This window comes from Streptomyces sp. NPDC045899, from assembly GCF_056431485.1.
This window is the reverse complement of the sequence record NZ_JBWKKP010000019.1, coordinates 1-57671: the sequence shown is the minus strand read 5'-3', so window position 1 is coordinate 57671 and position 57671 is coordinate 1. Positions and strand designations below refer to the sequence as shown.

The 57671-nt window shown below is 72.5% G+C and carries 45 protein-coding genes and 1 pseudogene (1 of these 46 running past the window's edge); 27 read left to right on the top strand and 19 right to left on the bottom strand.

Going from position 1 to position 57671, the window contains the following annotated elements:
* Together AC07FT_RS25675 and AC07FT_RS25670 are read right to left on the bottom strand one after the other, a co-directional pair.
* Nucleotides 1-449, bottom strand: the 5' portion of a protein-coding gene (locus tag AC07FT_RS25675; protein WP_479178249.1) for an SDR family oxidoreductase. Its footprint begins 334 nt before the window's first position; the window shows 449 of its 783 coding nt (coding positions 1-449); the start codon lies at nucleotides 447-449; the stop codon falls past the left edge of the window.
* A 192-nt stretch (nucleotides 450-641) separates the two neighbouring features.
* The gene (locus tag AC07FT_RS25670; RefSeq protein ID WP_479178248.1) at nucleotides 642-1691 is read right to left on the bottom strand and encodes a LysR family transcriptional regulator; all 1050 of its coding nucleotides are present in this window, start codon (nucleotides 1689-1691) and stop codon (nucleotides 642-644) included.
* Nucleotides 1692-2047: 356 nt separating this feature from the next.
* Between AC07FT_RS25670 and AC07FT_RS25665 the strand changes: the two genes are divergently transcribed.
* The 4 genes from AC07FT_RS25665 to AC07FT_RS25650 all read left to right on the top strand — a co-directional run bounded on the left by AC07FT_RS25665 (nucleotide 2048) and on the right by AC07FT_RS25650 (nucleotide 8660).
* The gene (locus AC07FT_RS25665; RefSeq protein WP_479178247.1) at nucleotides 2048-2602 is read left to right on the top strand and encodes a hypothetical protein; all 555 of its coding nucleotides are present in this window, start codon (nucleotides 2048-2050) and stop codon (nucleotides 2600-2602) included.
* On the top strand, nucleotides 2599-6999 hold the full coding sequence (locus tag AC07FT_RS25660) for a DUF6531 domain-containing protein (protein ID WP_479178246.1): 4401 nt from the start codon (nucleotides 2599-2601) through the stop codon (nucleotides 6997-6999). The genes AC07FT_RS25665 and AC07FT_RS25660 overlap by 4 nt, the downstream gene beginning before the upstream one ends.
* Nucleotide 7000: 1 nt before the next feature.
* On the top strand, nucleotides 7001-7255 hold the full coding sequence (locus AC07FT_RS25655; protein WP_479178245.1) for a hypothetical protein: 255 nt from the start codon (nucleotides 7001-7003) through the stop codon (nucleotides 7253-7255).
* Between the two features lie 109 nt (nucleotides 7256-7364).
* On the top strand, nucleotides 7365-8660 hold the full coding sequence (locus AC07FT_RS25650; protein WP_479178244.1) for a serine-threonine protein kinase: 1296 nt from the start codon (nucleotides 7365-7367) through the stop codon (nucleotides 8658-8660).
* A gap of 127 nt (nucleotides 8661-8787) precedes the next feature.
* Here the strand turns inward: AC07FT_RS25650 and AC07FT_RS25645 are convergent, their stop codons facing one another.
* Nucleotides 8788-11610 (bottom strand): penicillin acylase family protein, encoded by a 2823-nt coding sequence (locus AC07FT_RS25645; RefSeq protein WP_479178243.1) that lies wholly within the window; start codon nucleotides 11608-11610, stop codon nucleotides 8788-8790.
* A gap of 213 nt (nucleotides 11611-11823) precedes the next feature.
* Between AC07FT_RS25645 and AC07FT_RS25640 the strand changes: the two genes are divergently transcribed.
* On the top strand, nucleotides 11824-12438 hold the full coding sequence (locus tag AC07FT_RS25640; RefSeq protein ID WP_432036205.1) for a hypothetical protein: 615 nt from the start codon (nucleotides 11824-11826) through the stop codon (nucleotides 12436-12438).
* A gap of 210 nt (nucleotides 12439-12648) precedes the next feature.
* Nucleotides 12649-13110, top strand: a complete 462-nt coding sequence (locus tag AC07FT_RS25635) for a MaoC family dehydratase (RefSeq protein WP_479178242.1) — start codon at nucleotides 12649-12651, stop codon at nucleotides 13108-13110.
* A gap of 35 nt (nucleotides 13111-13145) precedes the next feature.
* Here the strand turns inward: AC07FT_RS25635 and AC07FT_RS25630 are convergent, their stop codons facing one another.
* Entirely contained in the window at nucleotides 13146-13775 is a 630-nt protein-coding gene (locus tag AC07FT_RS25630) for a TetR-type transcription factor C-terminal domain-containing protein (RefSeq protein ID WP_471202522.1), read from the bottom strand.
* Nucleotides 13776-13888: 113 nt separating this feature from the next.
* On the bottom strand, nucleotides 13889-15040 hold the full coding sequence (locus tag AC07FT_RS25625; RefSeq protein ID WP_479178241.1) for an acyl-CoA dehydrogenase family protein: 1152 nt from the start codon (nucleotides 15038-15040) through the stop codon (nucleotides 13889-13891).
* Between the two features lie 86 nt (nucleotides 15041-15126).
* Here AC07FT_RS25625 and AC07FT_RS25620 point away from each other — a divergent pair, with 86 nt between their 5' ends.
* Nucleotides 15127-15771, top strand: coding sequence for a TetR/AcrR family transcriptional regulator (locus tag AC07FT_RS25620; protein ID WP_471202526.1), 645 nt, complete (start codon nucleotides 15127-15129; stop codon nucleotides 15769-15771).
* Between the two features lie 31 nt (nucleotides 15772-15802).
* Entirely contained in the window at nucleotides 15803-16324 is a 522-nt protein-coding gene (locus tag AC07FT_RS25615) for a DUF402 domain-containing protein (RefSeq protein ID WP_254744068.1), read from the top strand.
* Nucleotides 16325-16376: 52 nt separating this feature from the next.
* Here the strand turns inward: AC07FT_RS25615 and AC07FT_RS25610 are convergent, their stop codons facing one another.
* The 6 genes from AC07FT_RS25610 to AC07FT_RS25585 form a co-directional block, all read right to left on the bottom strand.
* A complete protein-coding gene (locus AC07FT_RS25610; RefSeq protein ID WP_479178240.1) occupies nucleotides 16377-17459 on the bottom strand; it encodes a Zn-dependent alcohol dehydrogenase in 1083 nt (360 codons plus the stop codon).
* A 121-nt stretch (nucleotides 17460-17580) separates the two neighbouring features.
* Nucleotides 17581-18999, bottom strand: coding sequence for an aldehyde dehydrogenase family protein (locus AC07FT_RS25605; RefSeq protein WP_479178239.1), 1419 nt, complete (start codon nucleotides 18997-18999; stop codon nucleotides 17581-17583).
* Nucleotides 19000-19645: 646 nt separating this feature from the next.
* Nucleotides 19646-20839 (bottom strand): MFS transporter, encoded by a 1194-nt coding sequence (locus tag AC07FT_RS25600; RefSeq protein WP_479178297.1) that lies wholly within the window; start codon nucleotides 20837-20839, stop codon nucleotides 19646-19648.
* 87 nt (nucleotides 20840-20926) lie between these two features.
* On the bottom strand, nucleotides 20927-22348 hold the full coding sequence (locus tag AC07FT_RS25595) for a CitMHS family transporter (RefSeq protein ID WP_479178238.1): 1422 nt from the start codon (nucleotides 22346-22348) through the stop codon (nucleotides 20927-20929).
* Nucleotides 22349-22470: 122 nt separating this feature from the next.
* Nucleotides 22471-24720 carry a molybdopterin oxidoreductase family protein gene (locus tag AC07FT_RS25590; protein WP_479178237.1) on the bottom strand — a complete coding sequence of 750 codons (2250 nt, stop codon included), beginning with the start codon at nucleotides 24718-24720 and terminating at the stop codon, nucleotides 22471-22473.
* Nucleotides 24721-24853: 133 nt separating this feature from the next.
* Nucleotides 24854-25513, bottom strand: coding sequence for a TetR/AcrR family transcriptional regulator (locus AC07FT_RS25585; RefSeq protein WP_471202538.1), 660 nt, complete (start codon nucleotides 25511-25513; stop codon nucleotides 24854-24856).
* A 76-nt stretch (nucleotides 25514-25589) separates the two neighbouring features.
* Between AC07FT_RS25585 and hmgA the strand changes: the two genes are divergently transcribed.
* The 3 genes from hmgA (at nucleotide 25590) to AC07FT_RS25570 (ending at nucleotide 29441) form a co-directional block, all read left to right on the top strand.
* Nucleotides 25590-26927: a homogentisate 1,2-dioxygenase gene (gene hmgA / locus AC07FT_RS25580; protein ID WP_479178236.1), complete on the top strand. Its 1338-nt coding sequence runs from the start codon at nucleotides 25590-25592 to the stop codon at nucleotides 26925-26927.
* 99 nt (nucleotides 26928-27026) lie between these two features.
* Complete coding sequence (locus AC07FT_RS25575; protein ID WP_479178296.1) at nucleotides 27027-27776, top strand: GntR family transcriptional regulator; 750 nt, start codon at nucleotides 27027-27029, stop codon at nucleotides 27774-27776.
* 438 nt (nucleotides 27777-28214) lie between these two features.
* Nucleotides 28215-29441, top strand: coding sequence for a type ISP restriction/modification enzyme (locus AC07FT_RS25570; RefSeq protein WP_479178235.1), 1227 nt, complete (start codon nucleotides 28215-28217; stop codon nucleotides 29439-29441).
* 174 nt (nucleotides 29442-29615) lie between these two features.
* Here AC07FT_RS25570 and AC07FT_RS25565 read toward each other — a convergent pair whose 3' ends face one another.
* Nucleotides 29616-30338 (bottom strand): TetR/AcrR family transcriptional regulator, encoded by a 723-nt coding sequence (locus AC07FT_RS25565; protein WP_479178234.1) that lies wholly within the window; start codon nucleotides 30336-30338, stop codon nucleotides 29616-29618.
* A gap of 64 nt (nucleotides 30339-30402) precedes the next feature.
* On the opposite strand from AC07FT_RS25565, the gene AC07FT_RS25560 reads away from it, so the two are divergent.
* The gene (locus AC07FT_RS25560; RefSeq protein ID WP_479178233.1) at nucleotides 30403-31383 is read left to right on the top strand and encodes an ATP-binding cassette domain-containing protein; all 981 of its coding nucleotides are present in this window, start codon (nucleotides 30403-30405) and stop codon (nucleotides 31381-31383) included.
* Nucleotides 31380-32180, top strand: coding sequence for an ABC transporter permease (locus AC07FT_RS25555; RefSeq protein ID WP_479178232.1), 801 nt, complete (start codon nucleotides 31380-31382; stop codon nucleotides 32178-32180). The genes AC07FT_RS25560 and AC07FT_RS25555 overlap by 4 nt, the downstream gene beginning before the upstream one ends.
* Before the next feature lie 148 nt (nucleotides 32181-32328).
* On the opposite strand, the gene AC07FT_RS25550 is transcribed toward AC07FT_RS25555, so the two are convergent.
* On the bottom strand, nucleotides 32329-32592 hold the full coding sequence (locus AC07FT_RS25550; RefSeq protein ID WP_254744089.1) for a hypothetical protein: 264 nt from the start codon (nucleotides 32590-32592) through the stop codon (nucleotides 32329-32331).
* 223 nt (nucleotides 32593-32815) lie between these two features.
* Between AC07FT_RS25550 and AC07FT_RS25545 the strand changes: the two genes are divergently transcribed.
* The 4 genes from AC07FT_RS25545 to AC07FT_RS25530 all read left to right on the top strand — a co-directional run bounded on the left by AC07FT_RS25545 (nucleotide 32816) and on the right by AC07FT_RS25530 (nucleotide 39066).
* Entirely contained in the window at nucleotides 32816-34324 is a 1509-nt protein-coding gene (locus AC07FT_RS25545) for a DUF4331 domain-containing protein (protein ID WP_479178231.1), read from the top strand.
* A gap of 130 nt (nucleotides 34325-34454) precedes the next feature.
* Complete coding sequence (locus AC07FT_RS25540) at nucleotides 34455-35807, top strand: tetratricopeptide repeat protein (RefSeq protein WP_471202552.1); 1353 nt, start codon at nucleotides 34455-34457, stop codon at nucleotides 35805-35807.
* Nucleotides 35804-37372 (top strand): HoxN/HupN/NixA family nickel/cobalt transporter, encoded by a 1569-nt coding sequence (locus tag AC07FT_RS25535; RefSeq protein WP_479178230.1) that lies wholly within the window; start codon nucleotides 35804-35806, stop codon nucleotides 37370-37372. The genes AC07FT_RS25540 and AC07FT_RS25535 overlap by 4 nt, the downstream gene beginning before the upstream one ends.
* Before the next feature lie 44 nt (nucleotides 37373-37416).
* The gene (locus AC07FT_RS25530) at nucleotides 37417-39066 is read left to right on the top strand and encodes a serine/threonine-protein kinase (protein WP_479178229.1); all 1650 of its coding nucleotides are present in this window, start codon (nucleotides 37417-37419) and stop codon (nucleotides 39064-39066) included.
* Between the two features lie 6 nt (nucleotides 39067-39072).
* On the opposite strand, the gene AC07FT_RS25525 is transcribed toward AC07FT_RS25530, so the two are convergent.
* Nucleotides 39073-39879, bottom strand: coding sequence for an SGNH/GDSL hydrolase family protein (locus AC07FT_RS25525; RefSeq protein WP_479178228.1), 807 nt, complete (start codon nucleotides 39877-39879; stop codon nucleotides 39073-39075).
* A 366-nt stretch (nucleotides 39880-40245) separates the two neighbouring features.
* Between AC07FT_RS25525 and AC07FT_RS25520 the strand changes: the two genes are divergently transcribed.
* The 6 genes and pseudogenes from AC07FT_RS25520 to AC07FT_RS25495 all read left to right on the top strand — a co-directional run bounded on the left by AC07FT_RS25520 (nucleotide 40246) and on the right by AC07FT_RS25495 (nucleotide 48842).
* Nucleotides 40246-40656 (top strand): hypothetical protein, encoded by a 411-nt coding sequence (locus AC07FT_RS25520; protein ID WP_479178227.1) that lies wholly within the window; start codon nucleotides 40246-40248, stop codon nucleotides 40654-40656.
* A 3-nt stretch (nucleotides 40657-40659) separates the two neighbouring features.
* A complete protein-coding gene (locus tag AC07FT_RS25515) occupies nucleotides 40660-41754 on the top strand; it encodes a GNAT family N-acetyltransferase (protein ID WP_479178226.1) in 1095 nt (364 codons plus the stop codon).
* A gap of 375 nt (nucleotides 41755-42129) precedes the next feature.
* Nucleotides 42130-42942 carry a glycosyltransferase family 2 protein gene (locus AC07FT_RS25510; protein ID WP_471202564.1) on the top strand — a complete coding sequence of 271 codons (813 nt, stop codon included), beginning with the start codon at nucleotides 42130-42132 and terminating at the stop codon, nucleotides 42940-42942.
* A pseudogene (locus tag AC07FT_RS25505) lies at nucleotides 42939-43973 on the top strand (glycosyltransferase family 2 protein); the annotation flags it as partial. The gene AC07FT_RS25510 and the pseudogene AC07FT_RS25505, both read left to right, overlap by 4 nt.
* Before the next feature lie 317 nt (nucleotides 43974-44290).
* Entirely contained in the window at nucleotides 44291-45082 is a 792-nt protein-coding gene (locus AC07FT_RS25500; protein WP_479178225.1) for a polysaccharide deacetylase family protein, read from the top strand.
* Between the two features lie 4 nt (nucleotides 45083-45086).
* Nucleotides 45087-48842 (top strand): lipopolysaccharide biosynthesis protein, encoded by a 3756-nt coding sequence (locus AC07FT_RS25495; RefSeq protein ID WP_479178224.1) that lies wholly within the window; start codon nucleotides 45087-45089, stop codon nucleotides 48840-48842.
* A 38-nt stretch (nucleotides 48843-48880) separates the two neighbouring features.
* Here the strand turns inward: AC07FT_RS25495 and AC07FT_RS25490 are convergent, their stop codons facing one another.
* A complete protein-coding gene (locus AC07FT_RS25490; RefSeq protein ID WP_479178295.1) occupies nucleotides 48881-50194 on the bottom strand; it encodes a xylan 1,4-beta-xylosidase in 1314 nt (437 codons plus the stop codon).
* 183 nt (nucleotides 50195-50377) lie between these two features.
* On the opposite strand from AC07FT_RS25490, the gene AC07FT_RS25485 reads away from it, so the two are divergent.
* Together AC07FT_RS25485 and AC07FT_RS25480 are read left to right on the top strand one after the other, a co-directional pair.
* Nucleotides 50378-51529: a DUF5925 domain-containing protein gene (locus AC07FT_RS25485; protein ID WP_479178223.1), complete on the top strand. Its 1152-nt coding sequence runs from the start codon at nucleotides 50378-50380 to the stop codon at nucleotides 51527-51529.
* Between the two features lie 178 nt (nucleotides 51530-51707).
* On the top strand, nucleotides 51708-52613 hold the full coding sequence (locus AC07FT_RS25480; protein ID WP_479178222.1) for a peptidoglycan-binding domain-containing protein: 906 nt from the start codon (nucleotides 51708-51710) through the stop codon (nucleotides 52611-52613).
* Nucleotides 52614-52626: 13 nt separating this feature from the next.
* Here AC07FT_RS25480 and ddaH read toward each other — a convergent pair whose 3' ends face one another.
* Both ddaH and AC07FT_RS25470 read right to left on the bottom strand, forming a co-directional pair.
* Nucleotides 52627-53403 carry a dimethylargininase gene (gene ddaH, locus AC07FT_RS25475; RefSeq protein WP_479178221.1) on the bottom strand — a complete coding sequence of 259 codons (777 nt, stop codon included), beginning with the start codon at nucleotides 53401-53403 and terminating at the stop codon, nucleotides 52627-52629.
* 69 nt (nucleotides 53404-53472) lie between these two features.
* Complete coding sequence (locus AC07FT_RS25470) at nucleotides 53473-53850, bottom strand: GntR family transcriptional regulator (RefSeq protein ID WP_471202575.1); 378 nt, start codon at nucleotides 53848-53850, stop codon at nucleotides 53473-53475.
* Between the two features lie 148 nt (nucleotides 53851-53998).
* On the opposite strand from AC07FT_RS25470, the gene AC07FT_RS25465 reads away from it, so the two are divergent.
* Complete coding sequence (locus AC07FT_RS25465; RefSeq protein WP_479178220.1) at nucleotides 53999-54928, top strand: GNAT family N-acetyltransferase; 930 nt, start codon at nucleotides 53999-54001, stop codon at nucleotides 54926-54928.
* On the opposite strand, the gene AC07FT_RS25460 is transcribed toward AC07FT_RS25465, so the two are convergent.
* Both AC07FT_RS25460 and AC07FT_RS25455 read right to left on the bottom strand, forming a co-directional pair.
* A complete protein-coding gene (locus AC07FT_RS25460) occupies nucleotides 54904-56067 on the bottom strand; it encodes a methyltransferase domain-containing protein (RefSeq protein WP_479178219.1) in 1164 nt (387 codons plus the stop codon). The two genes, AC07FT_RS25465 and AC07FT_RS25460, sit on opposite strands and share 25 nt — an antisense overlap.
* A 37-nt stretch (nucleotides 56068-56104) precedes the next feature.
* On the bottom strand, nucleotides 56105-56854 hold the full coding sequence (locus AC07FT_RS25455; protein ID WP_479178218.1) for an SAM-dependent methyltransferase: 750 nt from the start codon (nucleotides 56852-56854) through the stop codon (nucleotides 56105-56107).
* A gap of 396 nt (nucleotides 56855-57250) precedes the next feature.
* Between AC07FT_RS25455 and AC07FT_RS25450 the strand changes: the two genes are divergently transcribed.
* The coding region (locus tag AC07FT_RS25450) for a leucine zipper domain-containing protein (RefSeq protein ID WP_479178217.1) at nucleotides 57251-57671 on the top strand (421 nt) is incomplete at its 3' end.

The window sequence follows — 57671 nt, the reverse complement described above, 5'->3', positions numbered from 1 at the left end:
GCGTGCTTGGTGACGCTGTACGGGGCCGAGCCGACCATGGTGAGCAGCCCGGCCGCGGACACCGTGGCCACGAACCGTCCGCTGCCCCGCTCCAGCCATTCGGGCAGCAGCGCACGCGCCGCCCGGACGTGGGACATCACATTGACGTCCCAGGACCGCTCCCACACCAGCTCATCGGCCTCCGGGCCGCCGCCGTGGGCCACCCCGGCGTTGGCGCAGAAGACGTCGATGGCCCCGCCGAGCGCCTCACGGGCCCCGGGCACGACGGCGGAGGCGTCGCCGGGGACGGCGACCCCGCCGATCTCCGCGGCCACGGACGCGGCCTTGGCGGCGTCGAGGTCGTTCACCACGACCCGGGCGCCCTCGGCGGCGAAACGGCGGGCCAGGGCGGCGCCGATGCCTCCGCCCGCCCCGGTGACAACAACACGCGCTCCACGCACGGTACCCACGATCGGTCGCTCCTTCGGATCGGCACGGCAGGCTCGACTGCATCGGCAGACTAACCAGTCGGTATGTTGAAACGGAAGGGGCCTCACCGCCGGGAAACCGATGTCATGGAACGGATTCCGCCAGGTCCGGCCGGGCCCTCCACCGGGTCCCGCCGCCCCCGGACGGCCGACAGGCCGCACGCGCCGGATCCGCTACGGGACGGGCCGCTCCGGCGCGTCCGGCCGCATCACCCGGCGCCACCGGGCGTTCTCCCCGGCGAGCGCACCCCACAGGACGTTCAGCGGATGGGTGCCGTCCTGGGCGGCGCGCTCCCCGGCCCGCACGAACACCCCCACCAGCACCTCCAGCTCCGGCCCGATATCGTCCTCGAGCTCCAGCGTCCGCAGCCCCGCACCGGTCTGGAGCCGTCCGTCGGCGACCGCGTCCCCGATGCCCTGGGTGACCAGCACACAGCCGCGCAGCACCCCCGAGGCCAGCAGGTCCAGTCCGTACTGCACGGTGTCGATCTCGGCCGCGATATGCAGCTCCTGGCGGTAACGGCCGCCGAACCAGCCGCGCAGGAAGCCCGGTATCAGCCCGTCGGCCGAGACCGCGAGCGGCAGTTCCGGCAGCCGCCGCGCCCGCACCGAGGGGCCGGGCAGCTCCTCCGGGCCGAGGTTGGTGACCAGCGCCAGACCGCTGCGCCGCCACTCCATCACCTCGAAGCCGTCGAGCCGCCCGTCGTGGCCCGCGCGGGTCAGCACACTGCCGCAGACCAGGTCCAGTTCCTTGGAGTCCACCCGCTCCAGCAGATCGCGGGTGCGGACGTGTTCGACCTTGAGCTCGACGCCCCGGCGGTCGAAGTCGCCGGTCACCGACTTCACCGCGTTCAGCAGAAACCCGAGGGTGTAGCGGGTCGAGCCGACCACGAGGTGGCTGCCGAGCCGGCGGCGGGCCTCGCGCACCTCCCTCCGCCAGTCCTCGAGCGTGCCGCGAGCGAGCTCGACCAGACTCTCCCCCGTCGCGGTGAAGAGCACGTTCTGACTCCGCCCCCGCTTGAGCACCAGCGGCTCCCCGCACAGCGTCCCGAAGTTCCGGTTCAGCGTGTCGATTTGTTTCTGCACACTGGACTGCTCCCTCCCCAGCAACCGCGCCGCACCCAGCGCGGTTCCCGCCTCGTGGACCGCGAGCAGTGTGCGGAGCTGGTCCACGGTGGTGTCCAGCAGTGCCGCGGGAAACCGCCACCGATCACTGAGGGGCATTCCGGCCTTCCGGTGAGTGCATTTCGTCGCGATGACCGTTCCGCAGCATAGTGCAGGCCGTTCGGACGAACTGATCGGGAGAACAGCGCCGCTATTCCGGAGATTTGTGGCCAGTAATGCGACCGGCCTCCCGCCGTGACCGGAATGTTCTGCGCATCTCCGCGACGCCACCTTGTGGACATGTAACGGGCATGCACCAAGCGCCGAGTGTGCGTTGTCGAGCCGTCATCACCCCGTGTGAAGATTGACTCCAGGGGCTGCACCCGAGGGCGTGCGCGTGGGAGCGGGCCCCGGTATCGGCTGAGTTACGGCCTGGACGGGGGACCTCCGGGCCGCTGGGAAAGCGGGGGCACGGCATGTCGGGGGATGACAAGGGTGGTTCGGCGGCGGAGGGGCCGAAGCCCGGTGATGGCTACCGGATCGAGATCGCTTCGGTGCGGAAGGTGCTGATGCCGCTGGAGGAGTCGGTCGTCGCCGCGCGGAAGATCAAGAAGGACTGGAAGACACTGGCCGAGAGCATCGGGACCTCGGCCGATTTCGACATCTACGACTCCTCGGAGAAGCTGCTCTCGGCCTGGGGGTTCGGCATGGGCCGGGTGGCCGACCACGCCGGGGTCGTGGTGGAGACACTGCGGCAGGTGATCGCCGCGTACATGCTGGCCGATCTGCTGCGCATCAAGGACTTCGCGCCGACCGAGGACAACATGGCCAAGCTCCCCTTCGGCGAACAGGGCCTGAAGGCGTGGAAGAACGGCTACCGGCCGAAGTTCGACCCGCCACCGGAGATCTACCGGGAACCGTGGCTCGACGACGACGGCACCACCGTCACCGGCGATGTCCCGACCAACCCGCGGCTTCGTTACGACGGCGGCTGGGAAGTCGACGGCGGTTCCAAGGGCGTGACCGCGTGACCCAGAAAGATGCGACCGAGGGCGGCACGACCGAGCGCATACCCGCCAACGCGAAACCTTCCGACGTCATACCCGGCAGCCCAACCAAGATCGAGGATCTGGCGGTCAAACTCCGCGCGTACGCCGGGGCGTTCCAGGACGGGGTGGACCAGCTCGACGTCCTGTCCCTGATGAACTGGACCGGTGCCGCGTCGGAGGGCTTCCAGGGCGCGACGGAGAAGCTGCCCAGGGAACTGGGCTCGGCCAAGAAGTACTTCACCTCCGCCGCAGGCGCACTGGACTCCTATGCCGCGAAACTGCGGTCGGTGCAGAAGCGCGTCCAGCCGATCATCGACGACGCCGATGACGCACGGGCGGCGTCGAAGCGCTACTGGCAGCAAGTGAAGGACTACGCCGACGCGGAGGACCGCAAGGACGAAACCCTGCCGGAGAAGCCCCCGGAGAACGATCCGGGAATGGCAGCGCTGAACGCCTGCTACAAGCGCCTGGACAAGCTGGAGGGGGAACTCGAGCTCGTCGTCGACAAGGCCAAGCGCACACTCGACACCGCCAAGGAGAAGGCCCCGGACAAGCCTCCGGCCCCCGAGGGCGTGGACGCTCTGAAGCAGAAGCTGGGGGACTTCTTCGGCGGGGCGAAAGACACCGCCCACGGGTGGTACAAGGAATTCGAGTATCTCGTCGAGGACGGGCCGCAGGGGGCCGGCCTGCGGCTCGCGGGCATGGCAGACGGTGCCGCCTACGCCGTCGACCACCCCAAGGAGTTCGCCAAGGCCGTCGTCAACTGGGACGAATGGCAGCGCAACCCCGCCCGCGCCGCCGGACAACTCACCCCCGATCTCCTCCTGGCACTGGCCACCGGCGGCACCGGCGCCATCCGCCGCGGCGGCAACGTGGCCAAGAACGCCGCACAACGCCTTCTCAACCGTCAACGGGCCCTCAGCCGCGACGGCAAGGCGCGCAACCACACCGACGAGAACCCGAACAAGAGCTGCACGCCGGGCAAGAAGAAGTGCACCGCCGGTGAGCCGATCGATGTGACCACCGGTGAGATGGTCATGTTCGCCACCGACATCACCCTGCCGGGTGCGCTGCCCCTGGTCCTGGAGCGGCACCATGTCTCCGGGCATCCATGTGGCGGCTGGTTCGGCCGCACCTGGGCCGGAACGCTGGACCAGCGCCTTGAGATCGACGACGCGGGCGTCGTCTACGTCGCCGATGACGGCATGCTGCTCACCTATCCGGTGCCGGAGCAGGATGTGCCGACACTTCCCACCTCCGGTCCCCGCTGGCCGTTGCGCTGGGACGGCAAGCCGGAGGGCACGTTCACCATCACCGTCCCGGAACACAACCGCACCCTTCACTTCGCCCCGCTCCCGGCGGCCGGCCGGGAACTGGCCCTGACGGCGATCACCGACCGCACCGGTGACGGCGACCGCATCACCATCGGCTACGACCCCCAGGGCACCCCGACGGAGATCAACCACTCCGGCGGCTACCGCATCGCCATCGACACCGACCCCCAGCGCTTGCGCATCACCGCCCTGCGCCTGCTCCACGGCGAGGACCATCAGCGGAGCACCACCCTGATCTCCTACGGCTACGACGAAGCCGGAGATCTCTCGGAGGTCACCAACTCCACGGGCACACCGCTGCGTTACCACTACGACGAAGCACACCGCATGACGTCGTGGACGGACCGCAACGGCACGGCCTACGCCTATGTCTACGACCACCGCGGCCGCGTGCTGCGGGGCATCGGCCCCGACGGCATCCTGTCCGGGCGGATGCACTACGACGCCGACGGCCGCACCACCCGGTACACCGACTCCCAGGGCAACACCACCACCTACGTCCGCAACGACGCCTACAAGGTGATCGCGGAAACCGATCCGCTGGGGAACACCACCCGCACGGAGTGGGACGAGCACAACCGCCACCGGATCGCCGTCACCGATGCCCTGGGTCACACCACCCGCTACCGCTACGACGACCAGGACCGCCTGATCGCCGTCGAACGCCCCGACGGCAGTGTGGTGGAGGCGGTGTACGACGACCGGGGTCTGCCGCTGGAGATCCGCGAACCGGGTGGTGCGGTCTGGCGTCACACCTATGACGAGCGCGGCACCCGCACCTCCACCACCGACCCCGCCGGCGCCACCACCCACTACACCTACAACGTCGCGGGCCATCTGACCGCGATCACCAACGCCCTGGGCCACACGACCGAGGTCACCCCCGACCCCGCGGGCCTTCCCATCGCGGTCACCAACCCTCTCGGGCACACCACCCGTGTCCGCCGAGGCCCCCACGGGCGCATCACCGCCATCACCGACCCTCTGGGCCGCACCACCCGGCACGGCTGGACGGTCGAGGGCGAGCCCGCCTGGCGGGAGGGGCCGGACGGGGCCCGTGAGGTGTGGCAGTGGGACACCGAAGGCAACCTCGCCCGTCACACCGACCGGGCCGGCCACACCACCACCTACACCTACACCCACTTCGACCAGCCCGCGACGCGCACCGACCCCGACGGTGCCCATTACGCCTTCGGCTACGACAGTGAACTCCGCCTGACCAGCGTCACCAACGCCCAGGGGCGCACGTGGCGTTACGAGTACGACGCCGCGGGCCGGCTGACCGCGGAGACCGACTTCAACGGCGCCACCCGCACCTACACCCGCGACGCCGCGGGCCGGCTCACCGCCAGGACGAATCCGCTGGGCGAAGCCCTGCGCTACACGCTCGACGCCGTCGGACGCATGGTCGCCCAGCACGACGAGACCACCGATCAGGCGACGACCTACGCCTACAACGCGAGCGGAGCCCTGGTCCAGGCGGCCAACGCGGCCACCGAACTCACCAGAGAACACGACCCGCTCGGCCGCGTCACCGCGGAAACAGTCAACGGCCGCACGACGACCTACGCCTATGACGCGATGGGCAACCGCACCCACCGCACCACACCCTCGGGTCTGACCTCCGCCTGGACCTACGACCCGATGGGTCTGCCGACCGGCCTCACCACCGCCGAGAACACCCTCACCTTCACTCACGACGCCGCGGGCCGGGAAACACGGCGGGCCACCGGAGCGGTCACCCTCGACCAGACCTGGGACACCTCAGGACGGCTGACGGCCCAGCGCCTGACCGCCTCACCCCAGGACGAGCTGCTTCAGCACCGCTCCTACACCTACCGTCCCGACGGCTACGTCACCGAGATCCGCGAACTCACCACCGGGACGCGCCACTTCACCCACGACACCATGGGCCGTGTCACCGGTGTCCAGGCGCACGGCTGGACCGAGGAGTACGCCTACGACCGAGCAGGGAACCAGACCCATGCCACCGCCCCCGGCCACCCGGCCGACGGCGAGCGCGCCCACACCGGCACCCTCCTGCACCGGGCCGGCCGCACCAGCTACGAACACGACGCCGCCGGCCGTCTCATCCGCAGGACCCGCACACTCCTCAACGGCCGCACCCGCAGCTGGACCTACACCTGGAACACCGAAGACCGTCTGACCAAGGCCACCACCCCCGACGGCGACGAGTGGACCTACACCTACGATCCCCTCGGCCGCCGCATCACCAAAACCGGCCCCGACGGAAACCCCTGCACCTTCACCTGGGACCACACCCGTCTCGCCGAACAGACCACCCACAACGGCTCCACCACCACCTGGGACTACTCCCCCGACACCCATCAACCCCTCACCCAGACCGATCGCGAACTCGGCACCATCCGCTTCCACGCCATCGTCACGGACCCCGCCGGGACGCCCACCGAGCTGGTCGCCCCCGACGGCACCCTCGCCTGGAGGGCGCGTACCACCCTCTGGGGCACACCGCTCACCGCACCACCCGAGACGATCGACTGCCCTCTCCGCTTCCCCGGCCAGTACGCGGACCCCGAAACCGGCCTCCACTACAACCACCACCGCTACTACGACCCCGAGACCGCCCGCTACCTCACCCCCGACCGCCTCGGCCTCGCCCCGGCCGACAACCCTCATCTCTACGTCCACAATCCGCACACATGGACCGACCCCCTCGGTCTCGAGGGCTGCCCGCGATTCGTCGACGGCGATATCTGGGACGATGCATTCGAGGTGTCCGGTCAGACGGTCGAGACCATGGCAACGGTGCGCACCGCGGGCGACACTCTGCACCTGGAAGGCTTTATGGTCTTCCCGAAAGGCACCGAAGGACTCAGCCGGGCGCCGGTCGGCCCCGATGCGCTCAGGGAGATGAAATACGCCCTGGCAAAGCAGGCACACGCCGATGGGTACAGTACAGTCGTGCTCGACTACGAGCGTCATATTCCGAAATCGGATGGGTCAGTATTCAAACGCCCCGGTTCCATGACCTTGGATGTCGAGAAAATCTTGGGAGGAGGGTGACATGGATCGATCGCGCCTGGACGCGCTCGCGGCCCGCATCACCGGCGAGGGAGTGACCGAACGGGAAGAGGTGTTCCGAGAATTGCGTGACCTCAGAATGTCGCCCATCGAAACCATTTACGTGGCTTCCCAGGTTCTCGGCCTGTCGCTGCCGGAAGCGAAAACAGCCCTCTACGAGAGCTCGTCCTGGCGGGACCAGCACGAGAACTGGCACGGAACTCAATCCTCCATGGGGGACGGGAGGCATTCCGGGTAAGGCGAACGACTGGCGGATTGATCGACGCGCATCGTAGGGGTGGCGTATGGTCACCGGACGGGGCGGTTGGGACGATGCACACGGATCGCACCAGCCGAGAGGAACAGCGATGACGGGGATGAGCGTACGGCCGTACTGGGAGCTGGGATTCGACGCGGACGGGGATGTCGATACCCGTCGGCGTGACCGGCTGGCCGAAGAGGTGGAGCAGCTCGGCATCACCGATCTGGTGGTGTTCGCGCACGGGTGGAACAACGACCGCGCGATGGCCACCGGACTCTGCGACCGCTTTTTCGCGCCCTTTCCCGGGTTGCTCGGGGAGGGGGACGGGATACGGCTCGGTTATGCCGGGGTGATGTGGCCGTCGATGCGGTTCACCGACGAGGCGGTGCCCGCGTTCCCACAGGCGTCGGCGGACGGCGAGCCGGGGGCCGGGCTCGGCGCGGGGACGCGCGCGGCCCTGGAGACGGTCTTCCCCGGGCGGGGCCAGATGGTTGCGCGGCTGGCGCGGTTGCTGGAGGAGCGGCCCGGACGGGCCTCGGCGCTGGACGAGTTCACCGTGCTGGCGCGCGGTCTGGCCCGGGTGCCCGAAGGATCCGGCGCGGCGGTATACACCCCCGACGTGGAGGGGGACGAGCCCCCCGCGATGCTGGGCGAGGACGGGGTGGCGTACTGCGAGCTGTTCGCCACCGCACTGGCCGGGGCCGGGGAGTGCGGCCCGGGGCTGTGGGACGGCGGGCCGAGCGGGCTGTGGGACGGCGCCCGGGAGTTGCTGCGGCAGGCCACGTACTACGCGATGAAGCGGCGGGCGGGCGTCGTCGGGCGGCACGGCCTCGGCCCGGCGCTGGGCGCCGTGGCGGCCGCGCGGCCCAGGACACGGATCCACCTGGTGGGCCACAGCTTCGGCGGCCGGCTGGTGGCGTACGCGCTGGGCGGGCTGCCGGACCGCACCACGGTCGCGTCGCTCACCCTGCTCCAAGGGGCCTTCTCGCACTACGCGTTCGCCGACCGGCTGCCGCACGCCGCCGCGCGGGGCGGTGTGCTGCGGGCCGACCGGGGGCGGGTGAGCGGACCGCTGGTGTCCTGTCACTCCCGCCATGACACCGCGCTGGGGGTGCTGTATCCGCTGGCGTCACGGGCGGCGCGGGACGACGCCTCGCTGTTGGGGCTCGATGACGCCCGCTGGGGGGCGATGGGCCACGGCGGGATCCGGGCCGTGGACGGCTGCGCCCGGCTGGAGCTGGCCGGGGCGCTGAAGGAGCCGTTCCCCGAAGGCGGCTGTGTGAGTGTGGACGTGTCGTCCGTCGTCCGGCACGGCGGGCCGCCCGCCGGTGCGCACAGCGACATCTGCCATGAGGAGCTGGCGCGGCTGGTGCTCACGGCCGGGCGGATCGCCGCGCCCTGAGCGCATCCGGCGCCGGGCGCGGGGCCCGCCCGGGTACGGGAGCGCCCCCGGGCCGTGGGCCCGGGGGCGTTTCAGCGGTTCGGTTCCGCTTCCGGTCTCGGTCTCGGTTTCGGGAGGAGCGGTGGGCTCAGCGGTGTGCGGGGAACTCCACGACCTGCTGGTAGGTGGGGCGGTTCTGCCAGCTGATGGTGTCGTGGGTGATACCGCCGACCGCCCGGTGGATGATCGCGTCGGCGCACCACTGGTCGCCCGCCTTGCAGCTGTCGTCACCGGGGTAGACATCGGTGGCGCTCTTGGCGGCGGCCTGCTTGAGGGTGGTCAGCAGGGCGTCGCGGCAGGTGCCGAGTTCACCGCCGCCGCAGTAGGACGTGGCCAGCGGACCCTTGACGTCCTCGCCGAGCACCTTCCGCAGATCCTTGTCGACATAGGACCACCAGCCGTTCTGGAAGGCGGACCCGGCGTGCGAACCGGTGGGCCCGTGCCCCGCCGACGGCGCCTCGTCGATGGGTACGTTGCCCTTCAGGGCCTCGTAGAGCTCGTCGCCCAGACCGGGTTTGAACTCCGACTCCACCAGGAGCGGCCACCAGGCGTCCATGATCCGCACGGCGTCCGGGTGACCGTAGGTGTGCGAACCGGGGCTGGTCTCCTTGCGCTGCGCGCCCGCGCCGTGCCAGGACTCCAGCTGCTGGACCGCCGTGGCCGCCTTCTGGTCGTCGATGGGCTGGGAGCGCAGCACCTTCAGCAGTTCCGGCAGTACGTCCTCACCGCGCAGATCGGTGACACCGGCCTCGGCCATGGCCCGGGTGAGCGCGGCGCGGGTGACCCCGCCCTTCTTGATCAGCGCACGGACCCGGTCGTCGAGGAGGTTGCCGCGGTGCACCGAGCCGTTGCCGAACCCGGACGCGGCGTAGTCCTCGGCCAGTTTGTTGTTCCAGCTGATGTAGTAGTCCTGGTCGACGGACTGGGGGTGTTCGGACGGCGGGGTGTAGGCGGCGGTGTTGTCGGACGGGTCGAAGTCCCGCCACTCATAGGCCGGTTCGGCCTTCACCGGCAGCGAGGAGTCGATGTCCGCGGCGCGGGCGGGATTGAGTCCGCTGTTGTAGTACCCGGTCTGCCGGGAGTCGGCGTAGAACCAGTTGAAGGTGTAGTTGATGTTCTGGGTCGCGGTCTGGAAGGACTTCGCGTCCTTCACATGGCCGGGGTCGTTGAGCATCTGGAAGCCGATGATGGAGTCGGCTTCGTGGCGGTAGGTGGCGCGCAGCGAGGTGAAGGCCACGGGTTTGCCGCCGACCGTCGCGCGATGGCTCACCAGGCCGTACTTGGTGCGGTAGACCTGGAGCCGGTAGGAACCCGCCGCGGTGGAGTCGGCCACGGTGGGCTTCCAGGAGTTGCGCCGCTCCAGCTTCTCCATCGGCACGCAGTCACCGTGGTAGCGGTAGTGGGTGGCGTCCTTGGTGGGGGTGGAGCCGTCCGGGGAGCACAGTTCGACCGCGTAGGTGTCGGTGATGTCCTGGCCGGAGGTGGTGGCGCTCCAGGCGTAGTCCTGGCCGCGGCCGAGCTGGACGTACATCCCCACGCCCGCGAAGGAGGCGCCGCGCGCGCTGATCCCGGGGCCCTGGATCTCCTGGAGCATCAGCAGCTGCGGGGCGAAGTAGCCGGTCTGCGGGCCGAAGACGGCCACGGGGTGGCCGCTGGCGGTGTACTTGCCGGAGACCACGAGCGCGTTGGACATGCCCTTCTTGCGGCTGAACAGATCGCGGGGCAGGACGCCGTCGTCGTAGATGCCGCGCAGCTTCTCCAGGGAGCGCGTGGGGGCCTTCACCTCGGTGCGGTCCTTGGTCGCGGCTCCGCCCTGGCGGTCGTAGACGAGCTGTTCGGCGGTGACCGAACCGCGGTCGGGCATGGCCGTGCCCTTGGCGTTCTCCGGTTTCCCGCCGTACGGGAAGCTCTTGCCGTCGTGGACGGTCTGCACCGCCTCGGGGTCGTTGCGCTGCCGGAAGGACTCCCACACCTCGGTGCCCTCGGCGAGGCCGTACTTCTGCTGGGCGGCGAGCAGCGAGAGCGCGCCCTGCACCTCACCGCCGCCGCCGTTGCCGAAGAGGGCGCCGACGACCGAGGCCAGGGCGATCAGGTCGGTGAGTTTGAACGGCTGGATCTCACCGGCGTTGGTGATCGCGTCGATATGGCCGGTGAGGACGTACTCGCCGGGGAAGTAGCGGCCGTCCTTGGCCTTCTTCGCATAGGCGTTGATGCCGTCGATGTACGACTGGGCATCGGCCAGGGCCTGTCTGCCGCGTTCGCCGCCGTGGGCCAGGATCGAGTCGATCTGGGCCTGGTAGTCCTCCTCCCTGTAGGGCGCCTGGCGGAAGAAGTCCTGTTCCAGCCCCTGGTTGGCGGCGGCGCCACCGGCGAACGAGGTGAGTTCGCCGCGTCCGACGTGCCGGAAGAGGTCCATGAGCCACAACCGGTCCTGGGCGGCGGCGTACCCGGCGCCGAACTCGGTGCCCTCACGGGTGGTGCCCTGGATGTGGGGGACCCCGGTCTTCTTGTCCCGGGTGATGGTGACATCGCCCCGGGGTCTGGTCACCGACGCCACCTGGTCGGCGGGGACACCGAACGAGGAGTCGTTGAAGAAGCTGCTCAGCTTGTCGTCGGTGAGCGTGGGATAGCCCCCGGCCAGGTCGTTGTACGGACCGAGCTGGTCGGTGCTGTGCGCGGGGTGGGTGCCGAACACCTTGTTGCCGAGGATCTCCACGAGGGTGGCGTTGCCGTTGGCCCCGGGCGGAAGGATGTCGGCGCACTGACCCTTGCAGTAGTCGGTGGCCGCCGCGGGGGCGGCGGGGGCCGCCTGGGCCGGCTGGGGCAGCGGCGCCGCGAGCGCGGCGCCGAGGCCGAGGACGGCGGCCGCGGCTATGAGGGTTCTGGTGAACGTGCCGGACCTTGGTCGCATACTCGCTCCTCCAGGTTGCCGATGCGACGGAGGTTACCGGCGGTACAAGTCGGCTGGAAGATGAGCGGCCGTCAACTTCACCGTGCATTCACGGTCATTGACGGCACGGATCGGCCTATTCGGCAACTTCCGGGGAATCCGATGGATCCGGATCGCGCTCCGTTACGTCCATTCCACAACGAGTCGGGTCCGCGATTGCGGAGGTGGTACGAAGTGGCAGGTTTCAGAGCACTCGCACGAGAGGTGCGCAATCCACACAGACACGTCACCGCCCGGCGCACTTCGCTGCGCAAATGCCTGGAGCGGTTCGCGCCGTACGGGCACCGGGCGACCTGGCACCATCTGTGCACCAGGACGGGGATCATCCCGGAGGACCGGGAACCCGAACCACTGCGTCTGATCACGGCCCTCGAGGAACTCGAGGAGGCCCGCACCCTCTGGCTCGCGTACGAGGCGGACTTCGCCGCCCGTCGCCGCCAGGAGAAACACATCGGCATCCGTCAGCCCAACGCCATCGACGACTGGCATCTGCACACCTGGGGCGGATGCGACATCATGCCCTGCGAGAGCCCCTCGAGCCATCCCGAGGGTCCGCTGCCCGACGTCCTGGGCCGGTTGATATCGGCGATGGAGTCGGGGCCGGGTTCGGCCTGCCCGGTCTGCGGACAGCAGCGGCTGGCCTGGCGCGAGGACCTGGACCGCTACCCCTCGGCCGGACCGGTCTGCGGGGAATGCGGCATCGTGGTGCCGGTTCCGCTGCTGACCACCGAGGCGCTGTCGGCCGCGCGGCGCGCCCGGTGCGAGAGCCGCCGTTACGCGACCGTGTGATCACCGGCCGCCCCGGTACGCCCTGACCGGCAGGCCCTGAGAGGCACGCCCGCCGAGGAGACCCGTGAGCCCGGGAACCCGGCGGGCGCGCCATGCCGCCCCATCGACGGGGGACACCGGAGGAGAGAAGGACGCGGGGCGCGTTGACACGGCGAAGGTCGCCCGAGCATGCTGAGCAAGCGCTTAGTGAGCTGCTCGGGAGGCATCAGCATGGCAGAGCCCAGGATCTTCACCTCGACCGATGAGCTGCGGTCGGCCATCGGCGAGGAACTCGGCCCCAGCGACTGGCTGGAGATCGACCAGAAGCGGATCGACCTGTTCGCCGACGCGACCGACGACCACCAGTGGATCCATGTGGACCCCGCGAGGGCAGCCGAGGGTCCGTTCGGCCGGACGATCGCGCACGGCTATCTCACCCTGTCGCTGCTGCCCGCGTTCACTCCGCAGCTGATGCGGGTCGACGGGGTGCGGATGGGCATCAACTACGGCGTGAACAAGGTCCGCTTCCCCTCCCCCGTCCCGGTCGGTTCCCGGCTGCGGGCCACCGCGCGGATCGCGGAGCTCACCGAGGTGACCGACGGCGTCCAGATGACGCTGGCGGTGACGGTCGAACGCGAGGGCGGGACCAAGCCGGTGTGCGTGGCGGAGAGCGTCGTGCGCTACTACCCCTGACGGCTCCCACGGCGCCCTGCGGCCGGCGCGGCACCTCAGCGGGCCGCCGCTCCCACCATCCGCAGGACGAGTCCGGCGTACAGCTCGCCGACCTCGTCCGGGGTGCTGCGGCCGCGGGTGTTGAACCAGCGCGCGACGTCGATGCACAGGGACAGCACCGCCACCGTGGCCCCGCGGACGTCCGGGACGTCGAACTCCCCCGTCCGCGCGCCGTCCTCGAGGATCGCGCGCACCGCGCCGTCCGTCGCCTTGCGGATGGCGATGACCTCGGCGTGGTGCTCCTCGCCCAGCGCCCCCAGCTCGTACTGGACCACCCGGGCGGTCGTGTGGTGCTCGGCGTGCCAGCGGACGAAGGAGCGTACGGCGTCGGCGAGCCGCTCGGCGGAGGTGCCACCGGCATCCCGGGCCCGCTCCACGATCTCCAGGGCGCGCTGATGGCCGACCTTGCTGATCTGGTAGAGCAGCTCTTCCTTGGTCTTGTAGTGGATGTAGAGCGCGGCCGGGCTCATACCGGCACGGCCGGCGATGTCCCGGGTGGTGGTGGCGTGGTAGCCGCGCTCCGCGAAGGCGTGCACGGCGGCGGTCACCAGCCGCCGGGCCGCGTCCGGGGTGATGTCGCCCCACACCTCGGCCCCGGCCCCGTCCTTGTCAGCCTCCGCGTCCATGGCGCACACCCTACACGGAGAGTGAGCAAGCGCTTAGGGGTGGCGGAGCCGAGTGCGGCGTGGTCCGGCCCAGGGTACGGCGCGGTCCGGCCCGGGCCGTGGCGAGGCCCGGCTCAGAAGGCCGAGACCCCGGTGAGGGCGCGGCCGATCAGCAGCTTCTGGATCTGGCTGGTGCCCTCGTAGAGGGTCATCACCCGGGCGTCCCGCAGCAGTTTGCCCACCGGGTACTCATCGGTGTACCCGTAGCCGCCGAACACCTGGAGGGCGTTGTTGGCGCAGCGCACCGCCGCCTCGCTCGCGTAGAGCTTGGCCACGGAGGACTCGGCGGTGAACGGCAGCCCCCGGTCGATGTGGTCCGCCACCCGCCAGGTCAGCAGCCGCGCGGCGTCCACGTCCACCGCGATGTCCGATATCAGCTCCTGCACCAGCTGGTGGTGGGCGATGGCGCGGCCGAACTGTTCGCGCTCCCCCGCGTACCGCACCGCCGCGTCCAGCGCCGCCTGGGCGATGCCGACACATCCGGCGGCGACCGACATCCGCCCCTTGGCGAGGGCGGACATGGCGACCGAGAACCCCTTGCCCTCGGGGGCGATCAGCGCCGCGGCGGGCACCCGGACGTCCTCCAGGACCAGTTCGGCGGTGGCCTGGCCGCGCAGCCCCAGCTTGCCGTGGATCTCCCGGCGGACCAGCCCGGGGGTGTCGGTGGGCACCAGGAAGGCGCTGATCCCCCGGTGGCCGGGGTCGTCGCCGGTGCGGGCGAAGAGCAGCACCACATCCGCCCAGGTGCCGTTGGTGATGAAGGTCTTGGTGCCACTGATCACATAGTCACCGCCGTCCCGGACCGCGCGGGTGGTCAGTCGCGCCGCGTCCGAACCGGTCCCGGGTTCGGTGAGCCCGAAACAGCCCACCGCCTCGCCGGAGCACAGCCGCGGCAGCCAGGCGCGCTTCTGCTCCTCGTCGCCCCACACGGCCACCGACTTGGCGACCAGACCGAGCGAGACGGAGACGATGCCGCGCACCGAGGAGTCACCGCGCCCCAGCTCCTCGGTGACCAGCGCATAGCTGAGGTGGTCACCGCCGCTGCCGCCGTACTCCTCGGGGACGGTGAGCCCCAGGAAGCCGAGCGCGCCCAGTGAGCCCACGATGCCGCGGTCCACCCGCTCGGCGCGGTCCCACTCGGCGGCGTACGGGGTGACCTCGCGTGCCACGAAGTCCCGGGCCAGTTGCCGCACCGCGGTCTGCTCCTCGGTGAGCGCGAGATCCATGGGTCACCTTTCCCGGGGACGGAGGGACGGACAAGGAATCCACCCCATAAATTAGCACTGCTAGTTTTACCGGCGGAGCCTCTACTATGTGCCGCATGGCCCGCCCCCGCAAGCCCCTCCTCAGCCGCGAGCGCATCGTCGCGGTCGCCCTCGCGCTGGTGGACTCCGAAGGGCTGGCGGCGGTGTCCACCCGGCGCCTCGCCGCCGAACTCGGGGTGAGCGGACCGTCCCTGTACAACCACTTCACGACCAAGGACGAGATCCTGGACGCGGTGGCCGACACGGTCGTGGCCCAGGTCGACATCTCGATGTTCGACAACGGCACGGACTGGCGTACGGCGCTGCTGGACTGGGGCCGCTCCTACCGCGCGGCGCTCACCGCGCACCCCCACATCGTGCCGTTCCTCGCCCAGGGGCCCGGCCGCCGTCCGGCCGGGCTGCGGATGGCGGACGCGGTCTTCGGCGGCATGGTGAAGGCGGGCTGGCCGCCCGCGCACGCCACCCGGATCGGCGCGCTGATGCGCTACTTCGTCGCCGGGTCGGCGCTGGGCTCCTTCGCGCGCGGTTTCGTCGACGACGCGGGCGCCTACGACCCGGCCGACTATCCGCATCTGGGCCAGGCGCATCTGCTGGCCGGACACCAGGAGCGGGTGGACGAGGGCGCGTTCGAGACCGGGCTGCGGGCGCTGGTGGCCGGGCTGGACCAACTGTACGGGGAAAATGCCAGGTGAGCCGGGGCCGGGACTCACTAGGATCGGCCACATGTCGCAGTCACTGGTCCAGGTCAACTACACCAAGTACGACGGCACCCTCCACTGGAACCTGCGGATGCGCAGACTGGGCGAGGACGAGCACGGGGTCTGGCTGGGGCTGCCCGGCGGCTCGGTGATGCGCAAGGGCCACGGCCCCGAGGTGCCCATCGAGGTCGCGCATGTCCTCCTCTTCCCGCGCGGCGCGTGGTGGACCGCGGCCTTCAACGCCGCCCCGCGCGACACCGAGGTGTACTGCGACATCACCACTCCCCCGCGGTGGGTCTCCGCGGACGAGGTCACCATGGTGGACCTGGACCTCGATGTGGTGCGCAAGCGCGCGGACGGTGCCACCCGGCTGGTGGACCAGGACGAGTTCGCCGAGCACCAGGTGCGGTTCGGCTATCCGGCCGATGTGATCGCGGAGGCCGAGGCGGCCGGACAGTGGCTGCTGGACGCGGTCGCGCACGGCGCCCGGCCGTTCGGCGCCGAACGCGACCAGTGGCTCGGCATGGTCGACGGCACCCCGGCCTGACCCTGCCCCCGCCCGGTCCCGCCGTGTCCCGCCCGGCGCCGCGCCGTGCCCGTCAGAACATCACGAGCGCCCGGCCGCCGCGGCCGCCGACCATCGCGTCGAACGCCTCCGGGATCCCGTCCAGGCCGATCCGGCCGGTGACCATCGCCGACAGGTCGAGACGGCCCGCGCGGACGTGCTCGGCGAGCACCGGAAGATCGCGGGCCGGATCGCTGTTGCCGTAGACACAGCCCGAGAGGGTGCGGCCGAAATAGAACAACTCCAGGGCGGAGAAGGACACCTGCTGGTCCTTGCCCCCGATCCCGACGACGGTGGTCCGGCCGCCGCGCCGGGTGGCGGACCACGCGGTGCGGATGGTCTCGGCGCGGCCGACGCACTCGATGGCCGCGTCCGCGCCGTGGCCGCCGGTCAGGGAGCGGATCCGCTTGGCGGTGTCCTCACCGGACAGCAGGAACTCGGTGGCGCCCGAGGCGCGCGCCAGCTCCTCCTTCTCCGGGGAGACGTCCACCGCGACGACCGTGGCCGCGCCCGCGATCCGCGCCGCCTGGAGCACCGCGAGCCCCACCCCGCCGACGCCGAAGACGGCGACCGACTCCCCCGGGCGCACCGCGGCGCTGTGGTGCACCGCGCCGTAGCCGGTGAGCACCGCGCAGCCGAGCAGCGCCGCGTCGGCCAGCGGCACCCCGTCGGGCAGCGGGAGCACCGCGCGCGCGGACACCACGGTCTCCTCGGCGAACGCGGCGGTGCCCAGGCCCGGGTACAGCTCCTCGCCGCCGTCCGTCAGCTTGGCGTACGGCACGGTGGCGGCGGCGCCCGCGTCCGCGCACAGCCAGGGCTCGCCGAGCCCGCAGTAGTGGCACGCGCCGCAGGACGGCGCCCAGTTGAGGACGACGCGGTCGCCGGGGGCGACGGTGGTGACGCCCTCGCCCACGGCGCTGACGGTGCCCGAGCCCTCGTGGCCGAGTACGGCCGGGACGGGCTGGCGCAGGGTTCCGTTGGACAGCGACAGGTCGGAGTGGCACACCCCGGCCGCCGCCAGCCGCACCCGCACCTGCCCGGGACCGGGGTCCGGGAGGTCGATCTCGGCAAGCCGAAGCGGGGCACCGACGGCGGGGAGGACGGCGGCTCGGGTCATGGACGGGCTCCTCGGGTGGTCATCGGCTCATACGCGCCGTGCACCTCGTAGGTATCACGGACGGTGGCACGGGCGCTGTGGCGGCGGTCGCTGTCCCGCGGGGTCGCGGGGGGGTCCCGCCTCAGAACTGGAGCGATTTGGTCTGGAGGTACTCCGCCAGCCCGTGGGTGCCCAGTTCGCGGCCCACGCCCGACTGCTTGTAGCCACCGAAGGGGGCGAGCGGGTTGAACCGGCCGCCGTTGATGTCCACCTGGCCGGTGTCCATCCGGCGGGCGAAGGCCACCGCCGTGGCGTCGTCGGCCGCCCAGACCGCGCCCGCCAGCCCGTAGACCGTGCCGTTGGCGATCCGCAGCGCCTCCTCCTCGTCCCGGTAGCGGATGAGGGAGATGACCGGGCCGAAGATCTCCTCCTGGGCGATGGTCATATCGGGGGTGACGTCCGCGAAGACCGTCGGGGCGATCCAGTACCCGCCCTCGCGGCCCTCGGGGGCCCGCGGACCGCCGGTGACCAGCCGAGCGCCCTCTTCGACACCGCGCTCGATGTAGCCGCGCACCCGGTCGCGCTGGGCGGCGCTGACGACGGGGCCGAGCCGGGTGGTCTCGTCGGCCGGATCGCCGGGGGCGTACTTGGCGGCGGCCACCGCGGCCAGCTCCACGGCCTCGTCGTAACGGTCGGCGTCGACCAGCATCCGGGTCCAGGCGCTGCACGTCTGGCCGGAGTTGGCGAGCACGTTGGCCACCCCGGCCTTGACGGCCTTGGCGAGATCGGCGCCGGGCAGGATCACATTGGCGGACTTGCCGCCCAGTTCGAGGGCGACGCGCTTGACGGCCGCGCCCGCGGTGGCGCCGATCCGCCGGCCGACGGCGGTGGAGCCGGTGAACGAGACCAGGTCCACGTCCTCGTGCGCGGCCAGCGCCTCTCCCGCGACCGGGCCGACCCCGGTGACCAGGTTGAACACCCCGGCCGGGAACCCGGCCGCGTCGACCGCCCCGGCGAAGAGCTGAGCGACCAGCGGGGTGTTCTCGGCGGGCTTGAGGACCACGGTGCATCCGGCGGCGAGGGCCGGTGCGGCCTTGGCGACGATCTGGTGCAGCGGGTAGTTCCACGGAGTGATGGCGCCGACGACGCCCACCGGCTCCTGGAACACGGTCGAGTTGCCGACCGTCTCCTCGAAGGCGTACGACTCGGCGAGCCGGGCGTACGAACCGGCCACGGTGATGGGCAGACCGGCGTGGACCGCCCGGGAGAACGCCAGCGGCGCGCCGAGTTCGGCGGTGACGGTCTCCGCGATCTCCTCGCGCCGTTCGGCGAGCGCGTCGCGCAGGGCGGTGAGCCGGGCGGCGCGCTCGGCGGGCGGGGTGGCGGCCCAGCCGGGGAGGGCGGCACGGGCCGCCCGTACGGCGGCGTCCACGTCCTCGGCCGTCCCGGCGGGCACGGCGGCGATGACCCGCTCGTCGGCCGGGTTCACGACCTCGATCGTGTCGGCACCGGCGGCCGGCCGCCATGTCCCGTCGATGTACATCCCGTCATGAGCCTTCATCGCACCCTCCCTCGTCGGCACTTGCTGACAGGACAACAAACTAGCGACGGTAGTTTTCCGACGACAGAGGGGCCCGGACGTGCCGTACGTCACCCCCGTCCCGATGACTCCGCACCGTGCCGGTCACGGCAGCGCCCTCCCGGCGATGCCGGGGCCGGTCGTCCGCACCGCGGGGCGCGCCCCGGCCAGGCCCGGTGGCCTCGTCACCGGCGGACGGCCTCCGCGGCAGCGGTCCCCCGCACGGGCCGGTAGCTCCGCCCCGGGCGGCGGGCGTTCCCACCGGCACGGCGGCCGGGGTGGGTGTCTGCGTTCCGGCGGTGCCAGGGCCCGGGCCGGGACGGGCGCTTCTCCGGCCGGCCCGGCACCGGTGCGGAGGCCACCACTGCCGGGAGTGCGCCCGCACGGCCGGGCCGGTGTCGAAGTCCCGCCGGGCGATAAGGCAGCGTGGGGAGTCGCCCCTCCGCCGGGCCGGCGGGGAGTCACCGGCCGGCGGCGGAGGCCATCGGCACTGCCTGCGGCTACCCCGGGCCACGGCAGGCGGCGGCACCGCCCCGCGGCGCCGCCGGGAGGGCGCCCTCGCCCCCATGGGCCAGCTGCCGTCGGCGCGGAGGCGCTCCGTGGCCGGCCACCCGGCCGCATGCACTGCTCAGCGGCCGGAGGGGCCACCCGTCCGGCCCGGGGATCTTCCGCTCCGGGGAGTGGGTTCCGCCGTCGGAGCGGGGGCACCGGCGGGCGGGCGCAGAGGACGGATGGCGATCGCGGCGGAGAGCAGCAGGAGGCCGCCCAGCATCACGAACGGGGCGGCCGTGCCCGCGAGTCCGGCGAGGACACCGGCGGAGGCGGGGGCCGCGACCTGGCCCAGACGGTTGCCGGTCAGCCGCAGGGCCAGCGCGGTGCTCCCGGCACCGTCGGGGGCGGCCTGGACGACGGTGGTCATCGACAGCGGCTGGCCGACGCCGAGGCAGAAGCCGAGTCCGGCCAGCAGCACACCGAGCGCCCAGACGGGCAGCGGCAGGGCGATGCCCGCGCACAGCAGGGCCGCGCCCAGGCAGCTCGCGGCCATCAGGACGGTGCGCCCCAGCAGCCGGATCATCGGGGTGATGGCCAGGCGGCAGCCGATGGTGGCGGCGGCGCGCAGGCTCAGCAGCAGTCCGACGACCGAGGGCGCGATGCCGCGCTGTTCGCCGACGACCGGCAGGTACGCGGTGAGGATGTCGGTGGCGGAGAGCACGGCCAGGCTGATGAAGATGCCGGAGCCGACCCCGCGGGTGGTGAGGATGGCGCGTACGGACACCCGTCGCGCCTCCCCCGTGGCCACCGCCTCCCGCCCGGCGCCCCGGTCCCGCTGCTCGATGCGCCACAGCGCGGTGACCGAACAGGCCGCCACGGCGGCGGCGACGGCCAGCGCGACAGCGCTGGTGCGGGCCATCGCGCCGTCGTGGCCGGAGACCACGAGACCGGCCGCGACCGGCCCGATGAGCTGGCCCAGCGAGGCGCCGATGGTGAAGTGGCCGAAGTTGCGGTCCTGTTCGGCCGGGGCGCTCTGCCGGGCGACGATGGACTGCGCGCCGATCACGAACGCCAGATGGCCGAGGCCCATCACCCCGCTCCACGCGGCCATCCCCGCCAGCGATCCGGCCGTCGCGCTGAGGGCACAGCCGGTGGCGATCAGGGCGACGCCGGCGGGGAGCAGCGGGGCGCACCGCCCGTGGTCGGTGCGCCGCCCCAGCGGTACGGCCGCGAACAGCGGCAGCAGGGCGTAGATCCCGGCGATCACACCGACCGCGCGGGCGTCGGCGCCCAGCGCCAGGGCCCGGTAGGAGACGGCGGGCCGAGCCATGCTCACCGCCGCCTGTGCGAAGGAGAAGGCGATGACCAGGCGCAGCAGCCAGCCCCTGCCGGGCCGTCGAGGCGTTCCGCGCACGGATCAGATGATGCCGAAGACGAGCCCGGCGGCGAGCACCACCAGGGAGGTGAGCGCCGCCCACTTCACCGTGAAGCGGGTGTGGTCGCCGAACTCGACCTTGGCCATGCCGACGAGCACGTAGACGGCGGGGACCAGCGGGCTGGACATGTGCAGGGCCTGTCCGACGAGCGAGGCGCGGGCGATCTCCAGGGTGGAGACCCCGTGGGCGGCCCCCGCCTCGGCGAGGATCGGCACGATGCCGAAGTAGAAGCCGTCGTTGGACATGAAGTAGGTCAGCGGGAGGGACAGCACACCGGTGACGATGGCCATGTGCGGGCCCATACCGTCGGGCACTCCGTCGACGAGCCAGCGGGCCATGTGCTCGACCATGCCGGTGCCGGTGAGGACACCGGTGAAGACGGCGGCGGCGAAGACCATGCCGGAGACGTTGACGACGTTCTCGGCGTGCGCGGCGACCCGGGCCTTCTGGTCGTCCATATGCGGGAAGTTGACGGTGAGGGCGATGGCGGCGCCGAGCAGGAAGAGCACCGGGATCGGCATCGTCTCCATGATCATCATGGTCAGCAGGCCGAGGGTCAGCGCGGCGTTGAACCAATAGAGCTTGGGGCGCAGGGTGGGGCGGTTCGGGTCGAGGCCCTGGACATCGTCGTCGCCCTCGCCGTCGTCGGTCCGCACGGCGGCCTCGGTGCTGGAACCGCTGGAACCAGTCTTATCAGCCGCGCCCTCGGAGCCGCCCTGCTTCCCGGCGCCCGCGCCGACCAGCACCTGCTCGGACTCCTCGACCGTCGTCGCCCCGTCGAGCGTCAGCAGCCCCAGACGCCTGCGCTCGCGCAGTCCGAAGGCGTAGGCGAGCGCGAAGACGAAGACCAGTCCGACGGCGAGCGCCGGGATCATCGGCACGAAGATGTCGCTGGCGTCGACCTTGAGCGCGGCGGCGGCCCGGGCGGTCGGACCGCCCCAGGGCAGGGTGTTCATCACGCCGTTGGCCATGGCCGCGACACCGGTCATCACCACCAGGCTCATCTTCAGCCGCCGGTACAGCGGCACCATCGCGGAGACGGTGATCATGAACGTGGTGGAGCCGTCGCCGTCGAGCGAGACGACCGCCGCGAGCAGCGCGGTACCGATGACCACCCGCAGCGGATCCGCTTTGCAGAACCGCAGGATGAGCCGGACGATCGGATCGAAGAGCCCGACGTCGATCATCACCCCGAAGTAGATGATCGCGAACATCAGCATCGCGGCGGTGGGCGCCAGATCACCGACACCGTCCAGGACGTAGTCGCCGAGGTGCGCCCCCTTCCCGACGAGGACGCAGAACAGCGCCGGGATGAGCACCAGAGCACCCATCGGGGACATCTTCTTCATCATGATCAGGACGAGGAACGTCGCGATCATGACGAATCCGAGGACTGTCAGCATGGTGGCTACCTCACGTTCGCCGGTGAACTCTCCCCCAGATGTGGCGGTCGAGGCGACGTTAGGTGGCGCAACTTTGCGTTAACAAGGTCTTGACGCGTGAGCAATAAGCGCAAAACCCCTGGTCAGTCGGGTAGGGGCAGTGCGGGCTCGGCGATGGGGTCCACCTGCACCGGGAAGCCGTTCAGCACCGCGGTGCCCGACAGCGGATCCAGCCGCGTGCCGTCGACGAGCTGGTTGGCGTTGGCCCCGGGGTGGGCGCCGGCCACCGACATCCGGGTGCCGGGACGGCCGTGGCCCCAGCCGTGCGGCAGGCTCACCACGCCGGTGCGCATCGCGTCCGTCACCTCCACCGGCACCTGGATCTCGCCGCCGTCGCCCTTGACCCGGGCGAGCCCGCCGTCGGCCAGGCCCAGCCGGGCGGCGTCCTCGGGGTGCACCTGAAGGGTGCAGCGGTTGCTGCCGCCCACCAGCGACGGGACGTTGTGCATCCAGCTGTTGTTGGAACGCAGGTGGCGGCGGCCGATGAGGACGAGACCGGTGGGCCGGTCGGCCAGCGCGCGCCGCAGCCGGTCCACATCGCGCACGATCGGCTCCGGGCACAGCTCGACGGTGCCGCTGCGGGTCCGCAGCAGGGCGGGCAGCCGGGGGCGCAGCGGGCCGAGGTCGATCCCGTGCGGCCGGTCGAGCAGGCTCCGCAGGGTCAGCCCGTCGGGATCGGCGCCGAAGCCGTCGCCGTACGGGCCGAGCCGCAGCATCATGTCCAGCCGCCGCTCGGGGCCGGTGCCGCCGGTGAGCAGTGCGGCCAGTTCGGCGGTCGTACGGCCATGCACCGGCGACCCGGGGTCGGCCACGGCCTTGCCGAGCGCGGCCTCGATCGCCATGGCGTCCACCACGGCCGGGTCGGCGCCGCCGCGTCCGCTCGCGCACAGCACCAGCCGGGCCAGGATGTCGGTCTCGCTCATCCGGTCCGGGTCGAGCGGGACCGCGGGGCGGGAGTAGCGGACCTGGTTGCGCACGGCCAGGTGGTTGAAGGTGAAGTCGAAGTGCGGGCTCTGGCTGGGCGGGGGCGGCGGCAGGACGACATGGGCGTGGCGCGCGGTCTCGTTGAGGTACGGATCCACGCTGACCATGAAGTCCAGCCCGGCCAGCGCCCGTTCCAGCCGGTCGCCGTCGGGCGCGGACAGCACGGGGTTGGCGGCGACGGTCAGCAGCGCCCGGATCCGCCCGTCCCCCGGGGTCTCGATCTCCTCGGCGAGGGCGACCGAGGGCAGTTCACCCTTGGCCTCCGGATGGCCGCTGACCCGGCTGTGCCAGCGGCCCAGCGCGAACCCCTTGCCGGCGCGCGGGGCGCGCTCCCGGCGCCCGGTGGCGGCGAGCGGGAACATCATCCCGCCGGGGCGGTCCAGGTTCCCGGTGAGCGCGTTGACCACGTCCACCAGCCAGCTGGTGAGGGTGCCGAACTCCACGGTGGTGGAGCCCATCCGCCCGTACACCACGCCCTTCGGCGCCGCGGCCAGCTCCCGGGCGAGGGTGCGGATCTCCTCGGCGGACACGTCGCAGGCGCCGGCCACCGCCTCCGGCGGGAAGTCCGCGGCCAGCCGCCGGACCTCGGCCACTCCGGTGAGATGGGCGTCCAGGTCCCCGGTCGCCACCAGGTCCTCGTCGAAGAGCACCCGCACCATGGCGAAGAGCAGCAGCGCGTCGGTACCGGGACGTATCGCCACGTGCCGGTCGGCCATCCTGGCGGTACGGGTGCGCCGGGGATCGACCACGATCAGTTTGCCGCCGCGCCGCCGCAGCGCCCGCAGCCGGCCGGGGAAGTCGGGAGCGGTGCACAGGCTGCCGTTGGAGTCCATCGGGTTGGCGCCGATCACCAGCAGATGGTCGGTGCGGTCCACATCGGGCACCGGCAGCGCGTTGGCGTCCCCGTAGAGCAGTCCGCTGGAGACGTGCTTGGGCATCTGGTCGAGGGTGCTGGCGGTGAAGACGTTGGGGGTGCCGAGCGCACCGAGCAGCAGTGCGGGGTAGAGCCCTCCGGCCACCGTGTGGACATTGGGGTTGCCGAGCACCGCCCCGGCCGACTGCCCGCCGTGCTCGCGCAGCACCGGCCACAGCCCGGCCTCGACGGCGGCGAACGCCTCGTCCCAGTCGGCCTCCTGAAGCCGCCCGGCGCGCCGGACCAGCGGCCGCCGCAGCCGGTCGGGGTCGCCGTCCAGCTCACCGAAGGACGTGCCCTTGGGGCAGATGAAGCCCCGGCTGAACACGTCCTCGGCATCGCCGCGCGCCCGGGTGACCCGGCCGTCCTCGATGGTCAGGGTCAGCCCGCAGGTGGCCTCGCAGAGCGGGCAGATACGGAGGGCCGTGCGGCTCATGAGTGCTCCCTACGTCGCGGACCGGCGCGGCCCGGCTCGGCCGAGGCACTCACCATACCGACTGGTACGCATGCCGGGGAGGCGCCGGAGTGAACTCTTCGCGCCGACGGCCGGGACGGCGGCTCCAGTCGCTTCAGTCCAGGACCCGGGCCAGATAGGCGCGCAGCAGCTCCTTGGTCTCCGCGACGATCGCCGGATCCCCCTCGGGGTCGATCCGGAACGCCAGCCGCAGCAGGGCGTCGGCGGTCTCGACCGCCAGCAGGAAGGCGATCCGCAGCCGCTCCCCGGCGTCACCCTCGCCGTCGGCCCCTTCGGCCCCCTCGCTGCGCAGCCGGTCGGCGAGCAGCGTCCGCAGCCGGTCCGCCACCAGATGGTTGGGCTGCTCCACCCGCCCGGTGGCCGGGACCGGTATCCCGAACTCGATGAGCGCGAAGCCGGGCGCCCCGCGCTTCATCGCCAGGTACTCGTCCACGACGATGTCCATCGCCTGGCGCCAGCCGCCGTCCTGGCCCGGCTCCGCCAGCCGGCGGGTGACCCGCTCGGCGTACTCGTCGAGATTGCGGTGGGCCAGGGCCTCGGCCATGGCGCGCTTGTCGGAGAAGAAGCGGTAGACCGAGCCGATGGGGACGCCGGCGCGCTCGGCCACCGCACGGGTGCTCAAGCGCTCGTAGCTGACCTCGTCGAGCAGTTCGGCACAGGCGTCGAGGATCCGGCCGAGGCGTTCGGCGCTGCGGCGCTGAACCGGATGGCGGCGGAGGGGCGGTAGGGGCACGCCACCATCCTGCCCGATCATTGACGGAGCCGGTCTTCGATTCCTATCGTATGACATAGGAATCATTGGGCGGCGAGGCGAGCTTCGGGAGCGCACGATGGACAACGGCACCGGGATCGAGCAGGCACGGAAGACGGCCGAAGGGCTGGCCTACTCCTCCGGATTCGGTAATGAACACAGCAGCGAGGCCGTGCCCGGGGCGCTGCCCATCGGGCGCAACTCGCCTCAGCGCGCACCGCTGGGGCTGTACGCGGAGCAGCTCAGCGGCACCGCGTTCACCGAGCCGCGGGCCCACAACCGCCGTTCCTGGCTGTACCGGATCCGCCCCTCGGCGGCCCATCCGCCGTTCACCCGCATCGACAACGGCGGGCTGCGCGGAGCGCCGTTCACCGAGACCGTCCCGGACCCCAACCGGCTGCGCTGGGACCCGCTGCCGGAGCCGCCCGCGGGCACCGACTTCCTGTCCGGGCTGTGGACCCTCGGCGGCAACGGGGACGCCACCCAGCGCGTCGGGATGGCCATCCACCTCTACGCGGCCAACGCGTCCATGACCGACCGGGTGTTCAGCGACGCCGACGGCGAACTGCTGATCGTGCCCGAGCGCGGCGGGCTGCTGCTGCGCACCGAGTTCGGGCTGCTGCGCGCCGAGCCGGGGCATATGGCGCTGATCCCGCGCGGGGTGCGGTTCCGGGTGGAGCTGCTGGACGCCACCGCGCGCGGCTACGTCTGCGAGAACTACGGCAGTCCGTTCGTCCTCCCCGACCTCGGCCCGATCGGCGCCAACGGACTGGCCGCCCCGCGGGACTTCATGGCTCCGGTGGCGGCCTACGAGGACGTCGAGGGGCCGGTGCGGGTGGTCAACAAGTTCTGCGGCAACCTCTGGGCCGCGACCTACGACCACTCCCCGCTGGACGTCGTCGCCTGGCACGGCAACCACGTGCCGTACGTCTACGACATGCGCCGGTTCAACGTGCTCGGCACCATCAGCTACGACCACCCGGACCCGTCCATCTTCACCGTGCTCACCTCGCCGTCGGACACCCCGGGGCTCGCGGGCGTGGACTTCGTGGTCTTCGCGCCGCGCTGGCTGGTGGGCGAGGACACCTTCCGGCCGCCGTACTTCCACCGCAATGTGATGAGCGAGTACATGGGGCTGATCGAGGGCGCGTACGACGCCAAGACCGCGGGCCCCGGAGGGTTCGTACCCGGCGGCGGCTCCCTGCACAACATGATGTCGGCGCACGGTCCGGACCACGAGACCTTCGAGCGGGCCAGCGAGGCCGAGCTGGCGCCGCGCAAGGTGGACGACGGGCTGGCCTTCATGTTCGAGACGCGCTGGCCGGTCACCGCCACCCCGCAGGCGATGGCCGCGGACCACCTCCAGACGGGCTACGACGAGGTGTGGCAGGGTCTGGAGCGTCACTTCCGCCCGTGACACCGTCGCGTCACGCCACCGTGGCGTCATGACGCCCCTCCGCCCGCTCCCTCCCACCGCAGGAACGTGACCGTGACCGCCACCGGAGACCGCGCCCCCGTGACCACCTTCGCCCCCGACTCCGTGGCCCTGAACCGCAAACTGCCGCTGTGGTACCAGGTCTCGCAGTCGCTGCGCGCCTCGATACTCGGCCGGGGGCCGCACGATCCGCTGCGGCTGCCCACCGAGGACCGGCTCGCCGAGCACTACGGCGTCAGCGTGCTCACCATGCGGCAGGCGCTCAAGGAGCTGGAGGCGGAGGGGCTCATCAGCCGCCACCGGCGGCGCGGCACCTTCATCGAGCCGAGTGCGCGGCGCGGTTCCCCGGTGCGGCTGCTGGGTTCGGTCGACGCGATCGTGGCCCAGCAGTCCGGTGAGCTGACGACGGTGCTCGGCCACGGTCCGGCGGCGGTCCCGGCGGAGCTGGCGGAGCACTTCCCCGGTCTGGACGAGGCGGCCGGATACCGGCGGCTGCGCCGCGACGGAGGGAGCGGCGAACCGACCAACTGGGCGGAGAACCTGGTCCGTCCCGATCTCGCCGACCGCATCGACCTCGCCGACCTGGAACGCTGGCCGATGACGAAGGTGCTGCGGGACGTGGTCGGCGTGCGCATCAGCCGGATCACCGACACGGTCGAGGCGCGGCTGGCCGACCCGGAGACCTCCCGCCTCCTCCAGGTGCCCCTGCTCAGCCCGATCCTGCACTACACGGGGGTGACGTACGACGAGGACGGCCGGGTGGTGGACGTGGCACGGATCCACTACCGGGGGGACCGGTTCTCGTTCACGGTGACCCTCGAGGCGGAGTGACTGCCGTCGGCCGAGTGGTTCGTCAGCGGACGCGCACACACGACGCCGCGCCGACGGCGGGTGCGGCGCCCCCAGGACTCCACCGGGGCGCACGCCCCGGCACCACGAGCACCCCCATCGGGTTGCGTCCTGGTTCCACGAGCCCCCGCCCACGGCCGCGGCCGGTACGGCCCCGCACCGGCGACAGCCATCGGCGCGCGGGGCGTTACGCCGAGCCCGGCGCATGCCGCGTTCAACACCGCGCACGCTCACGGGCGACCGCTCCCCCGCTCAGCGGCGACAACCGCAGGACGACACCGGTGTGGGGCAACCCGGCGCCAACGCCGGTGCAGGGGGCTTCACCGGGGCGCCCCCGGCCGAGGCCGTCCCGGAGAGGGGCGGGGGCGGGCGGGCCCGGGGCAGTCGCCGTGGTCGGCTTCGGGGAGGTGGGTGGATAGCATGCCGGGCGTGGGAGAACGGGACGCACCGCTGCTGGCGGACCTCATGCCGTGGTCCGTGGGGCCGCTGCGGCTGGGGCGGGCGTGGGTGGTCGCACCCGACGCCGCCTCGCTCACCGCGCGGTGGGAGCGCCTGCTGGCCACCGGGGACGAGGCGGGGCGCGCCGCGCTGTTCCGGCCCTCGCGCGCCCGGACGCTGCACACCTCCGTGGCCCAGCTGCCCGGCCAACGGACCTCCACCGCCCGGCTGGTACGGGCCGACGGCCCGTGTCCCGAGCCCGTGCGGATGGGGTACGGACCATTCGACCAGCAGTGGCTGATACCGGACCACCGGCTCATCGACGCCGCGCGGCCCGAGCTGTGGCGGGTCGCCGACGACCGGCAGATCCACGTCGTGGAAGCGGGGGCGGGGCCGGGGGCCGGGGCCGGTGACGAGCCCGTGCTCACCTTCTCCGCACCGCTGCCGGACGGCTGGTCCGCCGCGGGCCGTCCCGGCCGGATCCGTCCGCTGTACCGGCGCCCCGGCGGTCTGGAGCCCAATGTCGCGCCCGGGCTGCTGGACCACCTCGGCGGCCGCCTCGGCCGGGCCGTCCCCGCGGAGGACCTGCTCGCCTGGACCGCCGCCGTGGCGCACGCCACCCCCTGCGCGGTACCGCTGACGGCCGATCCGGAGGTGTGGGCGGAGGGCGTGGAGCTGGGGCGCCGGGTGCTGTGGCTCCATACGCGCGGGGCGCACAGTGGTGAGCGCCCGCGGATGCCGGGCGGTCAGCGCCCGTACGTCCGCGCCGCGCTGCCCGCGCGCGGTCTGCCCGACTCGCTGGACTACGACCCGGAGGCGGGGGCGTTGCACCTGGGCGAGGGCCGGATCTCCCCGGTGCCGCGGGGCGCGTGGGAGTTCCGCACGCAGGGGGTGCGGGTGCTGGAGAGCTGGTTCGAGCGGCGTACGGCCCGGGGTGAACCGGGGACGCTGGAGGCCGTGGTCCCGGCGGTCTGGCCATCGGCCTGGACCTCCGAACTGCTGGAGCTGATCACCGTGCTGGCACTGCTCGCCGAACTCCGTCCGCGCCACCGCGAGCTGGCCGCCCGGCTGAGGGACGGCGCACCGCCGATCACCGCGGCGGAGCTGCGGGCGGCGGGCGTCCTGCCGGTGCCCGCCGCGTGCCGCCGTCCGGCCTCGGTGCTCGACCACCACGAGGAGGGCCCGGAGGGTCAGTTCGCCCTGCTCTGAGCCCCGCGACCGGGGCGGGCCCGGCTCCGGGCAGACGGCCCGGGACGTGCTGTCGTCGCGGAGCGCGGAGCAGCGGGGCCGCTGCGGGATGGCCGGCGGCAGGGCCGGGAACCACGGCCCTGCCGGTGCCGCCGGCCCGCACACCCGCCCCTGGCGCACGGGTCGGCGACTCACTCAGCAGGCGGCCGCGTACCCGGCCAGGACCCGCCGCAGGAGGCGGTCGAAGGTCTCGTCCGGGTCCCCCGCCGCCGGGGCGGCGGCGAAGGTGCGCGAGAGGTGGGGGTAGTCGCCGCCCGCGATGATCCGCGCGAGGTAGGCGGTCTGGGCCGCCTGGCGCTGTTCGGCGGTGGAATCCGAGGCGCTCCGGGCCCGCGCGGCGGCCAGCTCGGAGGAGACGTACGAGATCACCGTGCCGTTGACCATCGCGATCAGCTCGACCTTGAGGCCCGGGTCGAGCCCCGAACCGTCCAGCGCGGCCAGACAGAACTCCATGTACCGCAGCTGGTTGGGGCCCAGGGCACCGGTCGGCAGGACGGCGGCGGGCAGCCAGGGGTGACGGTGCATCAGAGCGCGGCCCTGGCGCGCGAGGCCGAGGACATCGGCCCGCCAGTCCCCCGACGGCCGCTCGGGCAGCGCGTACTCACCGCAGACCCGGTCCACCATCAGGTCGACCAGGTCCTCCTTGCGCGGCACATAGTTGTAGAGCGACATCGTGCCGCAGCCGACGGCCGTCGCCACCCGGCGCATGGAGACCGCGTCCATACCCGCCTCGTCCGCGATCCGCACCGCCGCGTCGGCGATGTCGTCACGGGTGTACGCGGGGCGCGGACCGCGACCGGCACGCTCGGGGAGCGCCCAGATCACCTCCGGCCCGGCCGTCCGGCCGCTGGCTGCCATGGATCATCACCTCGCCCACCATCCTAGTTACGTACAGCGTACGTAGTGAGCTACAGTGAGCGGCATGGAAACTACGTACGCTGTACTTAGTGAGGGCCTGTGCAAACGCTACGGCGAGGTGCACGCCCTGCGCGGACTCGATCTCGCCGTCCCGGCCGGCACCGTCTGCGGTCTGCTCGGCCCCAACGGCGCGGGCAAGACCACCGCGGTGCGGATCCTGACCACCCTCGGCGCCCCGGACTCCGGCACCGCGCGCGTCGCGGGTCACGATGTCTTCCGGGACCCACGGGCGGTGCGCGGACGGATCGCGGTCACCGGTCAGGACGCCTCGGTGGACGCGGATCTGACGGGCCGGGAGAACCTGCGGCTGTTCGCGCGGCTGCGGCGGCTGCGCGGAGCCGGCGGCGGGAAGCGCGCGGACGCCCTGCTGGAGCGGTTCGGGCTGACGGAGGCGGCCGACCGCCCCGCCCGGACCTACTCCGGCGGTATGCGCCGCCGGCTGGACCTCGCGGCCTGTCTGCTGACCGCACCGGAGGTGCTCTTCCTCGACGAACCGACGACCGGCCTGGACCCGCGCAGCCGGGGCGGGATCTGGGAGAGCGTCCGCGAACTGGCCCGGGCGGGCACCACGGTGCTGCTGACCACCCAGTACCTGGAGGAGGCCGACCGGCTGGCCGACGACATCGTGGTGATCGACCGGGGCCGGACCGTGGCCGCCGGTACGCCCGAGGAGCTGAAGACCACCATCGGCCGGCATATCGAGGTCGTGGTCGCGGACGCGGAGGCCCTCACCGGCGCGGCCGTGGTCCTGGGCAACCTGACCGGGTCGGCGCCGGAGCTGGACGCCGAACGCCGCACCGTGGGCGCGGGGTCGGGCGATCCCGCCCTCACCCTGCCCCGGGTGGTCCGGGAGCTGGACGCGGCCGGAGTGCCCCTGGTGGACGCCTCGGTGCGGCGGCCCACCCTGGACGAGGTCTTCCTCCGGCTCACCCACGGCGCCACCACCGCCGCCGAGACCACCGCCCCCGAGGAGGCCACCGTATGAGCGACACCACGCTGCGCTGGGCCGCGCGCGACACCGCGGCCATGCTGGGCCGTCAGCTGACCCGGCTGCGCAACGCCCCGGCGCTGTTCACCATCACCCTGGTGGCGCCGCTGATGATGCTGGTCCTCTTCGGCTACGTCTTCGGCAGCGCGATCCAGGTGCCCGGCTCGGGCGACTACCGCGAGTACCTGGTACCGGGACTGTTCGTCTCGATCGCGGCGGGCGGGATCCTGACCGGAATGATCGGCACCGCGCAGGACATGCAGCGCGGGGTCATGGACCGCTTCCGCACCCTGCCGATGAGCCGGGCCGCCGTACCGCTGGGGCAGGCCGCCTCGGAGGTGCTGATCGCCGCGGTGGGGCTGGTACCGCTGGCGCTGCTCGGGCTCGCCGTGGGGTGGCGGGTACGGGATGGAGTGGGCGCCGCGCTGGGGGCGTTCGGACTGCTGCTGCTGTTCCGTCTGGCGACCGCCTGGATCGGCCAGTACCTGGGGATGGTGGTGGGCAAGGAGGAGGCCGCGGGCCAGCTCTCCAGCCTCACCTTCTCACTGCCGATGGTGTCCAACACCTATGTGCCGACCGACGGGATGCCCGGCTGGCTGCGCTGGGTGGCCGACTGGAACCCGATCAGCGCGGTGGTGGCGGCCTGTCGTGATCTCTTCGGGAACACGGCGGCGGACCCGGACGCGGCCTGGCCGCTCGCTCACCCGGTGGCGGCGTCGATCGGCTGGTCGCTGCTGTTGGTGGCGGTGTTCATGCCGCTCACCGTCCGCCGCTACACACGCGGCGGACGGTGAACCGGAGCGTCATCTCTGGTCGGCATCCCGGAACGGCCCGGGTGTGCGGTGCCTCTTGGCACCGCCACACCGGCTGGAGCGGGCCGGGGTGTCCCCGTGCCTGCCCGGGACGCCGTCGACGAACCTCGGAACCGGCGAACCGGGCGGGTCAGCCGTGGTTGCCGAAGAGCGAGCGGCGCAGCCGGCGCAGCGGCGCGAACAGCGAGACGCGCGCGCCCCGGCTGTTCTTCGCGCGCACGTGGTCGCGCGCGGTCAGCTCCTGCATCAGCACCGTCGCCCCCTCGGCCTCCCGCCGCGGGACGGCAGGGCCGCCCATCACCGCGAGATGGCGTTCGAGGCGCGCACTGGACGCACCGCTCCCGCAATTGATCGCAGGCACTCGTGGCCTGCTCCGTACCGTTATCTGCTCCATGACACTCCCCACCCGTACGAGGGCACCCGCCCCGGGCAGAGTAACCCTACCTCCCCGAGCCGTCACCCACGTATCCCAGGTTCCGGATTCACCACCGCGTCAAGGGTGTTGACGGTAACTGTCACACGCGGACAAATTGTCGGACGGACCAAGCCATCGGCCCGTCAGTCCCGAACTGCTGCTTGAAGGTATGCCCCGACAAGCGTGCGAAGGAACTGACAGGATGACCGCATTCACCAGGAGCTTGGGCGCGCTGGTCAGCTGCGCACTGGCCGCGGGCGGCCTCACGGCCGCCGGTGTGGCCGCGCTCCGGCCGGAGACGGCACAGGCGTCCAGCCACCGCGAGGCACCGCTGATCTCCGGTCAGCCGCAGTACGACACCACGGACGTGTACGCGTTCGTCAGCCCCGACAAGCCGGACACGACCACCATGGTGGTCAACATGCTGCCGTTCGAGGACCCGGCGGGCGGCCCGAACTTCTACAAGTTCGCCCATGACGCCCGCTACGACCTGCACGTGGACAACGACGGGGACGGCCAGGGCGATCTGCTGTTCCGGTGGACCTTCAAGGACCACCTGCGCAACGGGGACACCTTCCTCTACAACACGGGGCCGGTGACCTCCCTGGAGGACCAGGACCTGAACTTCTTCCAGACCTATGACATCGAGCTGATCCACCTCAAGGACCAGCACGCCGTCTCCCGCGAGAAGATCGCGAAGAACCAGCTGGTCGCCCCGTCCAATGTCGGCAAGGCGTCCATGCCCAAGTACCAGACCCTGCGCGACCAGGCGGTCTACCAGCTGCCCGGCGGCGGTTCGACGTTCGCGGGCCAGGCCGACGACCCGTTCTTCCTCGATCTGCGCGTCTTCGACCTGCTGTACGGCGGCGACATGTCCGAGGTGGGGCAGGACAGCCTGAAGGGCTACAACGTCCAGAGCCTCGCGCTCCAGCTGCCCACGAAGACCCTGACCGAGTCCGAGGGCCAGCCGGTGATCGGGCTGTGGTCCACCACCCACCGCAAGACGGCGAACGGCGACTGGGCGCAGGTCTCCCGGCTGGGCAGTCCGCTGGTGAACGAAGTGGTCATCCCGCGCAAGGACAAGGACAAGTTCAACGCCTCGGCGCCCTGGGACGACGGACAGTTCCTGAAGTTCGTCCAGGACCCGGAGCTGGCCCGGCTGGTGGAGCAGATCTACAAGATCAAGGCACCGCCGACGCCCCGTGACGACCTGGTGCAGGTCTTCCTCACCGGTGTGCCCAAGCTGAACCAGCCGCCGGGCGTACGCCCCGCCGAGATGCTCCGCCTCAACACCTCGATCAAGCCCACCGCCAGCCCCAAGCGCCTCGGTGTGCTCGACGGTGACAACGCCGGGTTCCCCAACGGACGGCGGCTGACCGACGACGTGCTGGACATCTCGCTCCAGGCCGTGGAGGGCGAACTCCTCGGCAAGAAGAACGACCTGGGCGACGCGGTGGACGAGAACGACCAGGAGTTCGGCGGCTCCTTCCCGTACCTGGCGATCCCCAACTCCGGTTCGGACGCCACCGCGGCCAAGAAGAGCGCCGGGGACTCGCTGCTCAACGGCGGCGACGGCGTCAGCCCGTCCTCGGACGACAACATGCTGCTGGCCGGGTCCGCGGCGGCCGGTGGCGGCACCGTACTGCTGCTGACCCTGGGATTCGTCTGGTGGCGTTCGCACCGCCGCCCGGCCCGCGTCCGCAGGCACTGACCGGTCGGCGTCCTCCACCGGCCCCCTCCCCACGGGCGCGGCCCCGCACCTCCCGCGCGGCGGCCGCGCCCGCCCCCTCCCCCTCTACGTCCCGCCCCGGCGTCCGTTCCGGCGAAAGGCAACAGTCACCATGGCTCTTCGGCCACTCCTCCCCCACACACCCCGCACCGCCGTGGTCGTGTGCGCGCTCGCGGTGGGTCTGACCGCCGCCTCGGTCGTGATCGACGGGCCGGGCGGATCCGGCGACGGGCCCTCCGCGACCCGTGACGCCCGGCCCGCCGCGGCCCGGCTCGAGCAGATCACCGCGGACGGCCTCCCCGGCCGGATCACCGCGCTCCAGGGCCATCTGCGCACCGAGCCGAAGGACGCGGTCGGCTGGGCCCAGCTCGGCTCCGCCTACGTCGAACAGGCCCGTGGCACCGGCGACCCCACCCGCTATCCGCAGGCGCAGAAGGCGTTCGCCCGCTCCCTGGCCGTCCAGCCGCGCGACAACGACGTCGCGCTCGCCGGACGCGCCTCGCTCGCCGCCGCGCGCCATGACTTCCACGACGCCCTGCGCGACGCCGACAAGGCGCTGGAGGTGAACTCCTACAGCCAGGGCGCGATGGCGGTGCGCGTCGACGCCCTGGTCGAACTGGGCCGCTACCGGGACGCCCAGCGGGCCGCGGAGCACGCCGACGCCACCCGCCCCGGCATCCCCGTCTTCACCCGGCTCGCCTACGTCCTGGAGCTGCGCGGCGAACCGGACACGGCGCGGAAGGTGCTGCTGCGCGCCGAGGACTCCGCGACCTCGCCCAGCGATATCGCCTACGTCTCCACCGCGCTCGGCCAGCTCGCCTGGAGCCAGGGCCGGTACGGGACCGCCCGGGACGCCTATGACACCGCGCTGAAGGCCGTCCCCGGCTATCTGCCCGCGCTGGAGGGGCGGGGCCGCACCGCGGCCGCGGACGGACGGCTGGACGCCGGGATCCGCGATCTGGAGAAGGTCGTCCGGCGCTTCCCGCTCCCCGCGGAGCTGGCGGCGCTCGGCGAGGCGTACGAGGCGCGCGGTGACCGCGCCCAGGGCCGCCGCCAGTACGCGGTGGTGGACACCTGGATCACCCTGGCGAAGGCCAACGGCGTGGCGACCGACCTCGACAGCGCGCTGGTCGCCGCCGACCACGGGAACGCCGGGGAGGCTCTGAAGGCGGCCCGTGCCGAATGGGACCGGCGGCGCACGGTGCACACCGCCGACGCCCTCGCATGGGCCCTGCACCGCACCGGTGACCACAAGAAGGCCCTGGGGTACGCCGAGCGCGCGGCCGAACCCGGCTACCGCAACGCGGCGTTCCTCTACCACCGGGGCATGATCGAGAAGTCGCTCGGCGAGAAGGCCGCGGCCCGCCGCCACCTCCGCGCGGCGCTCGACCTCAACCCGGGCTTCTCGCCCACCGCCTCCCGCACCGCGAAGGCGGCGCTGAAGACGCTGGACGGTGACCGATGAGGCTCCGCTTCCGCGTCCGCCGCCTGGTGGCCGCCGCGGGTGTGCTGACGGGCGCCGCGGCGCTGGTCGTACTGCCCGCGGGGAGCGCGTCGGCGCATCCGCTCGGCAACTTCACCGTCAACCGCTACGACGGGCTGGTGGTCGCCCCCGGTCAGCTGCGGATCGACCATGTCGAGGACCTGGCCGAGATCCCCTCCTCCCAGGCGGAACCGGAGATCGACCGCGACGGCGACGGCGCCCTCTCGGCGCGTGAGGTGAACGCCTGGGCCGCGCGCCGTTGCGCAAGCGCCGCGCGCGGGGCGCGACTGACCGTGGACGAGCGCGCGGTGCCGGTACGCGCCGCGCGCACCGCCGGTCACATCCGAAAGGGTCAGGCGGGACTGCCGACCCTGCGGGTCGAATGCCGTCTGACCGCCGCCCTGGCGCGCGGGGAGAAGGCGGCCGTCTCCTACCGGCCGAAGGACATCGGCACCGGCCCCGGCTGGCGGGAGATGACGGCCCGGGGCGACCGGATGACGCTCTCCGGCTCCGATGTGCCGCGGAAGTCCGCCTCGCGGCGGCTGACCGGCTATCCCGGGGACCAGCTCTCCTCACCCCCCGACCAGCGTTCGGCGAGCCTGCGGGCGCGGCCCGGCGGCCCCGCGCTCGCCGCCGCGCCCGACGCCGAGGAGCGGAACGGAGTGGCATCGGGGGTGCTGCCACGCGGTGTGGACCGCTGGACCGAGGCGCTGACCTCGATGGTGGCGCGGCATGACATCACCTTCGGCTTCGCGCTGACCGCGTTCGCCACCGCCGTACTACTGGGCGCGATGCACGCGTTGGCCCCCGGGCACGGCAAGACGATGATGGCCGCGGCCGCCGCGGCCGGCGGGCGCAGCGCGCTGCGCGACGTGGTGACGCTGGGCGCGTCGGTGACGGTCACCCACACCATGGGGGTGTTCGCGCTGGGGCTGCTGGTCACCGCCGGTTCGGCGGCGGCGCCCTCGGTGATCTCCTGGCTGGGCATCGCGAGCGGGGTGCTGGTCTCGGCGGCCGGGGCACGGCTGCTGCACAAGGCGCTGCGCCGACGGCGCCGGTCGAGCCACCAGCACCAGCACCACACGCATGACCACGACCACGATCACGACCACGGGCACAGCCACACCCACACGCACACGCACACGCACACGCATGACCACGGTGACGGGCACAGCCACACCCATGAACTGCGGCCCACCCTCCGCGGCACCCTGCTGCTCGGATTCGCCGGGGGGCTCGTCCCCAGCCCCTCCGCCGTCATCGTGCTGGTGGGCGCGGCGGCCCTGGGGCAGGCGTGGTTCGGCTTCCTGCTGGTGCTGGCGTACGGGCTCGGTCTGGCGCTGACCCTGACGCTCGCCGGGTTCACGGTGGTGAGGCTCGGCCACCGGGCCGCGGAGCGGCTGAGGGCCCGCCGCGCGGCGGCCACGGGCCGTGGTCACCGGCTGCTGGCGGCGCTCCACCGCGCCTCGCCGGTGGGCACGGCCACCGTGGTGCTCGTCCTCGGATGCGGATTGGTGCTCAGGGGGGCGGCAACTACGCTCGGTTGAGGTACATTCACCCCGAATTGCTCGGTTGGGGGGAGGACTCGGCCATGGGCGACGAGGGCGCGGGGCGGCGGGGCGAGCGGGTGGCCGGGGGGCGATACCGCCTTCTGGACGTGCTGGGCCACGGCGGAATGGGTGTGGTGTGGCGGGCGCGCGACGAGGCGCTCGGTCGCGAGGTCGCCATCAAGGAGGTCCGTGCCCCGGCCGGGCTCGGCGACCGTGACATCGGGCGGCTGTACGCCCGGCTGGAGCGCGAGGGCCGGGCGGCCGCGCGGGTCTCGCACCGCAATGTGGTCACCGTCCACGACGTGGCGCTGGAGGACGGCCGCCCCTGGATCGTGATGGAGTTGGTGCGCGGTCTGTCGCTGGCGGAGGTCCTCGACGCGGAGGGCCATCTGCCGCCCGCGCGGGCCGCGGTCATCGGTGCCGAGGTGCTGACCGCGCTGCGGGCGGCCCATGCGGTCGGGGTGCTGCACCGGGACGTCAAACCCGGCAACGTACTGATCGCCGACGACGGCCGGGTGGTGCTCACCGACTTCGGCATCGCGGCGGTCGAGGGGGACGCGGCGACGCTGACGCTGACCGGGGAACTGGTGGGCTCGCCGGAGTTCCTGGCGCCCGAGCGGGCCCTCGGCGAGCCGCCGGGCCCCGGCGCCGATCTGTGGTCGCTGGGCGTGCTGCTGTACGCGGCGGTCGAGGGGGTCTCGCCGTTCCGCCAGGACACCCCGCTGAGCACCCTGCGGGCGGTGGTGGACGCGTCGTTGCCGGAGCCACGCCGGGCGGGTCCGCTCACCCCCGTTCTGGAGGGGCTGCTGCACAAGGATCCGGGGCGGCGGCTCGCGGCGGCGGAGGCGGAACGGCTGCTGCGGCTGGTGGCGGCGGGCGGTACGCCCCGGCCCTCGTCCGGCCCGGTGTCGGTGCCCGTTTCCGCGCCCGTACCGGCGTCGGCGGGCTCCGACCCGGACGGCCCGGACACCGCGCCGTTCCGCCTCGCCTCCGCCAGGCCCTCCGCGCCCGTCCCGCCGCCGCGGTCCGATGACGCGCCGCGGCCGGGCCACCGGTCGCGGCGCGCGGCGGCCGCGCTGGTGGCGGGGGCGCTCCTGGCCGGGGTGGCGCTGGGCGGGGTGACCTGGGCGCTGCTGGACGACGGCGGCGACGGGGGCACCACACCCGGCGGCGGCGGGAGTTCTCCCACCACGGCCCCGGCCGCCCAGGACGCGGACCGTCCCGCGTCCGATGCCGACGCGGGGAAGGAAGCGACGGCCTCGCGTCCGGCGGACGGCACCTCGTCCCCGGAGCGGCCGTCACTGACCATCACGATCATCGTGAAGGCGGCGCGCGGCAGTTACCAGGGGGCGTGTCCGCCGCCGGAGGGCGAGGCCCCCTCCTTCACCGCGACCGTCACGGTGAACCACGCGCCCACGACCGTGGAGTACCGCTGGATCACCGGAAGCGGTGAGGTGGCCGATCCGGGCTGGAAGAAGCTGGAGTTCACCGGTGGCGCGACGGGGTCGTCCCGCACGGTGCGCCATACGGAGGCGGCGCCCGGGGCCCGGAAGGACTGGATCGCGGTGGAGACCAGGGGCCAGGACGCGGTCACGTCCCGGAAGGTGTCGTTCACCGTGGTGTGCGAGGAGGCCCCGACGGACGGGGCCTCCTCTTCGGCCTCCTCGTCACCCTCGTCCGAGGGTGGCTGAGAGGAATCAGGCGGCCGCGGCGAAGGCGGGGAGGTACCCGCCGGAGTGACCGGCGGAGTTGGGGTGGTACGAGTCGTCGATGGGCCAGGTGAGGCTGTTCAGCCAGGCGCTGCCGGAGCAGATCTCATGGCCGGAGAAGCGACTGGTGACATCGGCGAAGCTGTAGCCGTGGTCGGCGGCGCGCTTGGCGGTGATGGAGTTGAGGAGGTCGGCCGCCCCGTTGATGGCGGAGCGCTCGGCCTCGGTCAGCCCCAGAATGCAGGAGCCGTTGAGCTTGTAGAAGCGCGGGTAGCCCAGGACGACCACGTGGGCGGAGGGGGATTTGGCGCTGATCGCGTTGTACACCTGGTCCAGCCTGCCCGGCAGGGTGTTCTGGGCGAAGGTGCGAGCGGTGGCGATCTTGCTGAGGCATGCGCTCTCACCGGGCAGCACACAGGTGGTCATGACGTCGGCGAACCCGGCGTCATTGCCACCGATGCTGATGCTGACCAGGCCGGTGCCGGAGTTGAGCGGTCCGAGCTGATTGTTGAGGACGTCGGCGGTCTTGGCGCCGGAGCAGGCGGTGAAGCTGAAGCTGGAGGGGGAGTGAGAGGCGGCCCAGAGCGCGGGGTAGGCCTTGCTGCTGCGCTTGCAGCCGCCGCTGGAGCTGTCATAGCTGCCCGTGCCGACGCCGGATGAGTAGGAGTCACCCAGCGCCACGTAGGCGGGGCCCGCGCTGCTCTCGCCGGCGTGGGCGGCGCCGGCCCCGGTGAGGGCGAGGACGGCGCTTACGGCGAACGCTCCAACGGCCGCCGTGAGTCTGGACAGTTTCATTCGATCTCCCTAGCAGGGTCTCTGCTGTGCCGATGTGAGGCGCGATCACCCCGGGCGGGGGCAAACGCGTTCGAAACCGTCAGTCACGCCGCCCGCACGTGTTTCGACGACATGACATGGCTATGTCATGCCGTCGAACGGGCCGATCCATGCGCGTAGTTGGCAAGATTCTTGCGGTCGGAAAGGGGAGTTGACCCCGGGCACCCCCAGGCGCACACCGGGCGCACACGGCGCACAGCACCTTGGTGAGTGCTCAACCATTCGCGCTCCCGTGGCGCGTTCGTACCTACTCTCCGTCTTGACGCGCCTCCGTTGAGTACGCGACATTGAAGCCCGGCATCCGGCGCTTCGGGGGGCAAGTCGCCAATGCAGACCATCACTGGCAAGAGACCGGTGGGTGCGGAATACCTGCCGGTGATCGCAGGGGTCGTCGTGGGCATCGGAGGGGTGGGGGCCGCACTGGCGCTCGCCGATGTCGACTCGCCGCTGCGCGCGCCGTTCACGCTCTTCTTTCTCGTGGTGGCACCCGCGGTGGCGGTGGGCGGCGCATTGCGCGGCCTTGACACCGTCGCCCGCTGCGTACTGGCGGTCACGGGCGCGCTGGCGCTCGATCTGCTGGTCGCCCAGGCCATGCTCGCGCTGCACCTCTGGTCGGTGCGGGGCGGGGTGCTGGCGGTCGGGTGTCTGAGCCTGCTGATCCTCACCGGGACGCGGGTCGCCCGCCGGCCCCGGGGTGCGACGGGCCGGGCAGGCCGTACGACGAGAAGTCAGGAATGACACGTGGAGATCGGTGTATACCGCCCGGGTGAGCTGACGGCAGCCGACCGGGAGGCCTGGACCGCCCTGCAGTCGAAGGCCCATCTGCTCGGCTCGCCGGAGCTGGCGAATCCTTTCCTGGCACCGGAGTTCACCCTCGCCGTCGGTCGCTGCCGCCGCGGTGTGCGGATCGCGGTGGTGCGCGAGGAGGGCGAGCCGGTGGCCTTCTTCCCCTTCCAGCGGACCCGGTTCGGGGTGGGGCGGGCGATCGGCCTGGGCCTGTCGGACGCCCAGGGCGTGGTGCACCGGCCCGGCTTCCGGTGGGACCCACGGGAGCTGATGCGGGCGTGCGGGCTGTCGCTGTGGGAGTTCGACCACCTGGTCGAGGGGCAGCGCCCGTTCACGGCGGGGGTCCGGGGCGAATTCCCCTCCCCCGTGATCGACGTGGACCGGGGGTACCAGGCGTATCTCGCCGAACTGCGCTCCCGGTCACCGAAGTTCACCCGCTCCACCCTGGCCAAGGCCCGCAGACTGGGCCGGGACCACGGCGAGGTGGTCTACGTCCACGACGAGCGCGACCCGGCCGTGCTGCGCACGCTGATCGGCTGGAAGTCCGCGCAGTACCGCAGGACCGGGCGGAGCGACCGGTTCGCCCACCCCTGGATCGTCCGGCTGGTGCAGCAGTTGTTCCACACCCGCCGGCCCTCCTTCGAAGGGCTGCTCTCGGTGCTCTACGCGGACGGGAAACCGGTGGCCGCGCATTTCGGACTGCGTTCCGAGCGGGTACTCGCCTGCTGGTTCCCGGCGTACGACCCGGCATATGCCAGATTCTCGCCCGGACTTGTGCTGCATCTGCGCATGGCGGAAGGTGCCGCTGGGCAGGGTGTCGCATATCTCGATCTGGGGCGCGGCGAGAAGGAGTACAAGGACTCCCTGAAAACACGCGACCTCCGTGTGTCGGAAGGGTGGGTGGCGCGCCGTCACCCGGTGGCGTTCGGGCATCGGGCACACCGTGCCCCGGTGCGGGCGCTGCGCAATACGGTGCTCTCCAGGCCGGAGCTGTTCGGACCGGCCGACCGGTTGCTGAAGCAGGTGGGGGGCATCCGGTCGAAGAAATGATGCACGAAATGATGAACAACATTCCCGAAGGAGGTTTCGGCACAACGGATATGCCCTAGAGTTTCGGCGTCAATACCGTCGTGGAAACACCCGCAGCGGAAACGGATCACCCTATGAGGCGGCCCCTGGGGAGGGTCTGGCCGCCGCGGTGGTCCCCGGTGCGGGACGCGGTAGGGGGGTGCCGCGCTCGTCCGTCCCGGTGTGCGCCGGGGCGTGCCGAGTCGCGTGCCGCGAGGCCAGCAACACCAGCCAGCTTACCCGGCCCGTAGAACAGTCCATGCTGTCATGGGCGGGTGAGAACCCCCCTTTCGAACCGGATACACCAAAGGACCGCCCGGGCGGACGGTCCACCGGACGAGAGGGAAATACAGACTCATGAGCTCCTTTGTGCGCCCGGCTGAATCGGATGTCGTTCCGTTGTCCGGACCGCATCGATACCGACCGGTTTCATCGCATCTCGCGATTGCGCCACCGGTGAGCGTCGTGATTCCCGCGATGAACGAGGCGGAGAATCTTCCACACGTGTTCAAAACACTGCCCGGCTGGATCCATGAAGTCGTCCTGGTGGACGGGAATTCCACCGACGACACGGTCCGGGTGGCCCGCGAACTGTGGCCGGACGTCAAAGTCGTGTCGCAGTCCGGAAAGGGCAAGGGAGATGCCCTCATCACCGGATTCGCGGCCTGCACCGGAGAGATCGTGGTGATGGTCGACGCCGACGGTTCGGCCGACGGTGCCGAGATCGTCAGCTATGTCTCGGCGCTGGTCTCGGGCGCGGACTTCGCCAAGGGGTCCCGGTTCGCCAACGGTGGCGGCACCGACGACATGACGCCGATCCGCAAGCTGGGCAACCGTGCGCTCACCGCCTTCGTCAACCGGAAGTTCGGCGCCCGCTACACCGATCTCTGCTACGGCTACAACGCCTTCTGGCGCAGTTGCCTCGATGAGATCGCGCTCGACTGCGCCGGGTTCGAGGTCGAGACACTGATGAACATCCGCGTGGTGAAGGCGGGGCTGCGGGTCCAGGAGATCCCCAGCCATGAGTACGAGCGGATCCACGGCGTCAGCAATCTGCGGGCCGTCCGCGACGGGCTCCGGGTGCTCAAGGTGATCCTCGCCGAGCGCGGGGTCCGGCGGCCGCGCCGCCCGGCGATGGCCACCGCGGCGGTCCGGGGGGAGGTGTCTTGACGGTTCGCACACCACCGGTGCGGATCTCCGTGGTGATCTGCGTCTACACCGAGGACCGCTGGGGCGACATCCTCGCCGCGGTGGCCTCGGTGCGGGACCAGTCCCTGCCCGCCCTGGAAACGCTCCTGGTGATCGACCACAACCCGCGGCTGCTGCGGCGGCTCACGGACCACTACGGACACGGCGGGGCGGACGGTGGCGGGCGGTCCGGCGGCGCGGAAGCGGGGCAGGAGGTGCGGGTGCTCGCCAACGCGGGCCCCCGCGGCCTGTCCTCGGGCCGCAACACCGGGATCGCCGCATCCGGCGGCGGGGTGATCGCCTTCCTCGACGACGACGCCGTCGCCGAGCGGGACTGGCTGCGCCACTTCGCCGCCGGGTACGACGATCCGCGGGTGATGGCGGTCGGCGGGCGTACGGTCCCCCGGTGGGCCTCCCGCCGCCGCCCGGTCTGGTTCCCGGAGGAGTTCGACTGGGTCGTCGGCTGTACCTACCGGGGGCTGCCGCCGGGCCGGGTCCGGGTGCGCAATGTCCTGGGCGGCAACGCCTCGTTCCGCAGGGAGGCGTTCGCCCTGGCCGGGGGGTTCGCCACCGGTATCGGCCGGGACGGCGACAAGCGTCCGCTGGGCTGCGAGGAGACCGAGCTGTGCATCCGGCTCACCCGCGCCCGCCCGGACGCGGTGCTGCTGATCGACGACCGCGCGGTGATCCACCACAAGGTGCCCGCCGCGCGGGAGCGGTTCGCCTACTTCCGCAGCCGTGCCTACGCCGAGGGGCTCTCCAAGGCGCTGGTGGCCCGCAGTGTGGGGGCACAGGACGGGCTGTCGGCCGAGCGCCGTTACACCACGCGGGTGCTGCCCGCGGGGGTCGCCCGCGGGGTGCGGGACGCGCTGCTCGGCCGGGCGGGCGGGGCCGGCCGGGCGGCCGCCATCGTGGCGGGGGTGGCGGCGGCCACCGGCGGCTATGTGATCGGCAGCGCCCGTGCCCGCCGGGGCGGTGGCCCGCGCTTCACGATCTCCGCGGTGCCGGAGGGGATGTCCGCCGCACCGGTGGGGTCGTCCTCGGTACCGGAGAGCGGCCCCGCGGCGGGCGCCACGCCCCCCGCCGCGCGGGAGGCCCACACCACCCTCGCGGGACGACCCACCACGCCGGAGGACACCGCCTCCCTACCGGGCGACACGGCTGCCGCATCCGGGAGTCGGCCGGTCGCGGGGACATACCCGCCCGTCGCAGCCGGAGGCGCGTCGGACGCGGCCGGGGGCGGGGCCGCTGCGCGGGAGGGGACGGACGGGGTGCACGGGGACGCCGTGCCCCGTGACGGGCACCCGGAGTCCCGGGGCGAGGGGGCGGCATGAGCGGCGGCGGGCCGGTGCCCATCCTCATGTACCACGCGGTGGCCCACTCCCCCGCGCGGTCCACCCACGGGCTGTCCGTCGCACCGGGCGCGTTCGCCGAGCAGATGGATCTGCTCGGCAGACACGGCTTCACCCCGGTGACCTGCGAACGGCTGGCCGCCGCCTGGCGCCGGCGCGGCCCGCTGCCGCCGAACCCGGTGGTGATCACCTTCGACGACGGTTACGAGGGCGTCCACCGCTACGCCCTCCCCGCCCTCGCCCACCACGGTTTTCCGGCCACGCTGTTCGCCTCCACCGGCTGGCTGCGCGGCCGCTACGAGACCGAGGGCGCGCTCGACCTGATGCTCGACTGGTCGCAGGTGCGGGAACTGGCCGCGGCCGGGGTGGAGATCGGCGGCCACAGCCACACCCATCCCCAGCTGGACCAGCTCTCCGATGCCCGGCTGTGGTTCGAGGTGACCCGCTGCCGGGAGATCATCGCCGCCGAACTGGGCCGCGCGCCGGTGTCGTTCGCCTATCCGTACGGCTACTCCAGCCGCCGGGTGCGGCACGCGGTGCGCTCGGCCGGGTTCGGGGTGTCCCTCGCGGTGGGGAACACGCTGGCGACCCGGCGCCAGGGGCCGTACGCCCTGCGCCGTGTCACGGTGCGCCGCACCACCGGCATCGAGGAGTTCCAGCAGCTCGTCAGCGGCCGGGCGCTCGGTCGCCACTTCGCCGGGGACCGGGCCCTCACCAAGGGATACGCGCTGGTCCGCAGATCACGTCAGGTACTCGGAAAGGTGACATAAGCCCGTGTCCGACACGACCACCCGGGCCGAGGAGCGGGGGACGGCCGCCGAGGCTCCCGCCGCCCCGCGGGGGACGCGCGACCAGCTCTTCCGCAACGCCTACGCGCTGATGCTCAACACGGGCATCTCGGCCGTCCTCGGCCTCGGCTTCTGGCTGGCGGCCGCCCGCTACTACGCGGAGGACGCGGTCGGCCAGGGGTCGGCGGCCATCGCGGCGATGAAGCTCGTCGCGGGGCTGACCGCGGTGACGCTGACCGGCGGGCTGGCCCGGTTCATCCCGGTCGCGGGGCGCACCACCGGGCGGCTGGTCCTCACCACGTACGCGGTGAGTTCGGCGGTGGTCGCGGTCGCGGCGGTGGTCTTCCTGCTGACGCTCAACGCCTGGGGGCCGTCGTACCGCTTTCTGCACGGCCCACTGCACGGGCTCGGTTTCATCGCGGCGGTGGTCGCCTGGTCACTGCTGACCCTCCAGGACGGGGTGCTGACCGGGCTGCGCAGCGCGTTCTGGGTGCCGGTGGGCAACGCGGTGTTCTCGGCGGCGAAGCTGCTGCTGCTCATCGCGCTGGCCGCGGCGATCCCGACGGCGGGGGTGTTCGTGTCCTGGGTCGCCGCGATCGCGGTGTCCGTACTGCCGCTGGGCTGGCTGGTCCTCCGCCGTCTGGTGCCCCGCCATACGCGGACCACGCAGAACACCGCGCGTCCGGCGTCGCTGCGGGAGATGGGGCGTTTCCTCGCCGGGGACTGCACCGGCTCGCTGTTCTCGCTGGCCGTGGTCTACGCGGTGCCGGTCATCGTGGCCTCGCAGGTGAGCGCGGAGGACAACGCGTACTTCTACATCACCACCATCATCGGCGGCACCACCAATCTGCTGGCCATCAACATGGGCGCCTCGCTGACCGTGGAGGGCGCGCACGATCCGGCCCGGCTCGCGGAGAACTGCCGGGCCGCGCTGCGCCGGATGGCCCGGATCATGATCCCGGTCTGTCTGGTGCTGTTCGTCTTCGCCCCGCAGATCCTGGGGATGTTCGGGGACGGTTACGCGGACGCCGCCGCGCCGCTGCTGCGGTGGTTCGCGGTGGGGGCGGCGCTGCGGGTGGTCATCGAGGTGTACTTCGCGGTGCTGCGGGCGCAGAGCCGTACCTCCGGACTCGCCCTCCTCCAGGGCCTGTTGTGCGTACTGGTGCTGGGGCTGACCTTGCTGCTGCTGCCGCGGATGGGGCTGACCGGGGCGGGGGTCGCGGAGATCTCCAGCCTGGCGGTCATCGCGGGTATCGCGGCGGTGCGGCTCCGCAGGGTGGTCACCGCCGCGCCCGCGGCCCCGGCCGCCCCGGGTCCGGCCGCCGAGACGGCCACCGCGCCCGACGGCGATCTGGCCGACCTGGCCGTGCGGGGCGACCGCGGCGGCAGGCGGATCCTCGGCGGGCACGACGAGCCCTACGGTACCCGCTGGGCGCTGCGCGCCGCGCTGGACACCGACACCCTGGCCCTCGGGGTGCGGACGGATCTCGACCACCCCGAGCGGCGCCCGGACACCCCCCGGGGTCCGGGCGGCGGCCCGGCGGAGCGGGGCGCGGACGCGACGGCGCACCGGAGCCCCGGGGCCGTCCGGGCCCCGGACGGGAACGCCTCGCAGGCCAGGAGCGGTCCGGGTGGAACGGAGCCAGGGGGCTCAGCCCTGCCGGAGGACGCAGGGGTACCGCGCGGCGCGAGCGGCTCACCCGTCCCGGCCGGCACCCCCGCGGCCGCGACCGACAGCGCCGGGGGTGTCCGTCGTGCGCGGACCGCCGGGCCGCTGCTGTGGGGGCTGCTCATCGCCGCGCTGGCCCTCTACTGGCTGCCGCTGGGCCGTATGGGCGACGCCGAACTGGACGCGATGGGGGGGCTCGGCCTGGTGTCGGTGCTGCCTCCCGCGACCCTCGCCGGGGCCGCGCTGCTCGTCGTCGTCTTCGCGGGCGGACTGTGGCCGGAGCGGCCGCACCGGGCGCTGCTGACCGTCACCCTGCTGGCCACCGTGGTCTCGCTGCACGCGGTGCCGGCCGCACTGGAGGCGCAGCCGCGGTTCCCGACCGCCTGGCAGCACCTGGGGTTCATGGACTACATCGGGCGCACCGGGGACGCGGTGCCCGATCTGGACGCCCGCTGGAGCTGGCCCGGTTTCTTCGCGGGCGCCCAGTTCCTGGCGGGTGCCTGTGGGGTGACGGACTTCGCTGAACTGCTGCGCTGGTGGCCGACGCTGATCCAGCTGCTCTACCTGGCGCCGCTGATGGTGCTGATGCGGGCGGTGCGCGCGGGCTGGCGGGCGAAGTGGACGGCGGTGTGGCTGTTCGCCCTCAGCGGCTGGGTGGGCCAGGACTACTTCTCCCCGCAGGGCTTCACCTATCTCTTCTACCTGGTCTTCGTGGCCGTGCTGCTGGTGTGGTTCCGTGAGCCCCGGGTGCTGCGCGGCAGGCTGCGGCCGGGTGAGACCGAGGTGGCCGGGGCCTCGCCAGGGCAGCGGGTGGCGCTGCTGGGGCTGTTGCTGGTGCTGTTCACGGCGTCGGTGGCGGCCCATCAGCTGACGCCGTTCGTGATGCTCGGCGTGGTCGGCGCGCTGGTGCTGCTGCGCCGCTCCGAGCTGTACGGACTGCCGCTGCTGTGCGGGGTCATGGTGGTGGTCTGGGTGGGGTGGCTCGCCGAACCGTACTGGTCGGGCCATTTCGACGAGCTCTTCGGCGGGATGGGCGGAGTGGGCGGCAATGTCTCCTCCTCCGTCTCCGGCCGGATCGAGGGCGGCAGCAGTGTGCACAAGCTGGTCCTCTACACGCGGGTGGCGCTGGCCGGCGGGGTGCTGGCCTTCGCCTGCTGGGGGGTGCTGCGGCGGCGGTGGGCGGGGTTCGCGGAGCGTTCGCTGCTGGTGCTGACCTTCGTACCGTTCCTGGGTTTCGGGATGCAGTCGTACGGCGGGGAGATGGCGCTGCGGGTCTTCCTGTTCGCGCTGCCGGGTGCCTGTGCCCTGGCCGCGCTGGGGCTGTTCCCCCGGCTGCGGGACCGGGGGCGGCTCGGTCCCCTGGCGGCCCTGCTGGCGGGGCTGACCCTGATGTCCGGGTTCCTGGTGGCCCGCTGGGGCAATGAGACCTTCGAGCGGGTGCGGCCGGGCGAGGTCGCGGCGATGGAGTACCTCTACGCCCATGACCGCCCGACGGTACGGGTGCTGTGGATGAGCAACGACACCGTCAACAACGTCACCCCGGCCATGCCGTGGGGTGAGCGGGACATGGAGCGGGTCGACTACGTCCCCACCCTGGCCCCGCTCGATCCGTCCCGGGTCGGCTCCCTGGTCCGGGCGCTGCGGGAGGCCGGTCCGCGGTCGTATCTGATGCTGGGCCGCGGTCAGTCGGTCTACCTCCATATGGACTCGGGCTACCCCGCGGACTGGCAGCGGCGACTGGCGCGCTCCCTCGACGGCCGCCCCGAACTGCGCCGGGTGCTGTCCAACGAGGACACCTCGCTGTACGAGCTGAAGCGGCCACCGCGCGGAGCCGTGGCCGAGCCCGCGCCGGGCCCGGCCGGGCCACTGATCACCTGGACGCCGTGGTCGGTGCTGGGGGCGCTGGCGGCGGTGGCGTTGCTGGTGCTGCTGGCCGCGCGGGAGGTGGTGCGGGTCGCGGTGGAGCCGAGCGTCCGGCGGCTGCAATGGATGCAGGGCTCGTTCTGGTTCGCGCTGCCGCTGCTGGGCGTGGTGCTGGCGTCGCTGGTGCAGCGGTTCCTGACGATGTCATGACCTCACGACGGCACCCCGCGGCGCTCCGCGCGCGGCTCCTACCGCTTCAGCCAGCGCACCCCGTACCCGCCGAGGTCGAACGAGCGCCCGTCCACCCTGGCCTTCACCGGGCGGTCACGGGTGTTGACCACCAGCACCGCGCGGTCGTCGGCGAGGACCTGGAGCTTCTCCCGGCCGTCGGCGGCGACGTCGACCGTGCGGAAGGCGGTGCCGGGCGGGAACTCCCTGGCGAACCGGCCGAGCAGCTTCAGCATCGGCAGCGGGGTGCCGCCGTCGGCCAGTTCGGTGCTGCGCCACAGACAGCCGGGGCAGCTCGGGCCGCGCCGCTGGGGGTTCCAGTAGAAGGCGGTCCCGGCGCCGCCGTCGGCCAGCCGCATCAGCGCGGTGGCCTGCACCGCGGTACGGCGCCGCTCGGTCCAGCCGTCCCGCCGGTCGCCGGCTCCGGCCGGTTCGACGTACCACTCGGCCCACCACACCGGCAGTCCGGTGGTCTCCCGCAGCCAGCGGGTGACATCGGTGAACTTCTCCGTGGCGCGGAAGGCGTCCGGGATCAGCCGGTCGCCCTCGCGGGTGTAGCTGGAGCCGTCCACCACCACGAAGTCGGCACCGGCCTTGTGCCGGTTCCAGTACCGGATCGCGGCCACCGACCGCGGGTCGAGGCTGCCCCACACCCCGCGCACCTCGGACGGGCCTTCGGAGTCCCCGGGCGGATCGCTGTCGGCGACCACATACGGGCCGCCGACCAGGTTCTTCGCGTTCCGCTTCTTCAGCTCGCGGTAGACCAGGTTGTACAGCCGGGTGTAGCCCTCGTAGTTCCAGCGCCGCTTGGACTCGTCGTAGAAGCCCTTGAACTCGTTCCAGACGATGAAGTGACGGACATCCGGATAGCGCGCGGCGACCTTTCCGGCCAGCTTGGCGAAGTCCTCGTAGTGGGCGGGGCTCGGCGCGGTCTCCAGCGACTTCTGCGACCAGTCGGTGCGGCCCGGGGAGCCGCCCTTCATCCAGTCGGGGGCGCAGCACAGGGTGAGCACGGGCTCGGTGCCGGTGCGGCGCATCAGGGCGACCCGCCGGTCGAGGTCGGCGAAGTCATAGCGGCCGGGCGACGGCTCGGGGTTGCCCGCGCCCCAGCCCATGAGGTGCTGGTTCTGCGGCATCCGGCGGTCGGAGAGGGTCTTCTCGGCCGTCCGTACGCCCCGCGCGGTGCCCTGGTCCGCGCTGTACTGGGTATGGGTGAATCCCCAGCCGAGGCCCGGCGCGGCGGATCTGTCGTCGGCCGACGCCGTTCCGCGCGGTATCTCTCCCCCGGCCGGCCAGCCGGTGCAGGTGGTCAGCAGGAGGGTCAGCACCGCCATGCCGACGGCGAGCAGCGTGCCGGTCCGCCGCCCCCTCGCATCCGATAATCCGGCCCGTTCCTTACCTTGACGTCCCACAAAGGGTAAGAGTATCCGTGAACGCCCCCATTCCGGTGGGGTTCTTCGGAACCGTTCGCCAAACGGCCACAAACCCCGGTGCATGGACGCCCCTCGTGCTGGATCATGGGGCGGGTGCGCCTGACCGACGCACCGACCCGCGTCTCCAGGAGGCAGACCCTGCCCACGACACCCGCCGAACAGTCCCTTCCGATCCGGCTGAACGTCGATGACAGCGATTCGCCGTCGGATGTCGTCGACGCGCTCTTCCTCGGGCGCTTCGCCACCGGTGAGCAGCCGTACGCCCGCAGCCACTCCGTGGACCGCGTGAAGTCCGGGGTGACGCTGCTGCCGCCCTCGGCCACCGTGCTGCGCGCGGCCCGTGACGACGACCGCAGCGCGACGCTCGCCGAGGGCGAGGGCTGGACGCTGCTGGTGTCCCGGTGGAACCGGGGCGCGGACGTGACCGTGACCGCCGTGGAGGACGCGCTCGCCGAGAAGGTGCTGCGACAGGCGGTCGACGGCGCGGAGGACGAACCGGAGCCCCAGCCGGAGAACGTGGCGATGGGCTTCTGGTACGTCTCGCCGCGGCGCGGTCCGCACCGCACCACCCGTCAGATCTCCGCCGGGACCTGGGAGGAGATCCGCGGCAACTACACCGCCCCGGTCGCCGAGGCGATGGACGGGCTGATGAAGGTCACCCCGGATGACATCGCCGGGCGGCTCCTGCTGCTGCACGGCCCGCCCGGCACCGGCAAGACCTCGGCACTGCGCACCCTGGCCCGCTCCTGGCGGGACTGGTGCCAGGTGGACTGCGTCCTGGACCCGGAGCGGCTGTTCACCGACGTCGGCTATCTGATGGACATCGCGATCGGCGAGGACGACGGCTCGGCCAAGGGCCGCTGGCGGCTGCTGCTGCTGGAGGACTGCGACGAGCTGATCCGCGGCGAGGCCAAGCACACCGCGGGCCAGGCGCTCTCCCGGCTGCTGAACCTGACGGACGGTCTGCTCGGCCAGGGGCGGAACGTCCTGGTCGGAGTGACCACCAACGAGGATCTGGAACGGCTGCACCCGGCCGTGGTCCGGCCCGGCCGCTGTCTGGCCCGGATCGAGGTCGGCAGGCTGACCCGCCCGGAGGCGGTCGGCTGGCTCGGCACCGAGGAAGGGGTCGGCCGGGACGGCGCCACCCTGGCCGAGCTGTTCGCGCTGCGCCGCGGCACCCGGCCCGCGTCGGTACCGGTCCAGCCGGGCGACGCGGACGCGGGGCTGTATCTGTGAGCCGGGGACGGGGTTCACGGAGATGGATTCGTCATCTCCGTGAGCCATCGTCGGGGCCCCTATGACCTGGCCGGCCACGCTCTTGTGACGATCAGCGTCCACCAGGCGATTACGACATGGTCACGCCATCCGACAGGCTGCATAATCACCCGCAGCTCCACAGGAAGGCGGCCGACCGTTGGACCATGTCACACCGGAGCCGGAGGGAATGCGGGACCTCGACTCACTGCGGATCCCGCCCTATGTCAGAGCACCCTCCGGGGACGAGCACGATCCGGCCATACGGAGTTGGGGCGGGCCCACCGCCATCGGCTGTGAGTGCTCCTGCGGCCGCGACCACACCCGCGACCATGCCCCGGACGAGAACGGGGACGGGGACGGGGCCTTCGTCCACGGGGAAGACCGTGCGGAGGACCGCGAGAAGACCGGTGACGAGGAGGCGGCCCCGGCCCGGCGGCCCGTATGGCGGCAGCACCCCGGCGCGCTGATCACCGCGGCCGCCGTGGGCGCCCTGCTCGGCGTCATCGCCTTCGCGGGCGGGATGTTCGCCGGGGACGGCGGCAGCGAGGACCACGCGGGGCCGCCCACCGGGCATCACAGCACCACGGCCGGAGTCACGCCGAGCACCCCGGCCCCCTCCGCGTCGTCCCCGTCGGCCTCTCCCTCCCCCTCCCCCTCCCGGAGCAAGGGTTCGCCGTCCCCTTCGCACCGGCCCGCCGAGCCCCCGAAACCCTCGAAGACGCCGTCGTCCAGCCCGCCCGCCACCCCGTCGGCCAGTGCCTCGCCGGAGCCGCCCGCGCCACCCGCGGCCGCCGGACCGGCGACCCTGCGGCGTGGCGACGACGGCTCCGAGGTGGCCGACCTCCAGTGCCGGCTGGCGCAGACCGGGTACTACGAGGGCGAGGAGGACGGCGACTTCGACGGGCGCGTCGAGGACGCCGTGGCCGACTTCCAGTCCGAGCAGGACATCGACGGCGACCCCCCGGGCGTCTACGGCCCGACCACCCGCAAGGCGTTGGAGGACCGGACCGTCCCGCGCAGCGAATTCGACAACGACGATGACGGTGGGGACTACCGCTCCTGAGATCCGGTGCCGCTCAGCCGTAGAGCCCGCGCAGCCGTACGGACAGGCAGGTCACACAGCCCTCCATCTTCTCGAACTCGCTGATGTCCACCGGCACCGGCTGGTAGCCGAGATCGGCGAAGAGCTCGGCGCTGCGCGGCGCGCTCTTCGCCATCAGCAGCCGTCCGCCGCCCAGCAGCACCACATGGGCACCGGACTCCTCGGGGACGGGCAGGAAGCGGGGGAACGCGGCGGGGTCGTCGACCAGGGGCGGATAGCCGATGACGGTCCCGTCGGGCAGGGCGGTGACCGCCGACTTCAGATGCAGCACCCGGCTGACCGGTACGGCCACCACCCGGGCGCCCAGCGGTTCGAAGACCGTGCGCAGCTGCCGTACGCCCTCGCCGTTGGTGCGGCCGCCGCGCCCCACGAAGAGGGTGTCGCCGATCTTGAGGATATCGCCGCCGTCCAGCGTTCCCGGCTCCCGGATCCGGTTGAGCGAGAGGCCGAGGGCGGTCACGGTCTCCTCGGCGGCGGCCGTCTCCGGCCTGCGGGACCCGGCGCCGGGACGGGCGATCAGCGCCACGTTCCGGTGGACGACCATGGTGTCCTCGATGAACACCCCGTCCGGGCAGTCGTCGAGAGGGGGCACCTCCACCGTCTCCCAGCCGTGGGCGCCCAGGCAGGCGACGTAGTCCTCCCACTGCCGCAGGGCGAGCTCCGGATCGACGGGCTTGCGGTCGATATGGGTGACCAGTCCGTCGGCGAGGCGGGGGCTGGGGCGTCGGACGAGGGCTTTCCGGCTGGCCATGGGGGACTCCTGGTCGGGACGGGGACGGATGGGGGACGGCCGCGGCGGCGGTGGACGCGCGGCCGTCGGTCAGGAGGCGTCGTAGGCGGCGCGCAGCGCGTCCTCGACGGCGGCGCGCGCGTCCGCGCGGTCCAGGCCGAGGCGGAGCGCCCGCTCGGCGTAGGTCCGGGCGGCCTCGGCCGCCTGGCGCCGGGCGGCATCGCCCGCCGCCGCCACGAAGGAGCCGTGCCGGCCGCGGGTCTCGATCACACCGTCGGCCTCCAGCGCCCGGTACGCCTTGGCGACCGTGTTCGCCGCGAGCCCCAGCTCATCGGCGAAACCGCGCACGGTGGGCAGTTTGTAGCCCACGGGCAGCGCGCCGGACCGGGCCTGGTCGGCGATCTGGGCGCGGATCTGCTCGAAGGGGGCGGTCGCCGCGTCCGGGTCGACGGTGATCTGCAAGGCCACGCGGGGCTCCTCGGCATGTGTGGGGGGCGGTGGTCGGGACGGGCGGCGGGACGTGTCCTGCCCATTGTCGGCTGTCATGGTGTGACGTCACACCGGTGTCCGGAAAACGGGGGGCATCGCGGGCGGGGACACCGTAGCCTGCGACACCATGACCATGATCGTGCGCGAGTTCCGTCCCGCCGACGCGGAGGCCGTGGCAGCGGCGCGCCGTTCCGCCTTTCCCCATCTGGTGACCACCGCGTCCACCGTGGCGTGGGAGGTGGCGAGCTCCCCGGCGGACCGTCAGTACCGGCTGCTGGTCGCCGAGGCGGACGGTGAGGTGGTGGGCTCGTCCGAGATCGGCGTCTTCCACGACAGCGAGGAGCCCGGACTCGCCTTCGCCAACACCTCGGTGCGGTCCGACTTCCTGGGCAGGGGCGCGGGTTCGGCCCTGGTGACCGCGGCGGAGGAGCGGCTCGCCGGGCTGGGGGCCGCCAAGGTCTTCGCCTGGACCGTGGAGGCCCCGCACGCGGTGACGTTCGCCGAGCGCCGGGGCTACCGGCGCGGCCGGTCCTCCCGGGTCCAGCGGCTCGACCTCACCACGGCCGCGCTGCCGCCGCTGGCCCCGGACGGGCTGCCGCAGGGCGTGGAACTGCGCACGGCGGCGGACTTCGCCGGGGATCCGCGTCCGCTGTACGAGGCGGACGCGGAGTGCACCGAGGACGAGCCGGGGGACGTGGCCGCCGGACGGCTGCCGTACGACCAGTGGATCGCCCTGGCCTGGGAGCACCCCGCGCTGGACCGCGAACTGACCACGGTGGCCATGGTGGACGGGGCGGTCGCCGCGTACAGCGTGGCGCACACCGACGGCCGGGGCCGCTACTGGTCGGGGATGACCGGTACGCCACGCGCCTTCCGGGGCCGGGGGCTGGCGAAGCTGGCCAAGAACGACGCGCTGCACCGCGCCCGTGCGGCCGGCTGCCGCGAGGCGTTCACCGGGAACGACGGCGACAACCAGCCGATGCTGGCGATCAACAAGTGGTTCGGCTACGCGCCCGCCGTCACCGAGTGGCGCTACGTCCGCGAGCTGGCGGCCTGACCCGGCGGTGACACCGGCAGGGGGACGAGCCGGCCGGGGCCCGCGGGATCGAAACCGATGCTGTCCCCCGGCTCGTGCCAGTGCAGTACGAACCGCTCCCCCGCCCGGTACGCCTCAAGACCCGCGCGGCAGTAGGCCACCATGTCGTCCGGCAGGGCGTCCAGCGGGAACCAGCCGAGCTCCGAGCACTTGTCCGGCTCCCGGTTGACCGGTTGGTGACCGCCGCCCGGCCCGGTCTCCGCGTCCGCCTCGAAGAACCAGCCGGTGCGGGCCGTGCCCGTGGGCGACTTGTGCTGCATGACCAGCGCGACCCGCACCTCGCCGGGTGCGAGGACGACCCCGGTCTCCTCCTCGGCCTCGCGGATCAGGGCGGCCCGTACGTCCTCGCCGTCCTCGACGTGGCCGGACGGGGCGTGCAGCAGCCCGTCGGCGTAACCGGTGCCGGAGCGGCGGCCGAGCAGGACCTCCCCTCCCCGGCGCAGGATCAGATGGACGTCGACGATCTCACTGTGCCGTGCGGGGCGGGCGAGGTCGGCCACCAGGACATAGCGCTCGTCGCGCACCTCCCGGCCCCACAGCGCCGCGTCCGGCCCGAGCTGTTCCAGCCGGGTGCGGACCGCCAACGGCGCGATCATCCGCGTCAGTTCGGCCGAGGTCAGTCCGACCGGATCGGACTCCCCCCAGCGCCCTTCGACCAGTACCAGCCGGCCACCCGGCCGCAGCAGCCGCGCCCAGCGGCGGAGCACCGCCGCGGGCTCGGGCAGCAGCCACAGCAGATGGCGCACCAGGAGCACATCGAAGGCCCGCTCCGCCACCGGGGGCGCCGCCGCGTCCCCGGTGAGCACGGTGGCGCCGGTCCCGGCCAGTTTGGCGCGGGCGCGCTCGGCCATGGGCGCCGACCGGTCGACTCCGGTCACCCGATGGCCGTCCTCGGTCAGCAGCAACGCCAGACTGCCCGTGCCGCAGCCGAGGTCGAGTACGTCGAGCGGCTCGCCGGCCGGCCGCCCGGGCAGCCAGTCGCGCAGCCGCGCGGCCCAGGCGGCTCTGACATCCGGATCACGCAGCCCGTGGTCCGGCTCGTCGTCGAAGTCCGCCGCGGCGGAGTCCCAGTATGCGGTGGTGGTGTCCTCGGCTCCCATACCGCGATGCTGCCAGCCGCCACTGACAGCGGCGCGGTCACGGGGCGGCCGTCGGCCGCAGCAGCAGGGTGACGAAGCCGAGGGTGCCGCGGTAGCCCTTCAGCCAGGCGTCCCGGTGCTCGGCGGCGGCGGCGCGGGCCGGCTCGGCGCCGGGGTCCCCGGGGTGGTCGAGTGCCCACCGCTCCAGCGCACCGGTCCAGTTCCACTCGTAGTCGTCCCACTCCTGGAGGGTGCTGACGTGGCCGAAGACCGGTGTCCAGCCGTCGGCCACCACGCGGTCCACAGTGGTCGCCAGGTCGGCGAAGTCCTCCGGTACGGCGTCCAGCGCCTCCAGCGCCGCGGTCCCCGGCTCGCGCTCCCAGAAGGCGTCACCGATCAGGACACGGCCACCGGGGGCGAGATGGTCCCGGGCCGCGGCGAGCGTGGCCGGCAGACCGCCGAAGGCGTGGGTGGCACCGACGCTGAGGACGGTGTCGAACCGGTGCGGGGCGCGGAACGCGGCGGCGTCGCCCTCGTGCAGCACCAGCCGGTCCGCGACACCGAGTTCCTCCGCGGCGGCGCGCCCCAGCTCCAGGGCGGCGCCGTCGGTGTCGACGCCTTCGGCCACCGCCCCCGGCCGCAGCGCCAGCGCGCGCCGCAGCCAGGTGGCCTGTCCGCAGCCGAGGTCCAGCACCCGCGCCCGGTCGGTCACGGCGCGCTCCAGCAGCCGTTTGACGGCCGGGTCGGCGAGCGGTGCGGCGATGGGGTGGTCGGCGTGCGCGAGCCGGGAGATCTGTCGTCGGTCCATCCGCGCAGCCTGGCACCCCGCCCCGGCGGGCGCATCAGGATTTCCGGGCATCGCCCGATGAGATCCGCCGGGCCCAGGTGTGTTGTCCGCAAAGTCGCGTCGGATCAGCCCGCGGCGTCAGGGGGCACCTCCCGGCGGTAGCCGGGGGAGCGCGCGATCGCACGGCGGAGGGTCGTCCTCGCGGGGGCACCCCCGGACGGAGTCCGGGGGCGGGCCTCCTCGGATGACCCGACAACGCAGCGAGCGTGCGTGCCAGGCGTCGCGGGCCCGGCGGGACTTTGCCGACACGCCCTAGTTGTATTGATCACGAGCGTTGTTGACGCTGGTGGGTCTTGATCATGGCGAAGACCTCCGGTGTGGTGGAGCTGTCTAGGACTGCACCACACGGAGGTCTTCGTGTCCCACCGTAATGCCCGGCTGACCGTTCACGGCAGGCGGATCCTGGTCGAACGCGTCCGTGCCGGACGACCGGTCGCGCACGTGGCCGCTGAGATGGGAGTCTCCCGCCCGACCGCCCACAAATGGGTCCGCCGCTGGCGGGCGGAAGGCCACGCGGGTCTGGCCGACCGTCCCAGCCGTCCGCACACCACCCCCCACCGCACCCACCCAGAGGTCGAAGCCCGAGTCTGCGATCTGCGCCAGACCCGCAACCTCGGCCCCGCTCGCATCGGACCGATCCTCGGCCTTCCCGCCTCGACCGTCCACCGCATCCTGACCCGCCACGGCCTGAACCGCCTGGCCTGGCTCGACCGGCCCACCGGCCAGCCCATCCGCCGCTACGAACGCTCACACCCCGGCGAACTGGTACACGTCGACA

Coding starts and splice junctions, on each gene's coding strand:
- AC07FT_RS25525 (WP_479178228.1), bottom strand. CDS start 39,879: ATGAAACTGTCCAGACTCACGGCGGCCGTTGGAGCGTTCGCCGTAAGC.
- AC07FT_RS25535 (WP_479178230.1), top strand. CDS start 35,804: ATGAGGCTCCGCTTCCGCGTCCGCCGCCTGGTGGCCGCCGCGGGTGTG.
- AC07FT_RS25590 (WP_479178237.1), bottom strand. CDS start 24,720: ATGAGCCGCACGGCCCTCCGTATCTGCCCGCTCTGCGAGGCCACCTGC.
- AC07FT_RS25595 (WP_479178238.1), bottom strand. CDS start 22,348: ATGCTGACAGTCCTCGGATTCGTCATGATCGCGACGTTCCTCGTCCTG.
- AC07FT_RS25665 (WP_479178247.1), top strand. CDS start 2,048: ATGTCGGGGGATGACAAGGGTGGTTCGGCGGCGGAGGGGCCGAAGCCC.
- AC07FT_RS25620 (WP_471202526.1), top strand. CDS start 15,127: ATGTGCCGCATGGCCCGCCCCCGCAAGCCCCTCCTCAGCCGCGAGCGC.
- AC07FT_RS25670 (WP_479178248.1), bottom strand. CDS start 1,691: ATGCCCCTCAGTGATCGGTGGCGGTTTCCCGCGGCACTGCTGGACACC.
- AC07FT_RS25550 (WP_254744089.1), bottom strand. CDS start 32,592: ATGGAGCAGATAACGGTACGGAGCAGGCCACGAGTGCCTGCGATCAAT.
- AC07FT_RS25565 (WP_479178234.1), bottom strand. CDS start 30,338: ATGGCAGCCAGCGGCCGGACGGCCGGGCCGGAGGTGATCTGGGCGCTC.
- AC07FT_RS25615 (WP_254744068.1), top strand. CDS start 15,803: ATGTCGCAGTCACTGGTCCAGGTCAACTACACCAAGTACGACGGCACC.
- AC07FT_RS25585 (WP_471202538.1), bottom strand. CDS start 25,513: ATGATCGGGCAGGATGGTGGCGTGCCCCTACCGCCCCTCCGCCGCCAT.
- AC07FT_RS25530 (WP_479178229.1), top strand. CDS start 37,417: ATGGGCGACGAGGGCGCGGGGCGGCGGGGCGAGCGGGTGGCCGGGGGG.
- AC07FT_RS25560 (WP_479178233.1), top strand. CDS start 30,403: ATGGAAACTACGTACGCTGTACTTAGTGAGGGCCTGTGCAAACGCTAC.
- AC07FT_RS25570 (WP_479178235.1), top strand. CDS start 28,215: ATGCCGGGCGTGGGAGAACGGGACGCACCGCTGCTGGCGGACCTCATG.
- AC07FT_RS25650 (WP_479178244.1), top strand. CDS start 7,365: ATGACGGGGATGAGCGTACGGCCGTACTGGGAGCTGGGATTCGACGCG.
- AC07FT_RS25510 (WP_471202564.1), top strand. CDS start 42,130: ATGAGCTCCTTTGTGCGCCCGGCTGAATCGGATGTCGTTCCGTTGTCC.
- ddaH (WP_479178221.1), bottom strand. CDS start 53,403: ATGGCCAGCCGGAAAGCCCTCGTCCGACGCCCCAGCCCCCGCCTCGCC.
- hmgA (WP_479178236.1), top strand. CDS start 25,590: ATGGACAACGGCACCGGGATCGAGCAGGCACGGAAGACGGCCGAAGGG.
- AC07FT_RS25545 (WP_479178231.1), top strand. CDS start 32,816: ATGACCGCATTCACCAGGAGCTTGGGCGCGCTGGTCAGCTGCGCACTG.
- AC07FT_RS25625 (WP_479178241.1), bottom strand. CDS start 15,040: ATGGATCTCGCGCTCACCGAGGAGCAGACCGCGGTGCGGCAACTGGCC.
- AC07FT_RS25605 (WP_479178239.1), bottom strand. CDS start 18,999: ATGAAGGCTCATGACGGGATGTACATCGACGGGACATGGCGGCCGGCC.
- AC07FT_RS25500 (WP_479178225.1), top strand. CDS start 44,291: ATGAGCGGCGGCGGGCCGGTGCCCATCCTCATGTACCACGCGGTGGCC.
- AC07FT_RS25465 (WP_479178220.1), top strand. CDS start 53,999: ATGACCATGATCGTGCGCGAGTTCCGTCCCGCCGACGCGGAGGCCGTG.
- AC07FT_RS25460 (WP_479178219.1), bottom strand. CDS start 56,067: ATGGGAGCCGAGGACACCACCACCGCATACTGGGACTCCGCCGCGGCG.
- AC07FT_RS25485 (WP_479178223.1), top strand. CDS start 50,378: ATGGGGCGGGTGCGCCTGACCGACGCACCGACCCGCGTCTCCAGGAGG.
- AC07FT_RS25520 (WP_479178227.1), top strand. CDS start 40,246: ATGCAGACCATCACTGGCAAGAGACCGGTGGGTGCGGAATACCTGCCG.
- AC07FT_RS25635 (WP_479178242.1), top strand. CDS start 12,649: ATGGCAGAGCCCAGGATCTTCACCTCGACCGATGAGCTGCGGTCGGCC.
- AC07FT_RS25600 (WP_479178297.1), bottom strand. CDS start 20,839: ATGGCTCGGCCCGCCGTCTCCTACCGGGCCCTGGCGCTGGGCGCCGAC.
- AC07FT_RS25655 (WP_479178245.1), top strand. CDS start 7,001: ATGGATCGATCGCGCCTGGACGCGCTCGCGGCCCGCATCACCGGCGAG.
- AC07FT_RS25555 (WP_479178232.1), top strand. CDS start 31,380: ATGAGCGACACCACGCTGCGCTGGGCCGCGCGCGACACCGCGGCCATG.
- AC07FT_RS25540 (WP_471202552.1), top strand. CDS start 34,455: ATGGCTCTTCGGCCACTCCTCCCCCACACACCCCGCACCGCCGTGGTC.
- AC07FT_RS25455 (WP_479178218.1), bottom strand. CDS start 56,854: ATGGACCGACGACAGATCTCCCGGCTCGCGCACGCCGACCACCCCATC.
- AC07FT_RS25490 (WP_479178295.1), bottom strand. CDS start 50,194: ATGGCGGTGCTGACCCTCCTGCTGACCACCTGCACCGGCTGGCCGGCC.
- AC07FT_RS25645 (WP_479178243.1), bottom strand. CDS start 11,610: ATGCGACCAAGGTCCGGCACGTTCACCAGAACCCTCATAGCCGCGGCC.
- AC07FT_RS25630 (WP_471202522.1), bottom strand. CDS start 13,775: ATGGACGCGGAGGCTGACAAGGACGGGGCCGGGGCCGAGGTGTGGGGC.
- AC07FT_RS25610 (WP_479178240.1), bottom strand. CDS start 17,459: ATGACCCGAGCCGCCGTCCTCCCCGCCGTCGGTGCCCCGCTTCGGCTT.